The sequence below is a fragment of the Hydrogenophaga sp. genome, assembly GCF_965657535.1.
Taxonomy (GTDB): Bacteria; Pseudomonadota; Gammaproteobacteria; order Burkholderiales; family Burkholderiaceae_C; genus Hydrogenophaga.
In genome coordinates this window covers 57,523-115,193 of record NZ_CBFHOP010000005.1, presented here as the reverse complement: position 1 = coordinate 115,193, position 57,671 = coordinate 57,523, and the positions used below count along the sequence as shown (strand labels likewise).

Annotated in this window: 22 protein-coding genes (2 of these 22 only partly in view); 13 read left to right on the top strand and 9 right to left on the bottom strand. The window is 65.4% G+C overall.

Features of this window, described 5'->3' with window-relative positions; translation table 11 throughout:
• From ACTG4K_RS10245 to ACTG4K_RS10185, 13 genes are all read left to right on the top strand, one after another.
• Window positions 1–355 carry the end of a type II secretion system protein gene (locus tag ACTG4K_RS10245; RefSeq protein ID WP_439114109.1) on the top strand. It extends 512 nt beyond the left edge of the window, so 355 of the gene's 867 nt are visible here — the last part of the coding sequence; its start codon lies off the left edge, out of view; the stop codon is at window positions 353–355.
• Window positions 356–412: 57 nt separating this feature from the next.
• The gene (locus ACTG4K_RS10240) at window positions 413–1,237 is read left to right on the top strand and encodes a type II secretion system protein (protein WP_439114108.1); all 825 of its coding nucleotides are present in this window, start codon (window positions 413–415) and stop codon (window positions 1,235–1,237) included.
• Window positions 1,238–1,315: 78 nt separating this feature from the next.
• Complete coding sequence (locus tag ACTG4K_RS10235) at window positions 1,316–2,866, top strand: hypothetical protein (protein WP_439114107.1); 1,551 nt, start codon at window positions 1,316–1,318, stop codon at window positions 2,864–2,866.
• A 31-nt stretch (window positions 2,867–2,897) separates the two neighbouring features.
• Window positions 2,898–4,499, top strand: coding sequence for a GspE/PulE family protein (locus tag ACTG4K_RS10230; protein ID WP_439114106.1), 1,602 nt, complete (start codon window positions 2,898–2,900; stop codon window positions 4,497–4,499).
• A complete protein-coding gene (locus tag ACTG4K_RS10225; RefSeq protein WP_439114105.1) occupies window positions 4,496–5,707 on the top strand; it encodes a type II secretion system F family protein in 1,212 nt (403 codons plus the stop codon). Before ACTG4K_RS10230 ends, ACTG4K_RS10225 begins: the two co-directional genes overlap by 4 nt.
• Window positions 5,704–7,251, top strand: coding sequence for a type II secretion system protein (locus tag ACTG4K_RS10220; protein ID WP_439114104.1), 1,548 nt, complete (start codon window positions 5,704–5,706; stop codon window positions 7,249–7,251). The genes ACTG4K_RS10225 and ACTG4K_RS10220 overlap by 4 nt, the downstream gene beginning before the upstream one ends.
• Window positions 7,252–7,265: 14 nt before the next feature.
• Window positions 7,266–7,700: a hypothetical protein gene (locus ACTG4K_RS10215; RefSeq protein WP_439114103.1), complete on the top strand. Its 435-nt coding sequence runs from the start codon at window positions 7,266–7,268 to the stop codon at window positions 7,698–7,700.
• The gene (locus tag ACTG4K_RS10210; protein ID WP_439114102.1) at window positions 7,697–8,119 is read left to right on the top strand and encodes a hypothetical protein; all 423 of its coding nucleotides are present in this window, start codon (window positions 7,697–7,699) and stop codon (window positions 8,117–8,119) included. Before ACTG4K_RS10215 ends, ACTG4K_RS10210 begins: the two co-directional genes overlap by 4 nt.
• Window positions 8,120–8,133: 14 nt before the next feature.
• Window positions 8,134–9,585, top strand: a complete 1,452-nt coding sequence (locus tag ACTG4K_RS10205) for a secretin and TonB N-terminal domain-containing protein (protein ID WP_439114101.1) — start codon at window positions 8,134–8,136, stop codon at window positions 9,583–9,585.
• A gap of 2 nt (window positions 9,586–9,587) precedes the next feature.
• Entirely contained in the window at window positions 9,588–10,433 is an 846-nt protein-coding gene (locus ACTG4K_RS10200; RefSeq protein WP_439114100.1) for an ExeA family protein, read from the top strand.
• A complete protein-coding gene (locus tag ACTG4K_RS10195; RefSeq protein WP_439114099.1) occupies window positions 10,430–11,860 on the top strand; it encodes a hypothetical protein in 1,431 nt (476 codons plus the stop codon). Before ACTG4K_RS10200 ends, ACTG4K_RS10195 begins: the two co-directional genes overlap by 4 nt.
• A complete protein-coding gene (locus tag ACTG4K_RS10190; RefSeq protein WP_439114098.1) occupies window positions 11,860–12,645 on the top strand; it encodes a type II secretion system protein in 786 nt (261 codons plus the stop codon). The genes ACTG4K_RS10195 and ACTG4K_RS10190 overlap by 1 nt, the downstream gene beginning before the upstream one ends.
• 3 nt (window positions 12,646–12,648) lie before the next feature.
• Window positions 12,649–14,256, top strand: coding sequence for a POTRA domain-containing protein (locus tag ACTG4K_RS10185; RefSeq protein ID WP_439114097.1), 1,608 nt, complete (start codon window positions 12,649–12,651; stop codon window positions 14,254–14,256).
• Window positions 14,257–14,473: 217 nt separating this feature from the next.
• Here the strand turns inward: ACTG4K_RS10185 and ACTG4K_RS10180 are convergent, their stop codons facing one another.
• The 9 genes from ACTG4K_RS10180 to ACTG4K_RS10140 all read right to left on the bottom strand — a co-directional run.
• Window positions 14,474–15,136 carry an outer membrane protein gene (locus ACTG4K_RS10180; protein WP_439114096.1) on the bottom strand — a complete coding sequence of 221 codons (663 nt, stop codon included), beginning with the start codon at window positions 15,134–15,136 and terminating at the stop codon, window positions 14,474–14,476.
• 163 nt (window positions 15,137–15,299) lie between these two features.
• The gene (locus ACTG4K_RS10175; RefSeq protein ID WP_439114095.1) at window positions 15,300–17,165 is read right to left on the bottom strand and encodes an efflux RND transporter periplasmic adaptor subunit; all 1,866 of its coding nucleotides are present in this window, start codon (window positions 17,163–17,165) and stop codon (window positions 15,300–15,302) included.
• Window positions 17,162–17,998: an efflux RND transporter periplasmic adaptor subunit gene (locus ACTG4K_RS10170; protein WP_439114094.1), complete on the bottom strand. Its 837-nt coding sequence runs from the start codon at window positions 17,996–17,998 to the stop codon at window positions 17,162–17,164. The genes ACTG4K_RS10175 and ACTG4K_RS10170 overlap by 4 nt, the downstream gene beginning before the upstream one ends.
• A 49-nt stretch (window positions 17,999–18,047) precedes the next feature.
• Entirely contained in the window at window positions 18,048–20,069 is a 2,022-nt protein-coding gene (locus ACTG4K_RS10165) for a hypothetical protein (RefSeq protein WP_439114093.1), read from the bottom strand.
• The gene (locus ACTG4K_RS10160; RefSeq protein ID WP_439114092.1) at window positions 20,066–22,210 is read right to left on the bottom strand and encodes a hypothetical protein; all 2,145 of its coding nucleotides are present in this window, start codon (window positions 22,208–22,210) and stop codon (window positions 20,066–20,068) included. The genes ACTG4K_RS10165 and ACTG4K_RS10160 overlap by 4 nt, the downstream gene beginning before the upstream one ends.
• A 14-nt stretch (window positions 22,211–22,224) precedes the next feature.
• A complete protein-coding gene (locus tag ACTG4K_RS10155; RefSeq protein WP_439114091.1) occupies window positions 22,225–23,784 on the bottom strand; it encodes a TolC family protein in 1,560 nt (519 codons plus the stop codon).
• A 140-nt stretch (window positions 23,785–23,924) separates the two neighbouring features.
• Window positions 23,925–24,662, bottom strand: coding sequence for a SapC family protein (locus ACTG4K_RS10150; RefSeq protein ID WP_439114090.1), 738 nt, complete (start codon window positions 24,660–24,662; stop codon window positions 23,925–23,927).
• Window positions 24,663–24,912: 250 nt separating this feature from the next.
• On the bottom strand, window positions 24,913–25,992 hold the full coding sequence (locus tag ACTG4K_RS10145; protein ID WP_439114089.1) for an Lcl domain-containing protein: 1,080 nt from the start codon (window positions 25,990–25,992) through the stop codon (window positions 24,913–24,915).
• A 304-nt stretch (window positions 25,993–26,296) separates the two neighbouring features.
• On the bottom strand, window positions 26,297–57,671 hold the 3' portion of the coding sequence (locus ACTG4K_RS10140; RefSeq protein ID WP_439114088.1) for an LEPR-XLL domain-containing protein. 8,711 nt of this gene lie beyond the right edge of the window; the window shows 31,375 of its 40,086 coding nt (coding positions 8,712–40,086); its start codon lies beyond the right edge, outside the window; the stop codon is at window positions 26,297–26,299.

The window sequence follows — 57,671 nt, the reverse complement described above, 5'->3', positions numbered from 1 at the left end:
GACGGTCAACGAAGACTTCCTGTTCGTGGGTTCGGTCACCGACAACGGCGCCGAATCGGCTGACGGCGCCGAGTACAACGCCATCGTGCTGCACAACGTGCCGCAGTGGATGGCGCTGCGGCTGGCCACGGCCATCAACGGCCAGGACGCCCGGGCCGACCGCTCGCGGGTGCGTCAGTTGGTGCGATCCTCGACCGATGGCACTTACGCCGCCACGTGGCAAGCCGTTCAAAACGACACTGGCACGAACGATACGACCTCGATGCGCGACAGCATGGTCACCATCGCCTACTTCTTCGACCGGGTGCCGGAATCGAAGATGGGTGGTTCTACAGCGGTCGCCTTCCCGGATTGAGTTCTGCTGCTCTTGTCTATTGGCACCCCATCCACTCTCCTTGCTAAGGAATTGCCCATGAAATCCAGAACACTTTCCGCGCGCCGCCAGCGCGGCTTCACCCTGGTCGAAATGTCCATCACCATGGCTGCGGCCGGCCTGCTGTTTGCCGCCGTCACCACCGGCCAAGAGCTGATCGACCAGGCCAAGGCCACCAAACTGCTCAACGACGTCAAGTCGGTCGAAGCGCAGATCCAGCAGTTTGCCCAGCTCAAGGGCCGCATGCCGGGTGACTGCGATGCCGACGGCATCGTGGACTACGCAGCCGACGCCACCAGCCGGTTGGACACCGCCAACACCACCCGTTCGGATGCCTATTCGTACTCGGTGTTGCTGCCCACCATCCCGGCCGATGCGGCCGTGGCCGCCCTGGAATCCGACGCCTGCACACTGGTCAGTGAGGCTGATACCCCGGTAACCACCAACACCACCAACGCCAACGTCTGGATCAACGACCTGAAGCTGGCGGGCGTGATTGGCGACAGCATCCCGAACCGGACCTTTGCCAAGCTGGTCAACGAAGACTTCATGTTCCTGGGCTCGGTCACCGACGAGGGAGGCGAATCGGCTGACGGCGCCGACTACAACGCCATCGTGATCCACAACGTACCGCAGTGGATGGCGCGCCGTCTGGCTACCGCCATCAACGGGCAGGACGCCCGGGCCGACCGCTCACGCGTTCGCTTGCTCAACCGCGGAACCACTGATGGCACATACGATGAACGCTGGCAGACCCTACAGGCCGGCACGGCAGATTCAGCTGCCATGCGCGACGGCATGGTCACAGTGGCCTACTTCTTCGACCGCGTGCCGGAATCGAAGATGGAAACTGACGCCCTTTAAGCAACCACCGGATCACAGCCGGGAGCCCTCTGCACAGGGTGCTCCCGGCTTTCCCACTGATATCGTGAACCACATCGGATGAAAACCCTGCTCGTCGCCATGTCGCGTCCCGACACCGTCTACGGCACGCACCCGGCGCATTTCGCGGTGGTGCGGGGTCGCCAGGTGGTGCAGCACGGCCAGGGTGTGGCTGACGAGTTGCGTGGCTTGCCTGGGCGTTCGTTGCGGCTGAGCCTGGACTCGGCCGCCAACCTGACGGAGCGCGTGCGGGTGCGGGCGCTGTCGCGCCGATTTGTGCCGGTGCTGCTGCAGCGCCAGCTGGCAGAAAACGGCGCGTTCACCGACCGCTTTCGTTTTCGCAGCCAGGTGCTTTCGCTGCGCCAGGGCGAGGCCGAGGTGGATGTGTGCGCGATGCTGGAGGACGACGCTGAGTTGGCCCAGGATTTGTTGCCCAGCCAGGAACGGCCGCTGACCCATTTGCTCACGGCCGAGGCATCGGTAGCGGCGTTTGTGGGCGCGGCCACGGCCGCTGCGGTACTGGTGCACTGGTGGCACGAGGGGGGCTTGCGCACGTTGGGTGTGCGCAATGGGCGTGTGGTGTGGCAGCGCGTGATGCCCTTTGCAGCACAACGCCCCGATGCCAGCCCCGACCAGTGGAAACCCTTGCTGGACGCGGCTTCGGCCAGTGCGCCAACCGAATTTGCCGGTGCCCACAGCCACACCATTCGACTGGGCGCAGGACCTTGGCTGGCCAGCGCCGAATGGGCCACCAACGGGTCCCGCGAACTCGTCAACCAGCTCGGCAAGCTGTTCAAGGGCGTGCCTCCCGAGACCTTGCTGTGCCACCCCGATCTGTATGGTCTGGCTTTTGCCCAGGGCCAGCAAAGCTTGATCGTCAATGGCTACCGCCAGCGGGTACTGGCCTGGCAGTGGGCCCCTGCGCTGGCAGCGGTGGCGAGTGTGGCAGGCGCAGTGGCCTTGGGCCTGGGCATCTGGTGGCACGCGCAAGCGGACCAGCAAATGGCTGCGCTGCAGCTGGACCTGACCACACTCACGGCACAAGCCCAGGGCTTGCAGCAGCAGCGGCCACCGGCGGAGGCAGTGGCTGCGTTGCGCTCGGCCGCCTGGCGAGAAACCGCGCTCGGGGCCAACCTGCGGGTGGACCACTTTTTGCAGGCGTTGCTGGCCGAGATACCCGAGGGCGCACAGGTACTCAAGTTGGCGGTGCAGCGCAACGACCAGGCTGCGGCACGCATTGAGCTGGCGGACGGGCAGCCGGTGAACGTCGCGCGCAGGGGCAGTCGCAACCGCAAGACCGAGGCGACGCAAAACGCCCAGGCGCCGACCGACGCCACGCTCCAGCCTGTGGTGTCGGAACCGGTGTCCTTCACGCCCGCCACACCCGTGCGGCGCATGCCGAGTGCGGGCGAGCCGAGTTTTAAGGTCGATATCAACATTGCCCTGGGCGGCGGCTACGCCGGTGCCAAGCTGAAGGCCGAGGCGCTGGCCGAGCAACTGTCGCGGCTGGGACGGCTGTCCAACACGCGCCTGAGCTTTCAAGACACCGGCGCTACCGCACCCGGTGCGCGGCTGCAAACCCAGCTGACCATTGCTGCTGGGGCGTTTTAAGATGGTTTGGAACGCCACCGGTACCCGCCCCATGACCCCGGCAGACGAGGCGCTGCTGACCCAGCTCGGCAGCATGGGCCGCCTGAGCCTGCAACAGGCCAACTATGCGCGGCGTGTGGCCCATTCGCTGGGGCAGCCTGCCGCCCATGTGCTGCGGTTGCTGCGTCTGGCCAGCGACGCCGACATAGCGCGCGCGCTGGGGAGTTTGCATGCCCTCCATGTCTGGTGGCCCGATGCCGCCCAGGTAGAGCCCGCAGCGCTGGCGCGGGTGCCATTTGCCTTTGCCCGCCAGCATGGTTTGTTGCCCATGGGCTTGAGCGAGGGTGTGCTGCAAATCGCGACCGCCGATCCGGATGACGCTGAAGCGCGCCAGCGCCTGCGCCGCCATGTGCCGGGTGAGGTGCAGTGGGTGGTGGCACCCCGCGCACCGCTGGCGGCCGCCATTGAAATGGCCTACCACTTTGCCACCCACCCCAGTGCCGCCGAGCTCGAACGGGAGCTGGCGCGCGTGGGCGGTGACCTGGACGGTGGCCGGCTGGTGAAGCTGGCCCTGGCTGATGGGGTGGAGCGCGGTGCCAGCGATGTGCACTTCACACCCAGCGGTTTTGCCCTGATGGTGTCCTACCGCATCGACGGTGTGCTGCAGCTGCAGCATGTGCTGCCGGCAGCGCTGCACGGGCGCGTGGCCTCGGCCATCAAGGTGGAAGCGGGCATGGACATTGCCGAATCGCGCCGTCCGCAAGATGGCAGCTACGCCTTGCCGCTGGCGGGCCAGCAGTTTGATCTGCGGGTATCTTCCATGCCCACCACCCACGGCGAGAACATGGTGGTGCGTATTTTGTCGCTGCGGGGCGACGTGTTGCCGCTGGAGCAGTGTGGTTTCTGGCCCGAGCAGGTGGCACTGATCGAGCGCCTGATGCGTGCGCCGGATGGCATGGTGTTGGCCACCGGCCCCACGGGCAGCGGCAAAACAACCACCCTCTACGCGGGCCTGCGCATGATCAATGCGTTGGAGCGCAACATCATGACGGTGGAAGACCCGGTCGAATACCACGTACCGCTGGTGCGCCAGGTGCGGCTCAATGAACGCGCGGGCATGACCTTCGCCAGCGCGGTAAAGGGCTTTTTGCGCCAGGACCCAGACGTGATGCTGGTGGGCGAGATTCGCGACAGCGAAACCGCCACCATGGCGGTGCGGGCGGCGCAGACCGGTCACCTGGTGCCGGCCTCGCTGCACACCAACGACGCGGTGGGCGCCATCGGGCGCCTGCGGGACCTGAACGTACCGGCCTACCTGATGTCGTCCACCTTGCGTGGCGTGATCGCACAACGCCTGGTGCGCCGGCTGTGCAGCCACTGCCGTGCGCCTATCGGCGGTGGCCGCTACAAAGCGGTGGGGTGCGAGCGCTGCAACGGCACCGGCTACCGCTCGCGCCTGGCCGTGGGTGAGGTGCTGGTGGTGGACGATCAGCTGCGCAGTCTGATTGATGAGCAGGCGGGCGAAGCGGCCATTCGGCGCAGCCTGCTGGCGAGGGGTTTTCAGCCCATGCGCCGCTGGGCCAGCCGCCTGGTGGACGCCGGCGTCACCGACGAGGCCGAGCTTGAACGCGTGTTTGGCGAGGGCCCGGCATGAAGGTCTACTGGTACCAGGCCATGACCCCTGAGGGCGCCAGCGTGCGCGGTTCGGGCGAACACGCTGACCTGGCCGAGCTGATGGACACCCTGGCGACCCAGGGCCTGCAGGCCTACCGCGTCTGGGCGCTGCCGAACTGGTCCACCGCCCTGTTTTTTCGCCGGCTCCGGCCTGCAGCCGTGACGGAATTTTGTTACCTGATGGGGCAGCACCTGCGCGCCGGAGCAGATTTGCGGCTGGCCCTCACCGAAGCTGCCAGCAACGCCTCTACCGCACGCCTGCGCATGCTCAGCGGACGCCTCAAACGCGCAGTGGAGCGCGGCAACACACTGGCACAGGCACTGGAGAGCACCCGCGCTTTTCCGCCCATGGTGATGAACCTGGTGGTGGTGGGCGAGGAAACCGGGCGCCTGGGCGACATCTTGAACAATGCTGCGGCACAGTACGAGCAAATGCGCCAGCTGCGCGCGGCGATCCAGCGCTCGCTGATCTACCCGCTGATCGTGCTCATGGTGCTGCTCATCAGCACCGGGTTCTGGCTGGTGGTGGTGATTCCCAAGATGTCGGTGCTGTTTGAGTCGCTCAACGTCGAGCTGCCTGCGGCCACACTGAGGGTGCTGGCCGTCACAGACTGGCTGAAAAACCACGGTGGGTGGTTGCCGCTGCTGCTGGCAGCGCTGGTTCTGGTGCTGATGGCGCTGGCGCGTCAGCCCAGCTTGCGTCCGGTGTGGCATGCGCTTCACTGGTGGGCACCCGGGCTCAAGGGCCTGGAACGCAGCAGGGTGTACCACGCGTTTTTCAGCAACCTGGGGGCTATGCACGCTGCGGGTCTGACGCTGAGCCGCACCCTCACGGTGCTGGTAGAGCAGCCGGTAAACCAGCATTTCGGGAGGCGCCTGCGGCGCATTGCGCTGGGTACAGGGCGTGGGCAATCGCTGTCTGAAGGGCTGGCACGCAGCGGCGTGTTCGAGCGCTTTGCGCTGAGCCTGGTCCGGCTGGGCGAAACCACGGGCACGCTGGACCAGCAAGGCCTGCGCCTGAGCGAACATTACGCCAGCCGACTCAAGCAGCAGATCGAGACCGGATCGCGCCTGTTCGAGCCGCTGATTCTATTGATCCTGGCCGGCTTGTTGCTGCTGATCGGCATCACCTTGCTCGGTCCGGTGTACGACCTGGCTGCACGCGCCTCGGCGGGCTTGAACCCATGACGCATCCCACCCGATCCCACCGCTTGGGCGGCTTTTTGCTGATGGAGCTCGCGATCGCCTTGGTGGTGATCGGCGGGCTTGTGGCTCTGATGGTGCCGTTGTGGACCATGCAAGGCCAGCTTGACAGCGCCCGCCAGGACAGCCTGCGCATGCAGCAGGCCCGCGAAGCGCTGCTGCGCCAGGCAGTGGTTGGAAGCGGCTTGCCCGCACCCGTGCGCTTCAAAGAGAGCGCAGTGGGCAACGGACTGGCCAGCAGCCACACCGAGCTGACCAGTACGCTGGCCACATTGGCCCCTGGCTGGCCAGGCGGCTTACCCGGGCATTTGCTGGGGGTGGCCACAGTCTCGCCACTGAAAACCGTTTACTGGTACGACGTGCAACCGGCTCTGCGGTCCGACGCCGGCAGCGGCTTTTACCCGTTGGTGGCCAGCATCTCGGACGTTTGGTCGTTCGAGGGCATCGTGCAACAGTTTGACCCTGACCTCAACCCCAATCTCAGCAGTGGCGGCAATCCGAGTCAGCTCTGCCGCAACCTGAACAGCCTGCAGGCCCTGGACCAAAGCATTCGGGTGCACACGGGGGTTTTGGATCCAGGGCTTTACCGGCGCGACCACATCAATGTGACGCTGCCACGCATCTGGGCCACCGGCTATGAAAGCCAGTTTTACTGGGACGGTGCGCTGGGCTATGCTGGGTTCTCTGGCGCTACCACCGCTTTGGACGACGCGTTCAACAACTCCTCCGCAGTGGCCTTCACCGTGCTGCGCCGCCAACCTGCGGGACTGCGCCGGCTGGACCGGCAAAACACGGTTTATAGGCAAGTCGGGCTCACGGGCCTTGACACCGCTCTGGCGGACCGCGGAGATCTCACCTACCCGGCCTTTGCGGCCGAGCGCGGCTTTCGAATTTACGAAAACCCACTCACCCCGACGGTGGACGACCCCACTTCGGATGAAAACGACTACGGCGGCTTGGTGGCGGCGGTGTCGCTGGGTGAGTTTGCCGACAGCTTGCGCCAAGCGGGGCTGTGCAAGGCGCCCGCCGAGGCCTGCAAGGCCAACCAGCTGTTTGTGCGTTTTGCCAACTACGTCAGCTCCGCACCGCCGTCGGGCAGCGCCGAGCGCCTGACCCTGCGCTGGCAGTTGGTGAACCAGGCGGTCTCGCCTGAAGAAATTGTCAACTCGGGCGATGTGAACAGTGGCAGCACCACCGATGGCATCTGCCTGGACGCCTTCAGCACCGGTGTGGCGACCACGGCCAGCGACCGCTACCTGCGGGTGTCCTTCATCAGCCCGGCCGGCACCGTGGGTTACACCAGTGCGCCAGCCTGGTACCGGGGCGGGGTGCTGGTCGATCCATCGGGCGACCTGCCCGCTGCCGACGATGGAATCAACCGTTGGCGCAACCTGGACGCCTTGGCGGCTGCCGAGGGCGGCAAGACCGTGACCGTGTCGTGCACCGGCGCCCACACTGTGTCGGTGGCGGGTGAGCTCGAGCGCGCGGGCGCCAGCCTGCCCACCTGCACCGTGACCCAATTGCCCTGAACATGAACCCACCCATGACTTTGTCTTTCCATGCCAAGACCGTGACCTGGCTGGTGCTTTCATCGGCACTGCTGGGTGTCGGCATTTTTGTGGCGGCGACCGGACACAGCGCCCGTCAACAAGCGCAGGTGCAACGCGCCCAGCTGGGTCAGACCCAAACCCAGCTGGCGCAAAGCCAGGCGCGGGCCGACACCTACGTCGCGCTGATTGAGCGTATCGGCTGGCGCCCCGGTCAGGCCCTGCGGCACGAGTCCATTGACACCAGTGCCACCATTGCCGGACACGAAGCGGATCGGCTGAACGAAATTTTGCGGGCCAACCAGGTGGGTAAAGGTCAATTTTTTCTGCGTTCCCTGACGCTGGAGGCCCAGCGCGCCACACGCGAAGGGGCTGGCTCTCTGCGGGTTCACATCAAAGGCGACAACATTTTGGTACTGGACCGTCCGTGAAACCATTTTTGCCTTTTCTGCTGATCCCGTTGCTGGGGCTGGGTGGGTGGGCCGCGTCGGCTTGGATGCCCGCCCCTGATCCATTGACCATACCCACGGTCTTGAAGCTGGACCCGCCCCCTGCACTGGGCGTTGCGATCCCACCGCCGGCCAGCGATGGACCGGTAGCGGTGAGCCTGGACGCTTTGCTGCCCTTGCTGCCGAGCGAGGTCCTGCGCCAGGCCGACACACAAAAGCCACCTACGGTCAACGCCATCCTGGTGCTCGGTGTACAGCGCTTGGCCCAGGTCAATGGGATGCCCATGGGGATCGGCGAAAGCGTGGGTGACTTCCGCATTGCCGATATCGAAACCGATAGGGTGCTGTTTGTGCAGCACACCGTTGGCAAACAGCGCTGGGTGCCCTTGACCGACCAATGAAGATCGAACCGAACATGAAAACCCCACACCTCACCCGCTCGACGCCAGCGCCGACCCTGCGGGTTAGCGTCCTTTCTGTGGCCGCAGCGTGCGCATTGCTGACAGCTTGTGCCCCCCTGACCAAGCCTTTGCCCGGTTCGGAAGCGATCCCCCCCACCGCCTACGGTCCGGTCAACGAGCAACTCAAACAGGCCCAGGCCGCGATGGCACCGCCCGCACGCGTGCTGCCCGCAGACCAACGCTTGCCCAAGTTCGACGGTAGCCTCGACAAAGGCACCGGGCAACCAGCCCTGTACTCTTTCAAAGCCAAGGACCTGCCGCTGCGAGACGCTCTAGGCCTGCTCGCCAAAGCCCATGGTCTCAACATCCTGGCCGACCCCGATGTGACCGGCACGGTCACCGTGAATTTCCAGGATGTGCCGTTGTCACAAGCGTTCGACATCTTGCTCTCAAGCATGGGTTATTCATGGGAAGACGATCGCGGCATCATCCGGGTGCATTCGGCGGTCACACGCACCTTTGAAGTGGATTACATCCGTTCGTCGACCGGCACGGGCAACGAGTCGGGTGCTTTCTGGCAAGAGCTGGAAAGCCAGATGAAGTCTTTGCTATCGCCGAAAGGAAAACTGACCGTAAACCGGCTGAGCGGGGCCATCATGGTGACCGACCTGCCCGCCAAAGTTGACGAACTTGCGCGCTTCATTGAACTGATGCGCAGCGGCATGTACCGACAGATCGACATCGAGGTGCGCATCGTCGAGGTCACGCTGCGGGACCAGTTTGCCTTGGGACTGGATTGGAGCCGGCTGCGCAGCGACCCGCTTGCCGGCTCGGTATCGTTCAACACGCGCATCACTGCACCCCAGGCGGTATCGCCGGCACCGAGCACGCTGACGGTGCGCTTCAATGGCGACAAATACCTGGCCTTGATCGAGGCGCTGCGCGAGCAAGGCGATGTGCGCATGGTCTCCCAGCCACGCATTCGCATCCTCAACAACCACACCGCACGCGTCAAGGTCGGGACCGACGAGACCTTCTTCGTCCGAACCACCAACCGCACCATACAAAGTGGAGGTGGCGTGCTGGACACCGTGAACGAACAACCCCGCAGTGTCAACCTCGGTGTCAGCCTGACCGTGACGCCGCAGATTTCGGCCGACGGCTGGGCCATGCTGAACATTGCACCCACTGTGACGCGCCTGGTCGGAACCGCTGCCTCTCCCTCTGGCGAGAGCACCGCGCCCATTCTGGACGTCAGCGAGGCCAGCACCTTGGTGCGCGTGCGCAGCGGTGAACTGGTTTTGCTCGGCGGCCTGATTCAAGAGGAGTCGAGCGACACCAACCGCAGAGTTCCGGGTCTGGGTGACATACCTTTGCTGGGCAACGCCTTCAAAAGCACCTACCAGGCGGGTAAGCGCAAGGAGCTGGTGATTTTCCTGGCGCCCACCATCCAGCCGGGCCAGTGAGCGTGGACGTTCAAGACAACGCGCTGGGCAGCTGTTACGCCGCCCTGGGCTTCAAGAGCCTGCCGTTTGCCATCACGCCTGACACCTCGTTGGCATTCCCCGGACCGCAGTATGTGAGCGCCTACCAACAGTTGTACTACGCCTGCATGAACGGCGTCATGGCGGTGCTCAGCGCTGAAATCGGCTTGGGCAAGACCTTTGTCATACGGTGTTTGCTGCGCGCGCTGCCGGCTAACGTGAAGGTCGCTTACCTGCTCAACCCGCTGCTGGACCCGCTCGCTCTGTTGCGCGATATCCAAGCAGAATTCAACGCCGGGGAACAGCCGGCATTGGAACAAGCTTCGCGGCTGCACCATGCCTTGGTGCAGCGCGTATTGCAAGGCGCGGCCCAAGGCGAGCGTTTCGTGATCATCGTCGATGAAGCACACCGTTTGAGCGCCGAAGCCCTGGAGACCTTGCGCTTGTTGTCCAACTTGGAAACCGAGCAGGTGAAATTGATCAGTCTGGTTCTGGTTGGGCAACCCGAGCTGGAGCGCACCCTGTCCATGCGCGCCATGCGTCCCCTGCGCGAACGTATCGGTGTGTGGCTGCGCTTGCAGCCGATGAACCGCGCGGAGTGTGGCGCCTATGTGCGTCATCGAATCCATCGCACCCACCAAGACGGCAGCTTTGCGTTCACGCCCGCCGCACTTTGGCTGTTGCATTGGCGCACCCGGGGCGTCCCCCGTCGCATCAACTTGGCCTGCGAGCGGGCCGTGCTGCTTTCATCCGCGCAACCCGAAACGCGCCGCGTGACATGGCCCATGGTGTGGGAAGCCTGCGGTGAATTTTCAAGGGTATGGAAGTGAGTGCAATCGAAAAAGCCTTGCGCCAAATCGACGGCCAACGAGGAACCACGGAGCCTTTCACGGGGCTGTCGACCCCGATCGGCCCAGCACCGCTCGATCGCCAGGAGCGGGCTGGGCTGTCCTGGGTGGTGGTGTTGCTGGCGGTGGCGCTAACCGCCCTGGTGTCCTGGTCATTCGCTCGCGGTTGGTCGCCCTTGAGCCGCCCGCTCACAGTGCCGGCAGGGGTGCGCGCCGACGCAGCTCCACCGCCCCTGGCGCAGCCGGTCACCGCGGGGCCGTTCGCGCAGCTTCCTTTTGTGGCCGGCGGCGAAGGCACAGCGAGCGGGCTGCTGGACACGCGAACCAGCCGACCTTTTTGGCTGGCCGAAGCAGGGCAAGCCTGGGTGAGTGGCCTGAAAAATGAAGCCGCAGCGCTGTGGCTGGTCGGTTTGCGCAGCCAGGCGCCCACGATGCTGGCGCTGCGTTTGGGTGAGCCGCATTCGCTGGAACAAGCCGATGCGTTGTACACGCGCTGGGCCGATCGACTGCCCATCGTCGTGCTCAGGGATGGCCCGGGGGGAGCCGGGCGCTGGATGGTGCTGGCCTTGCCCGCAGCCGCCGACCTGGAACCGGCCCACACGGAGCTGAAGGCGGTACACGGCGCTGCCGTGCAATGGAACAGCGTAGCCCATTGGACGGCCCAGCTCACGCCCGCGCGCGGTGAGTTGGCGCAAACGGCAGCGATGAACCGCGAGGCCATGCCGCCCGCGCAATGGGCTGCGCCAGCCAAGCGCGCGCCCCTCGGCACAGGGGCGCCAACGGTGTCGGCGCCGCTCCCTGCGCCGCTCCCTGCGCCGATCGCCGCAGCCAGCTTGCCGGCAGCCAGTCAGGTGCCCCCGCCCCTTGTGGAGGCGCCAGAATTGCGGCGTTCGGCAGCGGTTAGTGGCACCGACGCCCGCGCCAGCACACCAGCAGTGCGGGCGATTGATGTCGACTTCAACTTGTTGGAGCAACAACTGGGCTCCGGGCAGCACGAAATGGTCTTGGACGGGGTGCAGAAGCTGGAGCGGGTCATCGGCACGAACTGGCGAACCCGCTACCTTGCCGGTGTCGCGCTGTCGAGTCTGGGCCGCTGGGACGAGGCTCTGGTGGCGCTGAGCACAGCCCAGCAAGGCAACCCCATACATGCCCGCGTGCCGCTTTACTTGTCGGTGGCCCAACAAGAGCTCGGCGATCACGCGAGCGCCATTGAAACCCTGTCATTTGCACTGGAAAAACACCCGGCCCTACCGGAGCTTTGGCTGAATCAGGGCCATTCGCTCCAGGCCTTGGGGCGCATCGAAGAGGCGCAACTGGCTTACTGGCGCTTTTTGGATCTCAGCGGCCAACGCACCGATCTTCAAGCGCAGCGCCAATGGGTGCAAAGCCGAACCACCAAGGTCAACTGATGCCTGCACTGCGCACCCGCCCATTGACGGCCATCCACCGGCCCGCCCTACCAATACGCCTTCGCAGACAAGGCGGTTTTTCGCTGATCGAAATGGCGTTGGGACTGCTCCTGATAGCCATGTTGATGGGCCTGACCCTCAAGTCGCAAGGGCTGATCGAACAGTACCGCCAGAGCCAGTTTGTCAACCATGTGCGCGTGATGGAGGCGGCCCTGGAGAGTTACCGAACCCAGTATGGTCGCTGGCCTGGTGATTGCGACCAGGATGGTTTGCTCGACCACACCTTAACCGGCACCGACACCGCCAACGCCCTGGACTACGCCGTGCCCGTGACCCTGGTGGCCGCAGCCACCTCGGATGCTGCGTATGCCCTGGGTGTGGTGTGCCCTGCGTCAACCCTGGCCCCTTACACCAACCCCAACGTGGCCTACAACGAGCTCAAGCGCGGTGGTCAAACGCCCGCTGGTCAACCCAACCGCATCACCGCAGCCCACAAGCTCGGCGGCATGACCTACCTGGGGCATTTCGCAACCACCTCGACCAATCCGGACGAACTGGAAGACCGTTTCAACGCCATCGTCATGACCGGTGTGTCTATCGCCACGGCCAGGAAACTGGCCGTGGCGATAGACGGCTTCGACGGCAGTGCGGCGAACGCGAACCGGGTTCGCCGCAGCGACGACATGCAAAGCTTTGAGCCCCTGTGGACCGCTGTTGGCGAAAGCGAAGACAAGCAGATCGACGTGGTGCTGTTTTTTGACCGAGTACCTCCCCACAGCCTTTGAACCATGATCTTGAAGACCCCCCACTGGCTGTACGCCGGATTCTTTTTGTTGACACCCAACGCCCAGGCCCAGACCCAGGACTTCGACGTGGAAGCCCCGGCGATCATTTGGCAGGACCAGCTGCGCCGCCTGGAACAAATCCCCCCCGCCAGGCCCGCGCCACGGCAGCCGGCACCGACCGCGCCTCAGGCCGTCGCGCCCGCCACGAGCGCGCTGGTGACGCTGGCAGAAATCCAGTTTTCCCAGACCAGCTTGTTGTCGCAAGACGAGCTGCGCACCCTCGGACTGCGGTACCTGGGGCGCGCTTTGGGCACAGCAGACCTGCAGGCCTTGCTGGATGACATTTCCAACCTGTACCGAACGAAAGGCGTGCTCACGGCGGTCCCTGTACTGCCTCCCCAAAACCTGCAAAGCGGCTTGCTGCGGGTGCTGTTGGTTGAAGGCCGGCTGGGTCGGGTCAAGGTCCGCACGCCCGGTGGCAGCGATGCGCCCTGGGTGCAACGCTGGTTTGATCTTCCGACTGGCGAGGTGGTCACCAATGAGGCGCTGGAGGCGCGTCTTGCGCGGTTTAATGCAACGAGCGACCTTTTGGCCCAGGCTGACTTTGTTCCCGGTGACCGCTTTGGGGTCAGCGATCTGGCCATCGACATTGTCCCCAGCCCTCCCGCCCAGTTTTGGGCGCTGCTGGAAACAGCCCACACCCAATCCGCAGCACCCGGACTGGTGGCACTGGGGTGGCGAAAGGCACCGGTGAGCCCCAATGGCGGCAAACTTGACACCGCGCTGATCGCCACCGAGCAAGGCAAAACCCTGATGGCAGGCCTGTCATGGCCGGTGGACGTGCAGGGCTGGCGTGCCGGCATCAATGGCTCCATCTCGCGCACCCGCACGAAGCAAGCAGCCATCGACGGGGGGACGGATCTGGTGCTCGAAGGTGCAGCCTCGGCAGCCGCCCTAGAGGTGGGACGCACCTGGATACTGAACAACGCCTGGACCCTGCTCAGTGCCGCCCAGCTGGGGCGCACAGAGAGCAGCATCGCACTGGCGGGGGTTGATCTGACCGATAGCCGAATCGACAGGTTCGCCCTGACCACGACCCTCAACTATGAGACCAGACCCACCAGGGCCGCACTCAAAACCACCCTGTCCACGAGCAAAAACGCGGACAAACACTACCGTTACCTGGATATCGGTGCACAAGCTCAGACCGCTCTGGACGAGCGCGGTCGCTGGCAAGTGCGTATCGGTGGTCTCGCTCGGGTGGCCTCCACGGGCCAGAGCAACGCCAACGAGCAGCTCTCACTGGGAGGGGCCGATACCGTCAGGGGGTTTGATGCCGGCGCCAGTACCGGTGACACCGGTCATGCGGTGCAGCTGGAGCTGCGCTACCGTTACGGCGAGGCAGATGCACCGGCCACCGAAACCTATCTTTTCGCCGACAGCGGGCAAACCCACGAGGCCAGCGGTCGCACACGTTTAGGCTCGGTGGGAGTGGGTCTGCAAGCCCGTATCACGCCGCAGCTGGGCTTGGACCTCATGGCGAGCCGGCAGGTCAAGACAGCGCAGGAACGCCCCAACCGCTGGCTGCTGCGTCTGGTCGGCAGCTGGTGAGCGCACTGGACCGGGATCGCTGGCAACCGACCAGATAGGCGGACAGCTGGTAGCCGCGGGCCTGTGTTGGTTGGCCAGACCCGGCGAGCACGCACAAAAACGGGGACCGAAGTCCCCGTCGAATACCCTGCCTGGGCCAGCCTGTGACTGAAGCACCCTGGGCGCAAACGCCCGGGTTCAGCCAGATTGCACCAGTGCCAGCCAGCGGGCTTGCCGATCAGAAGCGGTAACCAATACCGATGGTGCCTTTGACCAAACGTGGCTTGTAGGTCTCTGTGGCGTCGGTGTAGTACGACTTGGTGTTGAAGTTGACTTGCTCCACTTCAACCATGCCGTACAGGTTGTCCGACAGCTTGAACTTGACACCAGCGCCAACGCCCATGCCGCTGTGGTTGCGGCTGGCTGAACCCAGTTGATCCGCATCTTGTGGGTAGTTGTACACGTTGGTTCCTTTGGCGCGAACGTAGCTGAACTTGGCGTAAACCAGGGTCGACTCGTTCAGGTTCAGGCCTGGCTCGACCGAGATGCCCCACACGTTCTTCAGATCAAAGCGATCGGACCAAAGACCGCCCGTACCGCCGACTTGGTTAACTGGATCGTCTTCCGCAAAACTTTGAAGCGAACCGGAATTTTGGGTACCCAGCATCGAGAACACACCACCGCCCAGGTTGAACTTGCCGAAAGACTTGGAGTAGTTCAACGAGAGGTTGCCCACCGCTGCGTTGTCAGACACTTTGCCGTCGGGGCTGTAGTCCTTCAGGGACGTTTGGGCAACGCTGAGGCTGATACCGGCCTGGAGCGATGGGCCGTCGAAGCCGCCGGCGAAGGCGGAGGAAGACAGGGCGATCAACGCGGGGACGGCGAGGTGTTTAAGTTTCATGAAAACTCCTTGAATAAGAAAACAAAACAAATGGTGAATCCCGTTTATATGGTTTTCGTTTTCACAAAACTAACAATTTCCAACAAAATGATACGAACTGCCAAGCACCCATCCTGGCTGGGGCTGACGTGGTGCCGGTGTGCCGCCCTGCCCTGCGGCGTGATCAGATCCAGAGCTTCATGCGAACGAGGTCGACCAGCCGATGTGTGAGCAGCCAGGCGATGTTTTTGCGCCCGGCATCGACCTGAGCCATGCCGCTCATGCCGGGGCGCCACCAGTCTTCGGGCGGATCGGTCAGCTGCACGCGCACCCAGAAATGGTTGCCTTGCTGGCCTTTGACTTGCGCCACCGGCACGGTGCTTTGCACCCTGAAGCCGATGCTGCGGTTGGGCTCGCTGAGCAGGCGCAGCTCGCCTACCGCGTTGGGCTGAAGGTGGCGCACGTCGCGCTCGGGCATGTGCAGTGCCGCATAGAGTCCTTCCACGCGGGCCAACCGGAACAGACGGTCGCCCTGGCGCACGGGCATGCCAGCCAGGTCGCGGCGGTCGCCCTCGACGACCACAGCCGCAAAGGGCGCCTTGATTTGCGCTTGCTGCAGGTAAAAAAGTACCTTGTCGAGCCGGGCCTGGGCCTGTGCCACGCGGGCCTGGGCGATTTCGACTTCGGCCAGTTCGCCCTGGGCGCGGGCCCGATCGGCCTCGGCAATGTAACGGCGCAAGTCGGCACCAATTTCCGATTCTTGCAGCAGCAAATCGCGCACGTCCAGGCGCCCGAGCAATGCGTTGGCCTGCACTTCGTCGCCCAGTGACACCCCAACCTCTTGCACGAAACCGTCAAACGGCGCGCTGACGAGCTGTGTGCTGTCGGTCACGAGTTCGGCGTTGGCTTCGATGCGGTGGGGCCAGGTGCCCACCAACACAAATAGCAGCAGCAAGGAAGCCAGGCCAATGCCCAGGGTGCGCACCGGCTTGTCGGGCCCGAACCATTGGCCTGCCTGGTGGTGCACCCGTTGCCACCAGCGCGCACCGAACCACCGGTCGCGCTGGTGCAGGTCGGCGAGCCAGGGCAGCATGAGGTGCATGGCCACCGACACCTGGTGCATGAGTTCGGGGGCAAACCGGTCGGTCTGCGCGGCCAGCAAGACCACGGCCTCGGGTGATTCGTCCGCGCGGTGCAGCACCAGGCTGCGCATATGGGTGTGGTTGATGGCACGGCCCAGCCGCTCGTGGGCCAGTACCACGCCGCCGTATGCCGGCGGCGCTGGGTAGACGATGTCGGTTTGCTGGTCCAAGGCTTCTTCCAGGGCGGCTTCTATCAGCTGGACGTTTTCTGCCTTGCGCTCGAAGCGGTCCAGGTGGCTGATCGCCTTCGCCCGCACATAGCTGACCTCTTTCCAGCCCAGCACGACTTGGTCGCAACCGGTCAGGGGCACCAGCCCGTTGACCAGCGCCAGCGCAGCGGGGCCAAACGCCTGCTCCTGCATGACGCGGGCGGCCAGATCCAGCAGCTCAAGCAGGTGCGCATCGACCGCACCGGCCGTACCGGGAGCGGCAGTACCTGCCGTGCCGGCGTCTGTGGGTTCCTGGCGGCTCAGGGGCAAATCGGCAATCAGTTGCAGGCGCAGCAGCAATTCGTTGAGGGACGCCCGCTCGCGCGCGGGAATTTCAACCAGGGCGTAGAGCTCCCCCTCGTCGCCCAGCAGGCGCACGCAGGCGACGATGGCATCGTCACCCTGCGCCAGGGTGGCGTGGCCGTGTCGGGCTGCACGCCCGATGAGCTGGGGCAACAGCTGGGCGACTTGCATCTCTAGCATGCCGTCGGGCGGCGCGCACAGGGCCAAGGGTTGCCAGCGCTCGCCTTGGCGGCTCAGCAGCATGGCCGAGCGGCCCCGGCCCAAAGCGTTGATGGCCACACACAGGCGCGGCCAGAAGGCGGTGTCGCGCGGGGAAAGCCGGAGCACCCGGAGCAATTCGAGCAGCTCGGTGGCCTCGTAGCGGACCGGCGCCGTTATGTCAGGCAAGCCACTCATGAGGCCGCCGCGTTGAGCTGGATGCGGCCTTTGACACCGGGACGAATACGGCGCTCGGCATTGGCCAGGGTGATGCGCACCTCCACCAAGCCGCTGGCTGCGTCAGCCACCGGCGACAGGAAAGCCACCCGACCCTGCAGCGGTTGGCTTTGGGCGGGGTCGTCCAGCACCACTTCGATGGTGTCACCGCGGTTGAGCAAGCGGGCTGCGGCCTGGCTCAGGTTGGTGCGCAACTCCACGCTGGATTCGTCGACCAGCCGCACGATGGGTTGGCCGGGGGTGGCCCATTCGCCGGTGTCCACCTGGATCGAGGTCACGACGCCGGAGACCGGGGCCACCAGCACGCGCATCTGCTTCTCTTGCTGGGCCAGGTCCACTTCGTGCTGCTCGCGCTTTTTCTCCAGCTGCAATTGGTCGCGACGACCGGCCACGCTGACCAGCTCCATCTGGAGCTTCATGAGTTCTTCGCGGCTGATGGAGCCGGTTTGTTCGTAGAGCTTGCTGGCGTCCTGGAACAGCCGCTCCAGAATGCGGTGGCGCTCTGTGATGCTGGCTTGCTCGGAGAGGTCTTCCAAAATCGTGCGGCGCCGACGCAGTTCAATGCTCTGCAAATCGGATTCCAGCTCCAGCAGGGGCTGGCCGGCGCGCACGCGCTGGCCAATTTTGACGGGCACGCGGCTGACGACACCGCTCACGGACACGCTCAAGGTGAGGTCGCGGGTGGGATAGATCACGCCGACAAAGGTTTGGGCAGAGGCCAGGGCCGGGCTCAGCGCAACGAGCAAGGCGAGGCCATGGCGCTTGAGGCGGGCGGTGGTGTGGGAGGTTGTCATAGGGGCACTCACAGGCTGTAAACGTGAAAAAAAGACGCGGCAACCGGTTTCAGCCGCGCTGGGCGGGTGAATAGTCGTCGGTGAAGGAAAGCTGTTTGCGCAGCTGCAGTTCGCGCTGCTGCAGTTGCTTGCGCTGGCGCCAGGCGCGCCATTGGGCGGCAAATTGCGCGAGTGCATGCAGCACCGGCATACCCAGCGCCCGCCCACGGGGGCTGGAGCGGGCCAGCGCGCTGAGCGGACGCGCAAACCAGGGCGTGTGGCGCACCAGCAGGTCGTCTTCAAGGCTGATGAAACCTTGAGCAAAGCCAGGCGCGCCCTGGCGCCCGGCACGGCCGAAGAGCTGCCAATCAACGCGGGCCGATTCATGGGGCTCCAGCATCAGCACATGCAGGCCGCCGGCGGCGGCCACGTCGGCGCTGATGTGGATGTCTGTGCCGCGACCGGCCATGTTGGTGGCCACGGTGATGTGGCTCGGCTGGCCAGCGCTTTCAATGACGAGCGCTTCGGTGGCGTGTTGTTTGGCATTGAGCACGACGCAGCGCAGGCCCATGGCGCCCAAGGCTTGCTCCAGCGTCTCGCTGTCAGAAATGCGCCGGGTGCCCACCAGCACGGGGTGGCCCTGGCGGTGCAGTTCGGCCACGGTGTCCAGCACGGCTTGCTGTTTTTCGGTGCTGCTGACGAAGTGGCGAAAACGGGGGGTGACGAGCTGGCTGGGCAAGCGGGTGGGCACCACAAAGGTCATGAGGCCGTAGGTCCACCAGAGTTCGTTGCGAATGCCCTGCAAGGTGCCGCTGGCACCTGAGAGGCGGTGATAGCGCCGAAAGAAATCCTGAAAGGTCATGCGGGCCATGGTGCGCGTGGGCGGCGTGATGTCCAGCTGCTCTTTGGCTTCAATGGCCTGGTGCAGTCCATAGCTCCAGGTGCGACCCGGCATCGCCCGGCCGGTGTTTTCGTCCACGATGAGGACCTTGCCTTCGTCGATGATGTAGTGGCGGTCCCGGTGAAAGATGGCGTTGGCCGTGAGCGCTTGACCCACCAGTTCTTTGCGCCGCGCGGGGGCGTGCCACACCGGTGGCAACGGCTGCGTCAAACGCTCCAAGCGGCTTTCGCCGAGCGGGGTGAACTCGACATCCCGAAAAACCGGATGGATGGTGTAGTCGGTGCCGAGCACCAGCTCGTTGGCAATGGCTCGGGCGCACAACACCGCCTCCACCATCATGGGGCTGGGTTCGGGGGCCGAGATGATGAGCGGCGTGGTGGCCTCGTCGACCAGCACGCTGTCGGCTTCATCCACGATGGCGCAGTACAGCCCGCGCATCACGGTGTGTTCGCGCCCGGGTGTGCGCCCCATTTCACTCAGGCGCCGACGCAAGGCATCGGTGGCGCCTGCGAGCGCGATCTGGTCCCTCAAAAAGTCGGCCAGCAGTTGTTTGCCCGTGGCGTAGACCACATCGGCCTGGTAGCTGGCGCGCAGTGCCTGGGCAGAGCTGTCAGGCACCACCGCCGCCGCCGTTACAGCGCACCATTGGTACAGCGGCCCCATCAACTGCACATCGCGCTGGGCCAGGTAGTCGTTGGAGGTGATGACATGGCACGGCAAACCCGACCAGCCCAGCAGAACGGCGGCAAGGGCCACGGCGATGGTCTTGCCTTCACCGGCCGCCATCTGCACCACAAAACCCTGCTGCATGGCGAGCGCTGCCAGCATTTGCACCGGGTAAGGGCGCTTGCCCAGGCTGTGGCGCGCAGCCAGCGAGACGCAGGCCAGCGCCTCCACGCGCAGCGCGTCCCTGTCGGCGGGCAGGGCGCGGCGCTGCTGCGGGCTGCGGGTGCGCATCAAGGCCTTGATTTCAAGCAGGCGCTGCTGCAGCTGGGCAACCGTCCAATGGGCACGCTCGTCAACCAACTGCTCAGCCTGCCCGACCGCTCGAACCAGGGCCTGGCGGGACTTCCCGCTCAGGGCCTGCACCACGGGAATCCAGTCGGCCCAGCGGGCGCCAGCGGCCGCAGGATGCTGACGCGGCGGATGCCAGCGGTAAGGGGCCGTGGGCGCAGACACCACGGCGCTCACAGCTGGTACCGCTTCTGCAGCAACTGCATGAAGGCCTTGCCGAGTTGCTCCGCGAGCGATTGGTACTGCAGGGGAATGCGCATCCAGCCAGCCATACCGTGCCAGGCCACAGGGGCCTGGTCTGCCGGAATCGGCGCCTGCACTTCGTAAAAGGTGTCCACGGTGGACAGGCCCTGCGGGTCATCAGGCCTCACCGGGATGCTCCCCCCGCCATTCCACCCCAGGGCAGCAGAGGCGAGCTGTTGCTTTTGGTAGGGGAGCAACACCAGCGGCTGGACATCCACAGGCTGGTCCGCCTGGCCATTCAGGCGCAACGCACCCGCCACGGGTCGGTCGCGGAACAGTTGGTTGGCCTGCTCTTGGGACACCACAGCGGTGAAACGCAAGCGGCTGTTGTCAACCACTTCGCCCAACAACTCACCGCGGGGCAACCAGTTGCCGAGTTTTTCGCCGAGCTGCGGCGAAAACCACACACCGGGGTGGCGGGCCCGCACCGCGAGCGCGTCTTTGCGGGCGCGCAGTTCGGCCATGCGGTCGGACAATGACGCCAGTCGCTGCTGCAGCGGCACGATGTCGCTCAGGGTGCGCCCCAAAGCCATGCTGAGCAGCATCTGGGTTTCTACCGACTGCTGCTGGGCGATCTCCAGCTCCCAGTCGAGCTCGGGGCTGGCCAGCACCAGCAACAGCTGGCCAGGCAGCACGGGCGTGCCAGAGGGCACCACAATCGACTCCAGCCGGCCGCTGCTGGCGGCGGTGACGCGGGTGTATTGCAAGGCCTCGACCATGCCGGGCACCCGAATGGCGTATGGCAGGGGCAACCACAAGACCACCGCGCTGGGCAGCAGCACCAGCGCCAACGACGCCACCACCGCACGGCGCCGGTTGCGGTAGACCGCTCCACCTGTGAGGTGCGCGATCCACTTTTTGGCCGGCATGACCACCAACATCACCAACGTGGTGAACGCAAAGACGACGCCCACGGCAAACCACTGATCGGTCACAAACAGCAAAATGGTGGCCACGATCAGCATGCGATAAAAGAAGCTGAACAGGCCGTAGAGCGTCATGTGCCACCACTCGCGGCGGTCGCGTGCGGGCGACTCGGCTTTTTCTGTGCCGAGCAGGTATTTGTCGGCAAAGTAAAACCACTGCTGGCTGGACTTCTGGTACAGGTTGGGAATGTCGAGCAAGTCCGACAACACGTAGTACGCATCGAAACGCAGCAGCGGGTTGCCGTTGAACAGCAGGCTGGAGACCGAGCCGATCACCATGACGTTGAAAGCCAGGCTGTTGACGAGCCCAGGCCCGGTACTGGCCCAGACCATGGCGCCCAGCGCCGCCAAAAACAGCTCGACGATGATTCCGGCGGCACCGACCAGGGCGCGCGCGTAACGGCTGCGAAACCCCCAACTGGCGGTGGCATCGACATACGGCAACGGCATGAACACCAGGAACATGAGACCCATGGTGTGGACCTCACCACCGAACTTCTTGACCACGAAAGCGTGACCGAGCTCGTGCAGTATTTTCATCACGGCCATACACAGGTACAGCCAGATCAGGTTGTCGATGGCGAACAAACCCTGTGACTGGTCCCACAGGCGGTGGCTGTTCAAGATGGCGCTCAAGCCGCCGGCGAGCAACACACCGATCAGCACCGCAGCGGCAGGCCAAGCCACCAGCCGCTCGACCCAAGCGCGCTGGCGGTTGAGCCACGCGTTGGGGTCCCACAGCGGCACCCGCAAGTACAAAAAGCCCAGCAACTGCCCACCGATTTCGCGTTGGCGGTGGGTTCGGTAGCGCTCAAAAATAGCCTGGCTGTCGGCCTTGGAACGGTAGTGCAAGAGGTTCGAATGGTGCAACTGAGACAGCACCTGCATGGCGTCTTCCTGCCCGGGCGCTTCCTGCGGAAAATCGTCCAGGCAACTGCGCCAGACCTCGTCCACGGTGCGTTCGTGGCTCAGCCGGCTGACGAAGAGATAGGCCATGGGCCGGATGCGAAAAAACCGCTGGGTGTAGGCATCGCGCAGCACATACCAGTCTTCACCCCGGAAACGTTGCTTGTGGATCGCGACCGTGGGCAACAGGCTCAACCGGGCCTGAGACACCCGGTGCCAGGTTTCACTGAAGGTTGTGCTCACCGTGGACCCCGGGTTCAGTGCTGGATGTCAACGCCGTAGTGGCTGAGCAGACTCCCGTCGGCCAGCATCAGGGCCAGGCGCGCGAGCTCGACGCGGACGTCGCTGTCCAGCAAGCGCAGGCGGCTTTCGTTCAAGTCGTCTTCGCGTTCGAGCACCTGGCGAATCCGCGCACGACCGAGCTGGTACTGCGCCTGATCGGCCACCAGCAAGGCCTCGCGAGCGCGCACGTCCTGGGCCTGCAAGCGGGCCTCGCTGAGCGTGCTTTGCAGCTGTTGAATGCGGGTCAACAGGTCGTTGCTGAGCGAGCGGTCGGCGGCCTGCACTTCTGCATCGGCCTGCTCCAGGCGAACGGTTTGGGCCGCCAGCCGGGCATCAGCGCGCTGGTTGGACAGCGGCATGTCCAGGCTGATCGCAGCAAACCAGCCGGGGTTTTTATTCGAAATACTGTCTTTCCAGGCCGCGTTGAGTTGGTCTCTCAGGCTGTTGTGGTTGAAGCCCACCTCCAGGCTCAGATCGGGCAAGGCCTGGTTGCGCGCAAATTGCAGCCGAACGCCTTCTTGCTGGCGGCGCAACAAAGCGAGCTGCAAAACCGGCCAGGACGCGCGGGCCTTCTCCAGGCGTGCGCCCAACTCGTCTCGGCTGATCGGCGCTTCCCCGGGCGGGACTTGGGGCATGAAGCTGGCTTCGGTCGCTGTGTCTGCGCCGAGGTTGAGCACACCGCGCATGCGCGACTGGGCTTCGAGCACCGCCCGCTGCGCGCGCACCAGCTCCGTTTCACGCGCGCTCAGCGCGATCTGCATGTCCAGCAACTCGGTTCGGGGGGCAAACCCGGCATCGACCCGGCTCGCAACGTCGGCCTGCAGCTTACGCAGCGAACCCATCGACACCTCCCGCAGCGACAGGCCCTGGATGGCGCGGTGCAGTTGCCAAAACACATTCATGCCCTCGCCCGCCGATTCCAGCACCGACTTGGAAAACCGCTGCACGTCCAGTTGTTGGTCCAGTTCAGCGATGCGCAGATCGGCTTCGGTGGCGGCACGGCCCGCGTTGCGCAGCAACGGCTGCTTGAGCACGAGGCTCAGGGTGCCGCTGTATTCCACCGAGTTGGGGGGTAAAAACAAATTGCTCTTGCGGTCGTTCAGCTGGTGCGAGAGGTCCAGTGCAGCGCCACTGGGCAGCTTGAACTGCAAGCCGACATCCAAGGACTTGTAACGTGCCACCAGCGGCCCGGAGGGATTGACCAGCTCGCTCACTTGCGTGTATTCGTCGGTGCTGCGCGGCCGGTTGACACTGTCGGTGCGGACACGGGCCAGCAGCTTGGGGCTGTAGAGGGCCTGCTCCGCTTGAAGCAAATTGCCGCTCACGGCTTGTTGAAGCCCGGCGTTGACCGCCGCCGCGTTGCGCACAGCCACCAGGCGCACCAGCGCCTGAGGCGACAGCGGCGTGTTGGGCCCCAAGCTGTCCTCGGCCACAGCCACGGCGGCTGAAGGGGCAGCACCGGACCCAGAGGCAGGATCACCGGCCTGCACCAACGCTGGCGCAAGGCACGCCACAACGGAAAACAGCAATTTCATGGGAGGCTAGGTTCAGCGGTTGTCAAAACAAAAAAGCGGAAAAAGCAAAGCGGCTGCGACAGCAAGAAGAGGCCAGCACAGTTCACCATGCTGGCCTGGTGCGGCGCGCGCCCAGGCGCGCCTCTGCTCTGGCGACCCGATCAGGTCGCGCTGCTGTCGACGGTGCTGATGCCGGTGCGACCGTCCTTGAGCATGATCAGGCGCTCGATTTGGGCCAGAGAACCCAGGTGCGCATACAGCGCGGGCAGGTAGCGGGTCTTGCGCAATTCCAGGAAGCGCTCGTCCGACAGGTTGTTCAGACGCTCTTCGTTGACCACGTAGCAACCCGTGATGTTCTTGACCTGATCGGCCTGGCGCACCCGCATGTTCAACGGTGTGAACATGTTGTGTTCGGCCAGGTATTTGCAAAAAGCCTTGGTGAAAGCATCCATCTGCTGCAGCTCACCCAGGTAGCGCTTGACGTTTTCGAGCGCCTCGGCGGGTTCGCCCTGCTCGTCAAACAAAGGCGCACCCTCTTCGTCGTTGACGAGCGCACTGGCTTCGTCAATGCACACGGTGAACTGACCTTCCTGGTCGGTCGAGGCAAGAGCAAACGGGTAGCGCCGAATGATGGCGGGGATGTAAGAAGCCTGCCATTTGCCCGCACCATCCACGAACAAGTTCTCACCGCCGTCCAGACCCATCAGGGCCACCGGGCGAAACTCGTCTTTTTCTTTGTCTTCCAAAAACACCACCGGATAGATGGCTGAAGCCCGCACAAATTCGTGGGCCATGACCGAGGCGATATGGAATTGCGAAGCAAATTTGAAACCTGAAATTTGCTTGACTTTTTTACCCGCATGACGGGCTTTATTAACGGGAACCAATTGCTCAAACATACATTTTCCTAAAACAAAAGAAATACCAACACACATCAAAAAATAAAACCGTCAACCAGACGCTGGCCTTAGCCCTTCATCAACGCCTCCTAAAAAACGTCATACAACGGTGCCGCACCATTCGGTGGCTGGGCAGGCCAAGCGGCTAAGCTGATAAACGACAATATAACCCATATAAAACACAATATCAGATCAAAATACACTAAACCATTATTTATAACATTTTGACCCGCAGCCGACCGTCTTGCACTCAGGGTGGCACCTCGGTTCCCGTCAGATTTCGCACGTAAATGGCCCGTGCTGTCAAAATCGGATCGAGATACATTGTCTTAAAACCACCATCCAGTGGCTGCAGCGCCAGGCGCGTTCGGTTGTTCACAGAAGGCGCCCCTCCCTCCGCATACACGGTGCTGCTCCAGAACCCAAGCGAACCGGCGACCAGGTAAGCCTTCAACACGTCGCAGACCTCGGAGCCACAGGTGGGGTCCGCGTCAAACAAGGCCACCAATTCTTTGTAATTGGGCAAACGCCAATCGCTGTACCCACCGGCGCTGAGCGCAGTGGCGCTGGATTGCGCCGCCGCAAAGGTGGATAGGGTGGGCAACGCTGGCAGTTGCCACATCAATTCAAGTTCGTGATCCACAAACAAGCGGTCTGCGGCGGAGGTCTGAACAAACGATGCAACCGGATTTTTTGACTTGGCGACCCGGACCTGCAAGAGCCTATCGTTCTCGTTGGCTGGCATTACCAGCCCATCCTCAGGCGTCAGGTAATAAACCCCAGCGCCCGGCAGCCTCAGCACGTACTTGTACGCACCCAATTGCGGCAAATAGTCTTGCGACACTGCCGGATTGAACCGCCCGTAATCCAATACACCGGTGAATTCCCGGGCCGTTGGGATGAACCATTGAACAGCGGGAATGCCACACAAAGCACCTGCCCCATCAGGATCGGCAACGCGCCAAACCAGACCGGTCACGTTGTCCAGTGTGCACACCCATCCGCCCAGGGCAGTACCCACATCGGCTGCGGCCTTGGGGCTCTTGCACACCTCGACCTGCCCTTGTGCATCTTTCACGCACAAGCGCGAGAAGTCGAAGCCTTTGTCCCCAGAACCCATCTTGGTCAGCGCCGCAGAAAACGCATCGCGCCCTTCTGCGCCATCGTCGGCCAGCTCGCTCCCGGTGTCGTTGAGCAAGGTGCGTTGGCAGACGATGGCCACATCCGGGGTCTGCAATGCTTTGGAAGTGCCGGTACCGTTGGCCACCCGGCACAACTGGTTCAGGGGGTGCTTGAGCACCGTGATGTCGTAAGGCTGGTTGGGCGCCAAACCCGAAAAGGTGTGCGCTGTGCCGTTGGCGGGAATCTTCACTTGATCCGCCTGCGGCGTGAGTGAAATCGCCAACCCCGCAGCGCGCAGGCCTTCAATGCGGACGTCCAGGGACTGGCTGGGGGAGCCACCGCAGGCCGAAAGACCCACGGTGGCGCCCAGCAACAAACCACCCCACACCGAGGGGCTGGAGGGCTTGAAGGACTCGGGGTGGCCACTGCGACGCGCAAACGCCGTGTGACCGATTTTTTTCATGTTCATGTTCATTTCCTGTGAAAGGGCGGGCTGCGCAGAGATGTCTGGGTCACAGCATCAGCTCCTCAACCCAAAGATCAAAGTCGAACGTGTCCTTGGACGCTTGACCATCGCCCATGGAGCCTTCCAGCAAGAAGGCTTCTTTCAACGTGTCGCTGTCCTCCTCTTGTTCAAGCATCATGGTGATGAACGCGTTGGGCTTGCTCAGCTCCGCGATCTCGGCGCTGCGGCGGCCACGCTCCAGCTGCAACAAGGCTTTCGCTTCGTCGTAGCCGATCGGAGGCAAGGAGCTGGGCACCTGTGGTGCCACCGGCGCCGACAAAGGCTGGATAGACCAGGTAACTTGGCCGTTGCTGCCGTCGACCCGCTGGAACGCACGGCCGTCCACCACGACCTGCTGGTGCAGCACCTGGCTGGCGCTTTGCAGCACCAGCACCATCTGACGGTCTCGCAGCGACCAACTGCCCACCTGCTCGCCCTCACCGGTGTTGAGCTGCACCTGCGCCACCTGGGCGCGCAACGCGGTCGACGAGCTGTCGGTTGGGACACCGAAACCGGTCATCACCAAGCTGGCGGCGCTGATGTTGGTCTGTGCCGCCTGCAGCTGGCTGCGGATTTCTCCGCTGCGGCCATCCAGCCGCACCTCGCCCTGCGCCCTCAATTCGCCCAGCGCCATGCCGCTCGCGGTCAGGCCGATGCTGGACGCTTGGATGCGCGCGGCATCGCCCATGGCCAGGGAGCCACCGGCACTGAGGTCGATGTGCCCGGCAGCGCTCATGTCGCCCAGCACCAGGTCGTTGGCTTCGGCCAGGAACAGGCTGGCAGCAAGGCTGCTGGCACTGAGCGTGCCGACATCGGTGGTGAGGCTGTTGCCACGCTCACCGACGGACCCCGCCGCCTGCAGGCGCAGGCTGCTGGCCACCAGGTGTGTGGCGCCACCGGGCGCACCCACAATGGCGCCCTCGCTGCTCACGAGGGTGACGGAACCACCCTGCACCTGGCCGAGCTGGATGTCGCCCACCGCGTGCAGGGCAACAGCGCCACCGTTCTGGGCAACCACCTGCGCCAAGTCGATGTCGTGCAGCACCGTCTGCGCATCCAGGCCAACCCGGTTCACGCGGTTGCTCACTTCACCGATGTGCAGCCCACTGCTGGTGCTCAGGAAGATGCCACCAGAGCCCGCATGCGCGGCGAGCGTGCCGACCTGGATGGCCAGCGCATCGGCCTGCGAGCCAACGGAATTCCCTGCTTGCAATGAGAGCATGGCAGCGCTGACATGCACCGTGCCGTCTGCGGCTGCAGCGGTGATGGAGCCGTTTTCGCCGGCCACCAAGGCCACGTGACCCGTGCCCGCATCGATGCGCTGCAGCGCGATGTGGCTGCCTGCGGCATAGCGCAGGTCGCCGCCCTGGCCTGTGGTGCCCGCGCCTGCCCCCATGGTGATGGAGCCACCGGCCACCAGGTCCAGCGTGCCCGTGGCGCCACGGGCGAGCAAGTCGCTGTTCTGCCAGATGCTGCCATCTGCATGGATGCTGATGCTCCCGGCGGTTGAGGCGACCGCACCGTCGAGGACAACATCGGCACCCGCACCCACCGCATGCAGCAGCACATGGCCCTGGGCCACCAGGGCGGCCTGTGCCTCGATGGCGATGGTCCCGCCAGCGCTCACCACCACATGGCCCGAGCTCTGGATACCGGTTGCGCCGTCGCTGCGCAGGGTCTGGATGCCACCCTGTTCGTCGGGGCGCTGCACAGCAGCGTCGACATAGCCCACGGTGATGGGCCCCTGGTTGCTCAGGAAGACATGGCTGTCTGCCCCCCCGGTGGTGATGCTGATGCGCTGCACCGCCAAGTGCAGCGGATTGGCCGCTGTGCCCAGTGCACCCTGCACATCCAGCCGCAGCTCGTCTGCGGTCACAGACAGCGCGCCAGCGTCCAATGGCGCCAGCGTGTCGTCGGTCAGCAGCCACACTTTGCGGGCCTCCAGCGTGCCCGCCTGAATGGGATCGCTGGCGCTGATGCGCAGGTTGCTGTCCAGTGCCACGATGCGGTTGCCCTGGGTCATCACCACCTTGCCAGCGCTGGCATCGATGTTGATGGTGCCACCCTGGCGGGTCTGCACCGAAACCCGGTCGGCCAGCTCAATGTTGCCGCTCGACTCCAGGCTGATGGCACCGGCCTCGATGTTGAGGCTGCGCATCAGCAGCAACTCGGCGCCCGCACCCAGGCTGGCGATCTGGATGCCACGCGCGCCGACGGCGTTGACGCCATCGCGCACCGTGAGCACACCCACGTCGCGAGCGATCAGGCCAATGCCGCCAAGGTCGATGTCGCGCAGGGCGTCGATGGCCCGCACGGTGACAGGCTCCTCGCCCATCAGTTCCAGGCGCAGCACCTGCAGGGGTGAGGCACCGCTGGCCACGGAGCGGCCTTCGATCCGGCCACCGCCGGTGATCAGCAGGTTGCCCCCCGCAGCGGGCTCACTACCCAGCGCAGGCACCACCGCCTGCTCGAAGCCCACGCGGTAGGTGTCCTGGAACAGCAGACCACTGGCGCTGTTCAGGTCGATCCCACCCACGAAACGCAGCTCGTTGGCACCCATGACCGACAGCAAGCCGCCAGCCCCCACCTGCAGCGTGGAATGGAACCAGACATCGCCCTGGGCCTGGAGGAACACGTCGCCAGCCACTTCGGCGCGCCCGGCAAAACGCACGTCGGCCGCCAAGGCCTGCGGCGTTTCGATACGCAGCCCACCCGAAGCGACGGCCACAGATGCGTCAAATTGCACGCTGCCCTGGGCCTGGATCACGGCGCCCTGCCCGACCGTGACCGCCTGCACAAACCGCACCGCGCCGTCTTGCGCCTGGCGGGTATCGATGTGCAAGCTCCCCTGCACATCCAGGGTCTTTTCCAACACGACCGGGCCCTGCGCCTGCACCCCGATGTCACCCGCAACCTTGAGGGCCTGGCGTACCGTGACCGAAGCGCCCATGCCCGCCGCCTCCAGGTGCAGGCCTGCGGCCAGCTCCAGGGAAGCGAACGCCGCGTCGGTGGTGGTGCTGAAGCCACCCTGGCCGTCGGCACGTTGCACGCTCACGGCAACACCGTCGAGCACCACCGCACCCACGGTGCGCAGCCAGACACCGGACGCCGCCAACGTGGGCGTGGTGCGCACGCTGAGCGTGTCAACGTCGAGCACCATCAGCTCAGCTGCGCTGCCTACCGACCCACCGGCTTCGATGCGCAGGCGCTGCGCCGTGACCGTGGGCTGCAAGCCCGCGCCGGTGCCGGTGGCCACGGCCACAGCGCCGGCGGCCGTCACCAGCGAGACCGCGTCCCGGGCCACCAGCGTGCCCAGGGTCATGCCCTCGCCGGCCGACAGACGCAGCGAACCGGCGCTGGCCTGCACGGTCGAGTTGGCGCCCATGCTCAGCTGCGTGGCGGCAGCCAGGTGCAGATCACCTGCCTGCGCCGTCACGTCCGCGCCGCTGACCAGCGTCAGGCGCCCGCTGCTCTGCAGCGTGATGCTGCCGAGTTCGGCGCTCATGTTGCGCAAGACACGCAGCTCGCCAGACACATCGCCCTGCGATGCGAGCAGCGCAATGTCCAGGCCGCGACCGCCCTGCGCCACCACCGTGTCCACCACCGACAGGCGGCCCACATCGGTCGCGTGCACGGTGATGCCACCCAGATCGATCGCACGGTCGGCATCGATCGCGCTCAGCAGCACCGGCTGGGTGCCCGTGATGGACAGGCGCAAGACCTCCAGCTGCTGGCCATCGGTGGCCGGTACGGCCACGCCTTCCATGTGGCCACCGCCAGAAATCATCAAATTGCCGCCAGCCGCCGGCTGCTCGCCCAAGGCGGGCACCGCCGCACCGACGAACAGCACGCGGTAGACGCCGTCGAACACCAGGCCAGGCAGGTCGCCAATGGCGCTGCCCAGGCTCAGCTCGACCCCAGCCGCAAAGACGACCTCGTCGGCTCCGTTGATGATCAGCTGACCACCCACGATGTGCACCGTCGATTCAAAGCGCACGGTGCCGGTCGCGTTGATCACCAGGTCACCGTTGACCGTGACCTTCTGCTCAAACACCACGTCAATGGCATCTTCAATGCGCAGACCGCTCAGCGGCAGCTCCGCGCCCACCTCGTCGCGGAAGTAAATGTCGCCCGCGTCCCGCTGGTTGGGGCTCCTCAAACCGGTCCTGTCGCCACCTGCGCTCAAGGCCAGCGTGTCCCCGACCGTGTCTGCGTCCAGGCGCCCGGTGATGTCGATCCAACCTGCGCCCGCCTCGCCGCTGCCGGCGCGAACGATAGAGTCGCCCCGCACGACCACGGCATCGTCGAAAAGAACGTCGCCTTGCATGGTGATGTTGGTGTCGATCAGGGTCGTGGTGTTGCCCGGCCCGTAAACGCTCAGGTCCACGCCCGAGACCACGCCGCTGATGTCTACCGCACCGCCCATCTGGGGCGACTTCAGCGTCACAGGGACATAGAAGTCAATGCCCGCCGGATCGCTCACCCCCAGGGTGATGCGCCCGCTGCTCTGGTCGCTGCCAATCACCAAGTCGCTGACATTGAGCTTGGCCAGCTCCTGGCTGTTGAGGAACAACGCGCCGTCAAAACCGGTCTCACGCGGTGCACCGATCACGATCGGCGTGGTGTTCTCGATCGGGCGGATGCGCAGGGTTTCCAGCGGGTTGCTCAGCTTCTCGGCGTTGCTGACGTCGAACAGGTCGGCGATCACATCGGCACCCTCGGTCACCGGCACGACCACATCCACATTCACGCTGTTGGACGAGAAACTGACGCCCTTAGGTGCCACCAGCGCCCCATTGAGGACAATTTTCTCGGTCACGTCGAAGTGAATGAACGAAGCCTTGACCGCATGGGTGAAGGTCACGCGATCGGCCACCACAACGAGGCCGGTCTGGCCCAGGTCGATGAAGTCCTGACCGGCCGGCGGCGTGATGGTGATGTCGTCTCCGACCAGGCGGATGGCGCCCAGGCCGGACTCGAAATCGACCCGCTCGATGCCGCTGATGACGCTGCCATTGCCCAGCACGATCTGGTTGCCGGTGGCCGACTGCGAGAGCGGTTTGAAGTTCAAACGCAACTCGTCGCCATCGGTCGCGCCGGCATCCCTGATCGAAAGCGAGCGCTGTGTCCCACCCAGGGTGTTGCCCAGGTTCAACACGTAGACGTCATCGCCAGCGGTGCGGTCCACCAACACCGGCTTGATCCCCAAGCGGGCCAGGGTGAACAGGTCGTCGCCCTCGCTCAGCGTGACCACGCCCAGGTTGTCTGCGGCCACCCGCAGGTTGTTGCCTCCGGGGTTGAAGATCTCGAAATGGGTGCCGTTGTAGTACGCAGACACACCCGGGTTGACCGGTTGCACCTCGGCCCTTGGCGTGGCCACGAGCCGCAGGTCGTTCTCGCCCTGCTTCAGCACCAAAACCAACTCACCGCCCGTGTCCAGGCCGTTGACCTGGCTGAAGCCACCGCTGACCGTGACGTAGGTCATGATGACAAATTCGTCGCCCGGCTGCGGCACAAAGCCGTTGTACAGGACCACATTGAGCACCCCACCAAGCTGGGCATGGCCCCCCACGATCACTTGGTCGTGGTTGGTTGGTTCCCATCCGGGTTGGGTGCCACCCAGCTCAATCACCAGCTCGGCGTTACTGGCTTGCACAAAGGTGTCAACTTCCAGCAGCCCTGGCGAATTGCCCGGGGCCAATATGCCGTTGTTAAAGAACGCGCCCTGCAGCTGGGACGGGAACAGGGGCACTTGCGGCAGCGCACCCGAGAACTCGAAAATGTTCAGCCCCTGGTTGTCAACGATGCGGTTGGCGCCCATGCCTTCCAAGAACACATAGACATCGTCACCCAGCCCGCCCACCAGGCGGTTCATGCCGTTACCGGCGTAGAAGGTGTCAACACCCCCGCCACCCGTGAGCTGGTTTTCACCCGCACCGGACACCAGCACATCGCCGCCCTCGGCACCGCTCAGGCGGTCGTTGCCGCTGCCGCCGATCAACACCACCCGAGCGTTGCTGCCAGCCCGTGCGGTCATCACGTTGTTGCCCGAACGGCTGACCGCGAGGCCACCCGCATGGCCCAGCAGGATGGTGTCGTCGCCGTCACCACCGTCCGCAAACACCGTGGCGTGGTACAGGTTGCTCGCGTCGAGCTGGTCGTTGCCCTGGCCCATTTCGATCACGACCTGGGTGACGCCGCTGAAGCGCTGGTGGTACGTGCCGTTGAACTCGACGTCGACGACGCCGTCTTTGCCGCTGAGGATGAATTTTTCGGCCAGATCGGCGGTGTCAATGAAAAGACGATCGCCAGCCGACGCGCCCGCGTTCAAATACAGCGTGCCGTCCTGCACACGTCCCAGCACCGGCTCGGGGTTGGGTGAGCGGTATTCCAGATCCAGCAACTGCGCCTTGAACAGATCGACCTGGAACGTCTTGGAAAAGATGCCAATACCGATCTTGGCAAACGCACTGGCGCGCACGAACAGGTCGGCGGAGAAGTTGAACAGGTTCAACGGCCCCAGCGGAAGCTGGCCTGGCTCCTGGTAGGTCAACATCGAGATGATCTCGGAGCCCCGCACCCTGCCGTCCGCCTTGCTGATGACGTCGATGACCTGGCCGTCACCGTCGCGCACCACGGTGTTGGTCGAAGGGTCGTTGAGATCGATCCCCACCACCACTTCAATGGAGCCTTTCAGGCCCAGGGTCAGGACACCGAAGCCCAGACCGGCCGACAAGCCGATATCGAAGTTCAGCGTGACCTCGTTCTTGTCGATACCACCGGTACCGGGCACGAACTTGCCGCCGACAAAGTCAGGCAGGCTGACATCACTGATGAAGAAGCCATCGACCACCTGCAACACGTTGCCGGTCTCGAAGGCTTTTCGAATGCCGAAGGTATCGAACCCAAATGCCAGATCAACCTGTGCCGCGACGCCACCGAACGCCCCAATGTCCAGTGTTGGAATCGGGCTGGGAATGCCCACCAGCGGCAGCAGGGGAATGCTCGCAATCACTGCGTCAAAGCGGAAGCCGAACTGCAACAGCGGCATCTCGTAAGTGAACAGGGTGGCGTCACCGCCGCTCAGGATCTTGGCCCAGTTGGCGATGTCGCTGACGTATTCCCACATGCGGAAGCCCGAGCGGGCCGCAGCGCTGCTGCTCCCCCCCGTGGCGCCGTTCTCAACTTCGTAAATCAACGCCGCAAACTCGCTGCTGGGCGCGCTGCTCACACCGCTGCCCAGACCGGCCATGTCCAGCAAGTTGCCAGTCTGGATCTCCATGTTCTGGCTACCGATGCCGTAGACGCTGCCCAGCAGCAGTTCGCCGCCGTTTTTGGCAATGCCGTCGATCATGGCGGGCAAGGCCAGCATGGTGCGCGCTGCATCCACGAACGACCAGTCGATGGTCGGAATTTTCGGAACACCAGGGGCATCGATGTCGTTGATGACATCGACCAGCAGGTCGATCACGCCCTTGAGGGTGGGATCGGCCAACAAGGCCTCGAGACCATTGATCGGGGTGTACAAGGCATCCAGAATCGGTCGGATCGGCTCCAGCATATCGGCCACCTTCTTGGCCACAGGGGCCAGGAAGTCCAGCACGAAGGAATTCAGGTCGAGCCGCAGGTACTCGACGTTGAGCGCAGGTGCCGCGAAGTTCTGGCCCAGACTCCAGTCCCAGTCAAAGACGATGTCGGCCTTGAGTTTGGGCAAGATGCTCGCCCCCTCAATGGACAGCGTGGTGGCCAGGCGCACATTGGCCTGCAAACCAAAGTCAAGGTCAATCGCCTGCGTGGGGTTGCCCAGCATGCTGCCCAGGGTGAGGCGGTTGGCGCCATTGCCGTTGAGCCCGATGTACAGGCCACCAGCCAGCCCGCTGGGCTGAAAGCCGGCCTTGAGCGCGTCGGTGTCCCGGTCTTCGACCTCGGCCTTGAAGAACAGGAACTCCCCTTCGCCCGCAAACGGCGTGGTGACGTCGGGGTCCAGCGGCGTGCCGTCCAGGTACAGACCCACATCGAAAGCGAACTCCGGCGTGCCGTCGGCGTTGGTACTGAGGTAGAAACCGTCCCTGGCCGACAGGCCAAAGCCGAAGTCGAACGACCAGTCCACGCCCAGCGCAAAGCCGCCATCAATGGTCAGGTTGATGCCTGGAATCGCAAAATCGATCGGGATGTCGATGCCGCCGCCTATCAGTCGGCCACCCAGTTGGGCGTTGACCTGCAACGCATCGGCGTGATCGGGCAGCTCCATGCCCAGCTTCCACTCGGTGATGCGCACACCGCTGGCGTCGTACAGGCCCACATCGACGTCGTCGATGGTGATGGCGCCATCGCCATTGGTGTCCTGCAGCATCTGCAGCGAGGTGAAGGTCTGGTACAGCGTGCCCTGCACCACTTCGAGCAACTTGCCTTCCCCACGCAGGTTCTCGCGCAAGTCCAGCAGCAGGCCGCCGCGCAGATCACCGATCATGCCGCCGGCCTGCACCAGCTTGCCACCAATCAGCGGAATGTCGCTGGCCAGGCTGCTTTCGAACAGGTCTTGAACCACCCCCAGCCCCATGTCGATGCCGTCGAGCAACGGCGCCGGATCGTTGATGAGGTTGAGCAGCAGATTGCCGGCACCAGCGGCTGCGTCTTCGACCGCACCGACGATGTCGGGCAGCTCAAACAACACGGGCGGTGCGGCGCCTTTGGTGGGGTCGTTGGCCAGGTGCAGGAAGAGCTGGCGCAGGCCATCTTGCCCGTACTCCGGGTTGGTTTGCAGGGTGAGGTTGCCCAACGGCAGCTGCGCCGCACCCAGCATCACCGCCATGGGCAGGTCCATGGAGAACCCGCCGGTCAGGTCGACCGTCACGCCACCGTCTTGGTAGCCCAGCACCAGGCGGGCTGCTTCAGGGGTTGCACCCGGTGTATCGAGCACGCCGTCGGCATCAAACACGATGCGTCCGTCCACCACCCCCACCGCCAGGGCACCCACGCCGAACTTCAGCGCCAGGTCCTCACCCACGAAACGGGCGCCGACTTCCAGGCGGGTGGCCTCGCCAATGGTGATCAGCGGCTCCTGGTCCTTGCTGGCGGGTCCCGGCAAAGCGATTTCAACGGCCAGCACCAGGTTCGCAAAGGCCTCCAGGTTGATGCGGGCACCACCGTTGATGTTGACCAGCGTGCCCAGCTGGTCGTTGGACGGCAGGCCGGCCAGGGCCAGCAGGCTGTTCACGTCCAGGTTGACGTTGAAACTCGACGCGTAGGCGGCGCCCAGGTTCAGACTCATCTCCAGCACGCCGCGCTCGGCGTTCACCGACAGCTGGAACAGGTTCGGATCTTTGATGCCCAGGGCCGCCTCGATCGTCAGCTCGACCTGCTGGAACAAGGCCGCCGGTGTCGAGCCCGCAGCCTGGATACCCGCGAGGAAGGTGTCGGTGAAGTTCAGCATCTCGCTGAGCGAGCGGTTGATGATGGGCAGGACCTGCGTGTAGAAGGCTTGCTGCTCCAGCACATGGGTCACCACCTCAATGCCGGTGCGCAGGCCCTGCACGATGGCGGCGTAACCCAGGTTGCTGACGTCCAACGCATTGCCCAGGTCGGGCAGAACGGCAATGACATCGTTCACCCCGTCGGGGTTGGTCAGCTGCCAGGCGGCCAGGTCAAAAGCGGGGTCGGTGACAACCTGGAAGGACGAGTAGTCCAGCAGGTTCTGCACGTAGATACCCAGTTCGAGGTCGGGCGCGATCGCAATGTCGATGACGCCGCCGCTCACGCTCAGTCCCTTGAGGCGGGCGTAAGCTTCGCCGCTCGCGCCAAACTTGAAGTCGCCCAGGAACGAGCCGTTGAGCAGCTCACCAAAGCTGTAGCGCCCGCTGTCGGCGGTGGCCGGGTCGCGATCGCGGTCCAGCACCAGCTCAATGCCAGCGCGCAGGCCCACACCCGAGCCGCTGCCCACGCCACCTGCGGTCATGCCGAGGAAGCCCAGGGCAACGGCGACTTCCAGGTCGACCACGGAGAGCTGCACATCGCCGGCCAGGCGCAGGTGGTCGATGGCAAAGACCACGCCGGTGGGACCCAGATTGAGCACCAGGTCCAGCCCGGCGCTCAGGTCGAGATCAAACTTGCCACGGGCTGAAGTGGACAGCGCCAGGGCGCTGCCGAAGTCAAAACCCAGGTCGATCGGCGTGTCGATACCGACCAGCTTTTCCTTGAACACGATGGGCAGGCGCAGGTCGCCCGTGACCGGGTTCCAGGACGCCTGCTGATCTGCACCCAGCACGCCGGAGGCGTTGAGCGCGGTGACGAACTCCTGCACCGTCTGGATGCGCTGCACCGGCGACTCCACCTGATAAGGCAAGACGCTGGTGGTGATACCAAAGACGCTGGAGAGCACCAACGCATCGCCGGAAGCGCTGACCTCGGTGATGGTGACGGTGCGTGGGCTGCCGTCGATGCGCACCAGCTTGCCCACCATGTCGGCGGTGAAGACGGTGCCACCGGTGGCGCGCAGCACGGTGGAGCCTTCCGTCACATCGGCCAGGCCCGAAGCCAAGACGTTGACCGGACGGTTGAAGTTGATCTTGCCGATGACCTCGCGGTCAAACAGGTCAGCCAGGTCCAGCACCTGGTCCAGGGCGTCCTTGATGAAGGGCAAGTCGCCCACCAAAGCGGCGGTATCGACCGTCTTCAGGTAGTCAAGCAACTCGGGCAACGCCACGATCAGACGCTCGATCGAGACACTGCCAAAGCTCAGGAACTGCTCAAAATTGGCTGCGGCAAATTCCAGTGGCGGTCCACCGAAGAGACTGCCGTTCACCGTGAGGCGGGCGGCCTTGTCCGCTTCAAGCGAACCGAGCTCGACACCGGCCACCGAGGCGTACACGGGCAGGTCGAGCTGCACGTTGTTCTCGGTCAGATCGAAGTTGAAGGCGCCGTTGATCAAACTGGCCTTGCCACCCAGGGCAGCGGAGAAGCTGCCTTTTTCGGCACCGGCCTCGTTGCTGCCGATGCTCACACCCAGCGGGCCGAGCAAAGCACCAAAAACAATGTCGTCGGCCGCCAACTCGGCACCAAAGCTCAGGTCGTTGAGCGCGAAGCTGGCTTTCAGACCATCGGTCCAGTCCACCGCAAACGCCAGGTCAACGGCCGCAGACACGTCTGCCGAGAGCGCCACCGAGCCGTCCAGCTTCAGGCCAATGGCCTCGAAGCCAGCGGAGAAATCGACCGGAAGTTCCAGCACCGCTGCCAGGGCCCCCTTGAAGCCCAGCTGCAGGCCTTGGGTGTCGAAGGCAAAGAACAGCCCGTCTTGGGCTGCGTTGGACGCGCCGCCCAGCAGCTGGGGTGCCCAGTTCGCCTTGAGGTAAGCGTCCAGGCCGCGCAGCGTCGCCACGCCGCCGCCGTAGACCGGCGCAGGAAGCAGCGGGTAGGTCGTGGGTTCCAGATACGCCTGGATGTAATCGCCCACACCGAGCAAGCGGGAGATGCCCACCAGCTCGTCGAGCCGCAGGTTGATGAAGGGCAAAGGAGCGGCCGCTTCCAGACCCAGCTTCAATTCACTCAGCGGGGTGGCAAGACCCAGCAAGGCATCTTCCAGCAGGCCACCGATGGACACGTCAATGCCGTCGCTGAGCTGCAAGTCCACCACATCGGAGGCATTGGCGAATTGAACCAACACGGTTTCGCTGCCCGCCAGCACACTGCGGTTGATGGACTGGCCGCTCTGGTTGATGCGAATGGCCAATCCGGCGATCAGGTCCACCCCTTCAATCAGCGGCACCACCGTGCGGCCCGAGGCGCTCAGCGCCCAGCCGCCGTTGGCGGTCACCACCAACCCGACCTCGCCGTCGTACACCGAAACATCCTTGCCGCCCAGATCCACCGTGACCTGCAAGGCGGTACCGCCCACCAGCATCTCGCCGTCTTGCAAGGTGAATCCAAAGCTGCCCTGGATCTCGAACAGGTCGGCCAGCGCCAGCGTGAGATCACCGCCGATGCGCAACAAGGCGCCGCTGTGGTCCAGCTGCACGCCACCAACACTGCTTGCAGGTGTCTCGGTGAAATCGATAGCCAGGCCCTTGCTGTCTGCGGTATTCAGGCTCACGGACAGGCCACCAGCCTGTACGGTCAACCCAGGAACACCCTGCAAGCTAACGGCTTGCGCTTCGGCGCGCAAAGCCACATAGCTCTGAGCCGCCAGGTCCTGACCCTCCAGGCCCTGACCGATCACCATCGACAGGCTAGCGTCGTTCACCACCAGCGCCACACCACCGTAACCCGCCCGCAACGTCATGCGGTCGGCAGTCAGCGTGGTGACGGTCGTCAACAGTGCAAAGTCGCCGTTGCTCATCACCACCAACTGATCCGTGGCACTGGCAATACCCACCCGGCCTGTGATGCTGAGGTAGTCGCCCACCGAGATCGCCACATCGGCGCCCAACGAGAAGAACGCGCCTCGGCTGGCTGCAAAGTCCAGCGCCATCGTGCGATTGGCGTCCAGTGCCAGATTCAAGGGATCGCTTGCCCAGTCATACACCGGCGTCGGCTTGCCAGCCGAACCACCCGCTGCCTGGTTGAACTGCAGACCCAGCTTGTCGGCCTTGAAGCTCAGACCGTCCACGTCGGCCAACCCGAAGTCGATGTCGGCCCCCACGCTGGCCGCTTTGGCGTCCATCGCAGCCCAGCTGCGCGCAGTCTGGCCGGCGGCCGGCCGGGCCTCGGTGTACAAGGCAAAACCCAACTCAACGCCACCCAAGGCAATCGCAGCACCGCTGCCACCCGCCAGGCTGGCGGCCAGCGTGGCGTCCAGATCGCTCGCGGCGGCCACCAGGGTGTTGACCGCAACGGTCTCGGTGCCCACGGTGATGCTGCGCTCGGCCTGGCGCAGCAGCACCTGGCCAGAGGCGGTCAGCGCCTCGCCCACCGCCAGTTCAAAGCTTCCGCCAGCCTCAAACAGCTGACCGCTGAAATTGAGGGAGGCAAACGGCGCTGTCGGGCTGCCAAAGAGCTGGCCCTTACCCGAACCGGTCCAGTCCAGGGTCGCGGCATCGCGCAGGGGTGTGATGGTCACACCGCTGGAACCGGTCTGCTCGTCGACGCCGGTCGTGATGCCGTAAACCTGGTTCAAGCGCACCCGCACATCGGTGCCCTCGGCCACCAGGCCAAAGGCATCGGCCCCTACCACGCCCAGCTTGTCGGCCCGGCCGTCCAGGCTCAGCCAGGTGCGCGACTCACCGCCCACCTCGCCGCTGGCCAGCACCATCCCGACATTCAGATTGTCGATACCAAAGCCCAGGCCGTTGCCGGTGCCGGCAAAGCCGTCCACACCAGCGCCGCTCAGGCGCATCACCGCCGCCTGCACCGAGCCACCATCGCTCAGAGCGAGGGTCTGCTGGCCCTGCTCAAAAGCCATGCGCCCGCTCAGGCGCAGGTTGTCGGCAACGGCGATCTCCACGTCGCCCACCACACGCACCACCGGCCCAATGCTGCCGTCCAGCGCCAAGCTGATGCTGGTGGTATTGCCGGTACCGATCGTCAGCGGCATTGCCTTGAAGTTCAGCAGGCTACCGTCGCTGGCCGCCTGGTTGATTTCCACACCGAGAGAGGCCACCGACAGCGTGATGCCATCGACCCCGACCACCGCAGCCCGCGCGGCTTCGGCGGTGAGCGCAGTCCACTGGCGCGACGGTGTGGCCTGGTCGCTCAACACAGCCAGGCCAAAGGCCATGTCGTCCAGCACAAAACCCACCGCATCGGGGTTGAGGTCGTCCGGCTGGCCATCGCCATTGGCGTCGGCACCCATGCGGTACGGCCCGTTGACCCCGGCAAAGGCACTCAGCCCGGTGCCGCCCACCGTCAACGCATCCACCGCCACAGTTGTGCCGTCGGCCAGCTTCAGCTCACGGCTTGATTTTTCGAAGCCCATGGAGCCCGACACCTGCAAGTAGTCGGCCACCCCCAGCTCGAACGAGCCCGAGGCGCGCACGCGCTGGCCGGCGGCACCGTCCAGCGTCAGCGCCATGGTGGTACCGGTACCGGTCACAACCCCCAGGTTCTTGCGCTGGAAGTCGACCACGCGCTGGGCCGCCACGTCGCCTGCTTGCAGGCCAGACACCAGGTTGATGTCGACCACGATATCGGAGGCGGACAGGGTGAGCCCGTCCAGCCCCACCACCGCCACTTCGGCGGCACTGGCCTGCAGCGCCAGCCAGCGGGCGTTGGCCAGCCCGGCAGGCGCCTGGCCGGGCGCGGCCGACAGCAGCGCCAAGGCAAAGTCCACACCGCCCAGCGCGAAGCCCATGGCGTTTTCATTCACCTCATCGGGCAGGCCGTCGCCGTTCACGTCGGTGCCCGTGCGGTACGGCCCGTTCAGGCCGGCAAAGGCATTCAGATCGCTGCCGCCCACCGTCAAGGCGTCCACGCTCACATAAGTGCCATCGGCCAGCACCGCCTCGCGGGTGGACTTCTCGAAGCCGAGCGTGCCACCCACGTGGAAGAAGCCGCCAACGCCAATGTCAAATCCGCCCGAGACCCGGATCAGCTCGCCGAGCTTTCCGTCCATGGCCAGGGTGCGGCTGGTGTTCGTGCCGGTGACCACGCTGATCGCGGAGCCGGCGTTCTTGAAGTCAATCACCCGATCGGCTCGCTGGGCAGCTGTGCCGAGTCCGTTCACCAGGTTGATCGACACGCTCAGGTCGTCGGCCTGCAGGGTCAGGCCCTCGACACCCACGAAAGCCACCTTGCCAGCGGTCGCTTCCAGGGCCGTCCAGGTCACGCCGTCAAAGCCGCTCTGGCCTTCCTTGGCCGCAAACAGGGCCAGGGCGAACTCCACCTCTTCCAGCACAAAGCCCAGGGCGTCGGGGTTGATGGCGCCCGCTGCGTCGCGGTATGGGCCGTTGAGGCCGGCAAACGCGTTCAGGCCGGTGCCGCCAAAGGACAGGTAGTCGGTCTGCACCGCCGTGCCATCGGCCAGCGTCACGCTGCGGCTGGACTTCTCGAAACCCATCGAGCCGCCGACGTGGAAGAACCCGGCCACGCCCAGCTCGAAGTCGCCCGAGGCGCGCAGCAGTTCGCCCACGCCGCCGTCCACGCCCAGCCGGCGTCCGGTCTGGCTGCCGGTGGCCACCTTGAGGGCGGTCGCACTGGTGGAGAAATCGAGCACCCAGGCGTCGGCGTCCTGGCCAGCGGCCACACCGGCCACCAGGTTCACCGCCACCGCAATCTGGCTCGCCGAGGCCGTCACCGACGGCACACCCACCAGCGCCACCTCGCCCGCGCTGGCTTCCAGCGTGGTCCACTGCAGGCCGGCGGCAGCGCCCGATGCCTCGCGCGACCAGGCCAGTGCGAGAGCAAACTCCGTCTTACTCAGGGTCAGACCCACCGCACTGGCGCTGGTGTCGTCGGGCAGGCCGTCCCGGTTGGCGTCCACACCGCTGCGGTACGGGCCGTTGATGCCCACAAAGGCGTTCAGGCCCGTGCCGCCGAAGGTGAGCACGTCGGCCAGCACCTCGGTGTCGTTGGCCAGGATGAGGGTCTGGCGGGATTTTTCCACCGCCACGTTGCCACTCAGGTACACGAAGCCCCCCACCCCGATCTCGAAGTGGCCCGCTGCACGCACCATTTCGCCCAGTTGGCCGTCGGCGGCCAGCCGCAGAGACTTGCCGGTGCCGGTGGCCACGTTAAAGGGCATGACCGCAAAGTCGATCACCCGGCGCTCGTCGTCGCTGCCGTTGACCTGGTTGATCGTGACCGACAGATCGGTTGGCTGCAGCACCAGGTCGGAGGGCAGGCCCACCAGCAGGTCGATGGCGCCCACGCGGGCCTGCAGGGCGGTCCAGCGCTGGCCGTCCAAGGATGCCAGCGCGGCATCCTGCTGGCCGGCCTTGGCACTGAACAGGGCCACGCCGAACTCGACATCGCGCACCCCGAAGCCACGGGCCTCGGGGTTCACGCCGCCGCCGGCCAACTGATACGGGCCGGTAATGCCCACGAAGGCATCCAGGCCGGTGCCGCCCACGGTGAGCACCTCGGTCTGGACCTCGCTGCCATCGGCCAGCGTGACGGTGGTCGAAGATCTTTCGAAACCGAGCGAGCCGCTCACGTGGAAAAAGTCGCTCACGGACAGGGTCACGTCACCGGTGGCCCGCACCAGCTGGCCCTGTGCGCCGTCCATCGACAACGCGAGGCTGCGCCCGGTACCCGTCACCACCGACAGGTTCTGAGTGGCGAAGTCGATCACCTTGCGGTCGGCGTCAAAGCTGGCCGGCACGCCGGACACCAGGTTGATCGCCACACCGATGTTGCGCACCGCAATCTCGATATCGGGTACGCCCACCACGGTGACCTCGGTGGCCGAGGCTTGCAGCGCGGTCCAGTTCAGGCCAGCCGCTGCCGGCTGCCCCGGCTGGGCCGAGAGCAGGGCCAAGCCGAACTCGACCCCGCTCAGGCTCAGGCCGATCGCGTCGGGGTTGACCACCTGCATGCCCTGTTTGTAAGGCCCGCCGACACCGGCAAACGCTTCCAGGCCAGTGCCGCCCACCGTCAGCACGCGGGTTTTCACGCTGCTGCCATCGGCCAGCACCACCTGCTCGTCGGCGGTGCGGAACCCCATGGAACCCGCCACATAGAAGAAGCCGCCCACGGCCAGCTTGAAGTCGCCGGCCAGCACCAGTTGGGTGCCGTTGGCGCCCTTGAAATCGATGTCCATCGATGGCGTGTCGGTGGCCGTGAGGGCCACCGTGACCGGCGCCGGGTCGAAGTTGATCACCGTGCCATCGCTGCCCAGGTTGATGGCCACCGAGAGGTTCGAGGCTTGCGCTTCAATCCCCGCGATGTCCAGGCCCAGGGGCGTGCCTTGTTCGGCGGTCGCCTTCAGGCCCAGCCAGCTGCGGTCGCTGCCCTGCTCGCGGTGGAAGCTCAGCCCCACGTCCACGCCGGTCAGCGCAAAACCGGTGGCCAGCGGGTTGAGGTCGTCGGGCACGCCGTCGCTGTTGGCGTCAGCGCCAATGAACTGCGGGCCATTGAGGCCGGCAAAAGCGGCCAGGCCCGCGCCCCCCAGGCGCCAGGCCAGGGTTTGGGCGGTCGAACCGTCGCTCAGCGCCACCTCGGTGCGGGCGTTTTCCAGCTGCAGCCGTCCGGCCACATGGAAAAAGTCCGACACCTGCAAGCGCACGTCGGCCTGGTAGCTGCGGTCGTAGCCGAAATAGTCGGGGTTCAGGAACAGGCCAATGGCGTCGTTGTCGGCCTGCGTGGCACCCAGCAGGCCCAGCTCGGCCACCGGGCGCTGCGCTACGGCCAAGTGCAAGGCGGTCTGGGTGGTGTCGCCACCCACTTCATCGACCCGCAGGAAAGTGCGCCCGTCGTCGTAGCCGAAAAGGCCGCTGGCGCCGTTGAACTGGCCCAGGACCGAACCGGCGTGCACCAGCTCGAAAACATCGCCCAACGCGGGCGTGAAGCCGTCCTGGTACTGAAGCACCAGCCGGCCGTTCAACGTGAGTTGACCCGACACCTCCAGACGGTCGGCATCGCCCACGATGCGCCCGGTCTCGGCGTCAATGGCCGCCGGCGCGACACCGCCCACCCGGAAGGTGTAGGCCTGATCGGCCCGCAGCGTCTGGTTGCCGACCACCTGCAACAGGCCCGGCGTGGCACCCAAAGCAAAGCCGGTGCGCGCATCCAGGCCGTTGGCGGCGACGATGCGGACCAGTCCGGCGCCCGCGTGCAGGCGCGCCTCGCCGTTGAGGATCACCTGATCGGCCGCCGACAGGTGGATTTCACCGTTGCCGGTGACCGCGCCGCCCGGGCGCTCGCCGGTCTGGGGAGCGCCTTCGAAATCAATCACCGCGCCGGTGGTCGACACGCGAATGTCGCCGCCCGCGGCCTGCAGGCCCGCGCCCACCAGCTGCACCGATGCGCTCGAAGCCAGGTGAATACCCTGGCGACCAGCCTGCACCGTCAGCGTGGTCGACACCACATCCAGCGCCTGGCCCAACCGGCCTACCGCGTCGGCCGCATCCAGCGCGATGTGCAGCGCCTGCAGGTCGAGGTCGTCGGCCTCTGCCGCATCGCCATCGAGCAAGGCACCCAGGCGCGACACCACACTCAGCGTGCCTGCGGTGCTGACGGAGGTCAGCACCAGGTCACCAGCCGCGCTCAGCGCAACCCAGCCGGTCGCGCTCAGGGTGGCACCCTGGGCCTGCGACACGGAACCGCCCTGCGCGTCCAGGCGCACCGAGGCCGCTACCAGCGAGGCGCCGCTGAGCTGGGCCAGGTTGCTGGCCGCACTCAGGTGCACCGAAGCGTCCTGGGCCAGCAGGTTGCCGAGCAGGCGCATGCTGCCGTCGGCATGCAAACGCAGTTCGCCCGCGCCCCGCATGTCCAGCGCCAGCACGTCCACATCGCCGGTTGTGGTCAGGTGGGCATCGCCTGCGCCCACCGCAACGCTCAGTCGCTCGGCCTGCACCCGCAGGCCAGACGCCTGGCCCGTGGCACCCAGGCCCGTGGCTGCGCCCAGGGTTACGCTCACACCGGCGACATGGGGGTAACCGTCGTCCAAAGCGCCATCCAGTGCACCGGCCAGCGCATTGAGCACAACCGTTCCGCGCTCGGCCATGACGGTGCCCACGCGCAGGTCGCCCTGAAGGGCATGGATGTAGACGTCACCCGTGCTGGCATCTCCAGCCAACCCCGCCGAGGCGCTGAGCACCCCGCCGTCCAGCACCACCTGCAGCGCCGCGCCGCTGGCGCCCACGCTTTGACCGGCGGCCAGCACGATGTCCTTGGCCTGCAGCTGCCCTGCGGGCAGCGCCTGCACCAGCGCACCGGCGGCGCTCAGGTCCAGCGTGCCGCTGGTGCGCAAGCTGGCGCCCAGGACCATGTCTTGCCCGGCCACCAGCTTCACGCTGCTGAGCGTGTGGGCGCTGGTCACGCCCACGGTGATGGTGCCCGTGGCGCGCACCCACAGCGCCCCGTTGAAGCCGGTCAGACCGGCCAGGAAGGCGTCGTCGATGGTGATATCGCCGACAACCGACAGCGCGCCATCCCGCCTGGTCTGGTTCTGGCTCAGCCGACCACCACCAATGAAGCCCACCGCCAGCAGCGACAGGGACAAGGTGGTGAAAGGCTCGATGATCGCGTCACTGAGGTCCATGGTGCCTTCGACGCTTTCCAGCGTGACCTGGGCATTCGCCTCGGCCTGCACCGCCTGCACCACCAGGTCGCCCGCGCTGCGCACGTCGATGCCGCCACCGTCGGCCTGCAGGTCAACCAGCGTCAGTGCGCGCAGGCTGCCGTCCGCATTGGCCGCCTGGGTCAGGGCGATACCGCCCACTGCACTGCGGGCGGACACCTCGTCCACCGAGATGTTGAGGGCCGTGGCGATCTCGCGTGCCGACAACACCAGTTCGGCCGCGCGCAAGACCGGCTCCCGCAGCGACGCCGACTGGCGCAGGGTGCCCTGCTCCGCCACCAGGCTCAACAGACCCGCAGCCGACGCATCGATGCGCCCGTCCAGCACGATGCTGCCGGTACCACCGGCCACCAGGGCCACGCCGCCGCTACCGCTGCGGATGGCAAAGCCACCGTCCAGCGCCGGCGCACTGCGCACGGTGATGCTGCCGTCGATCGTCGCCACCTGCACGCCCCCAGCACCCGACGTCAACAAGCCGCTTTGTGCGCGGTCGCTCACCTGCACGGCATCGGCACCGGCCCAGGACCGGAACAGCACCAGGTCGCTGACGGCACCCAGGATCAGGTCGCTCTGGTTGAGCAACACGATGTCGCCACCGCCGCTGCGGGCGCTGACGGTCTGCACGTCGGTGCGCAGCGCCGCGCCTGCCAGGCCAATGGCACCGCTGGCCTGCAGGCGCAAGGCCCCGGCGCGGATGTCGGTGATGTCGGCCAACCCCCGGCTGATCGCCCCACCCTGGGCCACCAGGCTCACCATGCCGGCGCCGGCATCCACCCGACCCAGCGCCAGGCTGCTGGACGCGGCCAGCCGCACCGTGCCGCCCTGGCTGTCCACCGCCGCCCCACTGGCCATGGTCAGTGCGCCACCCAGGGCCTCCATGTCGATCACGCCCCCGAGGGTGGACACCGTCGACGCACCCTCGACCCGCAGTGCACCGGCCGCTTGCAGCAGCACCGTGCCGGCCACGCCCGAGGCCTGACCCGCTGCCGGGTCCACCGCCAGCGAGCGCACATCCAGCGCCACCGCCACATCGGCCGCCAATGTCAGATCACCGGCCCGCGTAGCCAGGGCCACGCCGCCGGCCGTGCTTTTCAAGCCGGTGGCGTTGTCGCTGAACGCCTGCACGCCGGTGGGCACCACACGCGACAGGGCCACCGTGACCGCGTCGATGCGAATCGCCTGCGCCGCACGCAGCGCCAGGTCGCCCCCCGCTTGCGCAGCCACCCGGGCCACGCTCACGTCCAGCGGCTGCCCCGCACGACCGAGGCTGCCCACGTTGCCTGCGGCCTGAACCAGCAGAGCGCCGCCTTCCAGCGCCAGCCCACCTGGGAAGCTGGCGACGATGTCACCCGTGGCAGAGACCAGGGCGATGTCGCCACTGCCCGCCACCACACGGCTCAACAGGATGTCGCCCGCAGCGGCCAGGCGCACCGAGCCGCCCAGCGCAGCGTCGGTGGTGATCAGCGCACCCGGGCGCTGTTCCAGTTGGCCGGTCATGGCCTCGATGTCGATGCTGCCGCCCCGGTTGCTCACCGTAGCCACCGCACGCTGCACCACCGAGCCCTGCGCCAGCAGGCTCATGGAGGCGCCCACAGCGCTCACCGTGTCGCCAAGCGTCAGGTGGCCTGCACCGCCCGCCACGTCCGTGCCCAGATCGGCACCGGCCTGCAGCAGCAGGCGGCGCGGGTCGTTGCCCTGCCCGTCCAGCGCCACCTTGGCGTCAATGCTCAGGTTGCCACTGGTGCGCACCAGCACGCTGGCATCGGTGTTGCCCATCTGCAGGCCATCGCCCACCACCGCCAGGTCGCCCCGGTTGTCGATGGCGATGAGACCGCGCAGCGAATTTGGCCCTGTGGTGCGTGCCTGCAGGGTCGAGGCCTCGGTCACCAGCGCGCCGTTGGGGAACGAGGGCGTTGCAAACTGGCCCATCAAACCGCTGGCCTTGAGCACCAGGTCTTTGGCCCGCAGGTTGGCGCGGTCGCCGTCCAGCGCATCGCGGGCGTCCACAACGGAGCCGGCCTGCACCGTCAGGCGCAGTGTGGTGGCAGCCTGCACGGTGCCCAGTCGGGCGTCGCCCGACACGACGTCCAGGTTCAGCTGACCGCCGGCGGTGGCTTGCAAACGCCCACCCGTGATGGAGAGCAACAAGGCATCGTTCGCGGCGCCGCCGATGTCGCCACCGGCACGCAGCTGCATGTCGCTCGCTTGCAAGTGGGTGGTCTGCCCGGTGGCACCGCTCACGTCACCCGCCGCGTCCAGCCGCAACCGGCCCAGGCCTTGCATGCGCTGGACCGTGATGTCGCCGTCGGCACCGATGACGACATCGCCCTCGGAGCGCACGTCCAACAGGCCACTGAGCGCCACCCGCACTTCGTCCCACACCTGCACCAGCACGCGTTCGATGACGAAGTTGTTGGCCACCAGATCACCGGTTTTCAGGTCGGCCACATTGTCGCGCGAAGCGGCCACCACGGCGGGGCTGCCCGCTGTGGGCATGGGCACTTTTTCCCAGAACTCGATGTTGTTGAACACCGATTCGTCGCCGATGAAGAAGGTGGCGTCCGGACCTTTGTAGCGGTAGACCGCGTAATCGACTTGCAAAATGTCGCTGGGTCGCGCCTGGGCCAACACCGCTTTGTGCGCCTCTGAAAGCTGGTCAAACTGGCCTGGGTTGCTGATCGTCATGCGGCCGCTGGAGCGACCCACGTCGCTGCCTTCGCCGCGCGTGAGCAGCGTGAGGTTGTTCGCCTCAATGTTGAGCAGGCCGGTGGCTTCCACCGGCGCCTGACCGGGCATGGGTGCATGCGGATACAGGTGCGCCATCAACGCCGGTGACAGCGTGTAGCGGGCCTGGTCTGCACTCACCAGGCCTTGGTCCACCAGCGCTTGCAGCCGCGCGTCCAGCGGGCCGCTGCTGCTGTCCAGGCGCAGGCCGGTGTAGGCGGCGTTGACGATGGAGCCGTCGCGGGTGTCCAGCAGCACATCGCCGCTCACCGAGGTGATGGAGGCCGTGGCGCCCAAGATGGCGCCAGGAGCGATCAGCCGCAGGTCGCCAGCCACTTCCTGCATCTGAATCTGGCCGGTGGCGCGGGCGGCCACGCCGCCGCTGCCGGAGCGGTTCGAGTCCAGCCGCACGTCCATGCCGCCGAGGCCGGCGTCGAGCTCGACCCGGTTGCCCTCGACCATGCCGTTGCGGCCGTCAATGCCGTTGTAAGCCCGCACGCTGACGTCGCCACCGGCGAGGATCTGGCCCAGCCTGAGCGCCCGGTCGGCGGCGTCGTCCAGCAAGGTGATGGCGATGTCGCCGGCCGAGCGGATGTGGGTAAGTCCGGTGACGTTTTGCAGCGTCACGCTGATGCTGCTGAGCGTGTCGATGATGGGCGCGGCGCCGGAAATGACGGCGTCCCGGCCAAAGCTCAGTTGCTCGGCACCGATGGATACCGTACCTGGCGCGGCGCCGTCGAACGGGTTTTCCAGCGTTGGGAGCGTGCCCAGCGCCTCGGGATCGCCACCCAGGCTGACACTGCCGGACATGACCAACGCACCCTTGCTCCAGATGTTGATTTCCGGGGTCTTGGGCCCTTCAATGAAGCTGACGGCGATCGGGTAATCGGCGCGAAGCGCATGCGTGTAGTAATCCTTCAGGCCTGTGACCGTGATGGTCTCGACGTGGATGGTCTTCTTGCTGAACCAGCCGCCGCCGGTTTTCCAGGTCTTGACGGTACGGGTCGAGTTGGCGTAGTCGCTGGCGTATTTTTCAGCCTTGATGTCGACCCAGGCGCGCGCCTGCTCGATGGTGGCGAACGTTTGTCCGGTCGCGTTCCAGAGCGATGTGTCGGTGAAGTCGGTGCCGATCAGTTTCACCTGCTCGGCAGCACCCACGTAGGTGTAGACCTGGCGCGACACCACATCGACCACCGCAGAAAGATCTTTCACCAGGGCGACCGTCTCGTCGACCCGCTGCTCGTACACCACCAGGTAGGCAAAGTCACTGGCCACGGCGCCGGTGGGGAGCTTGATGCCGTCGGTCAGTCCCTCGGACTCCAGCAGCGGCGTGGAATCCCGGAAGGCATCGTCTTCCTTGACCTTGTTCTTGTCGGCAATCAGGCCGTCGATCTCGAACAAGCCGGGAATGATCGAGAAGCTGTTTTTCTCGAACTTCTCCAGCCGGGTCCGGGTTTTTTCCTGGCCCTCCACCCAGACGTAGTACTGGCCCTCTTCCGGGCGGTACAACAGCACCTCGTCGATGCCGTGCAGACCGGTGGCACCCAGCTTGTCGTAGCGGATGGCCGCGATATCGCCTTCAACCGCCGGATCGGCCGGCACCAGCACACCCTGGAACTGCTCGACGGTGACCTGCCCATTGCGGGCTTCGTACACGCTGCGGCTCAGGGTGCCGCTGTCGGTGATGGTGATGGTGCCGACCCGGTTGGTCGACACATCGATGCGGTCCGCTGCCAGCTTCCAATGGCTGTTGTTGGTGATGTTGACGCTGGCGTAGCCGCTGGCCACCCGCAAATGGCCATTGCCGGTGCTGACGATCTGGCCGGTGAGGTTGATCTTGCCGCCCTTGGCCACGATGGGGTCGAGCAGGATGGTGCCACTGGCAGCGTCAAAGAAGCCCGTGATTGGCACGTTGTCCGGACCAAATCCAATACCGCTCAGGGTGTTGCCCAGCGCATCGGTGAAGCCGGTGGAGGCGCCGGGGTTGAAACTTTCGTCAATCACCAGCGTGTACTGGTTGACACCGCTTTGCACCAGACCGTTGATGTTGAGGTACTTGGCGCGGATGTTGATGTCGCCCAGAGCCAGCACCCGCGAGCTGTTGTCCAGAATTTCGCTGAGCAAGCCCGACAAGGCCGCATCGTTCAGCGAACCGTAGACCAGGGCCCCGGCCTTGCCTTGGTTGTTGAACACCTGGGACGAAAAATCGTCGGTGTAGTTGACGTACTGGCGCGGGTCGGCCCCGGTGTGGTACCAGGCGTCGCTGCTGAGGTCGAAGTTGCCCTTGGCCGCAATCTCCACCGTCTTGGCACGCAGCTCGCCGGTGACGGAAATGCTGCCGTCCAGGTTCTTCAGCACCAGGCGACCGCTCTCGTTGACCACGTTGCCGCGCACATACAGGTCTTGCGGCAGCGGTGGAATGCTCAGGTCGTAGGCGGCGCTGGGGTAGCCGTCCTGGACGATCTGGATCAGGCTGTCGGGCGCGCCGCTGGCGTCGGGCGATACCTTCACCGAGTTGAAATACACGTGGCCGGGGTCGAGCACCACCAGCTCGCCGTTGATCACCGTGGTGCGGCTGTTGCCAGACACGCCCACGTTGTTCACCTGCATGCCAAAGGGCGTGGTGTTCAGGACGTTGATGGTCGCGCCCTGGCGCGCCACGAACTGCTGGGCCACGGTGGCCGGCAGCGGCTGGCTGGCTGCGTCGGCCTCGATGAAGATGGAGCCGGGCGAGGCAAACAGGTCGGGCATGTCGACGATGAAAACGTCGAGGTCCTTGGGTGCAACCAACGTGCCCCCGTCGGTGCCCAGGGTTTCACCGATGCCCAGGTCTTTCAGCGCCTGCTCGACCTGGTCGAGCTCGGCCTGGTAGCGCGCAATGGCTTCGGCGTTGCCGGCGTGGCTGGCGATCCAGCCCAGAATGGTCTCGCGCTGGTCGATCAGCTTGTTGCCCACGTTGGCGTAGACCAGGCGCGGCGTGGCCAGATCGCGCGGCTTGATGATGTAGAACTTGCCCTCCAGGCTGGTGCGGAAGTTGCGCCCAATGTCGCTGCCAAACAGCAGCGCTTCGGACCACACGTCCGAATCGGTGTAGTTCTGCGCGGCCAGATCCAGCGTCTGGTCTGTGCCGCTGTAGCGGTAGATCTCACCGTTGAACCGCACATAGGTGGTGCCCGCCTGGACCAGCACCGTGCCGCTGGCGTCCAGCACCTGCACTTTTTTCCAGCGCGCTGTGTCGCTGTAGTCTTCCAGCTCCAGTTGCAGGTCGGTCTGTGCGTCAGCGCCCGGGCTGAAGACATAAAAAGCGCCGGTCTCGCCACCCAGGGCCACGCGGCTGCCATCGAGCTTGTCGGCGGCCACCTGCACCAGCGTGCCGGCGCCGATGTTGATCGCAATGTTGTCGGCCTGCAGCAAGGCATACACGTAGTCCTGGTCGGCGTCCAGGTTCAGCGCGGCCTTCTCCAAGGCCGTCAAGCCGGTGCCTATGCGGAGCGGGTCAAGCTGGGGCTCGCCGTTCACCACCATGGGCAGCACATGCATCAACAGCTGGTTCTGAATACCCGCTTCAATGCGCACCTGCTCGGTCACGCTGACGCGGTTGGTGCTGTTGATCTTCCCGCCATCGGGCACGTCCACAGCGTACGGAATGAGCGACAAGGACAGCACCAGGCCATCGGTGTTGGGCAGGCTCAGGCTCTCCTTGGCCACCAGATTCACATCGCGCAGCGCGCGCAGCGACGAGCTGCCCGACAGCAGCACCTCGTTCTTTTCGTTGATCACCATGGTGGGGACCGGGATGCCCACGCCGTAGAGACCCACCAGGGTCATGTTGGCCTGCGCGTCGCCACGCAACAGATTGGGCACGGCAAAACTGTCACGGCCAGCGGACAGGTTCACGTTCATCGCGCGCAGCGAGGCGTCGTGGGCCGAGATCACGTTGCTGGCGTTGATGCGGCCGGTGGCGATCGAGCCGCCACCGCTGAGCGCCGCAGCCGAGAACAACGTGCTGCCGGGGTTCACCCGGGTGTCCGTCTTGGCGGTGAGGATGATGTCGCCGCTGTTGTTGGACAGTGTTGCCCCGTTGAGGAACACACCGGTCTCGGTGTGTGTCTTGAGAGCCGACTCCCCCACCGACAAGCCCAAACCGGAAACACCCTCGATGCGCACGTTGTCGGTTGCATAAACATCAATGAAGGCTTCCATGCGCAGCTTGCCAGGGGCAGCGGCATCACCCGCCACCACCATGCTCGTGCGGTCACCCAGGCTGACCCGCGCACTCATGGGGTTCGTTGCGCTGCCAAAGTTGGTTTCGCTCAGCATCGCGCTCACATTGACCAGACCGGCCGAACCGGAGCGCAGGTTGTCCTCCAGGGAATAGCGGTCCTTTTTGACCCGGTTGATCGCCAGCACGGTGATGCTGGAGGCTTTGAGGGTGTTGTCAGCGCCAATGCGCACATCGGCCGCACTGTTCACGCTGTTGCTCACCAGGGCCCCGCTGCCAGCGAGCAGGCCCACGGCCAGGTTCAAGCTCTGGGAATCCACGTCCTGGTCGTGCACCACGCGCAGCACCAGGGTGCCAACGTCAATGGTGTTGTTGTCGCCCATCACCAGCAACGCCTCGCTGTCCATGGTCATGCTGGAATAACCACCCGAAATGCCGACCAGCAGGCCACCCGTGGCGGCCACACTCTTCACGTCCAGGACATCCTTGCTGTCCGCATCGATGCCCAGGCGCGTCGCCTGCAAGTCCACCGCATGGCCCAGACCAGCCAGCACGCGGGCACGCTCCTTGATGGTGGCCGAGGACACGCCCACCGACACCCCGGTGCTGACGCTGATGGATTCGGTCTCAACCTTGGCCGCCTGGCGCCCCAGGGCCTTGATGTCGACCTCGGCGGCGCGCACCGTGCTGGCACGAATGCCCGCGGTGACCTGTGGGTTCAGCTCGATCAGCGTCACCGTGCCGCTGGCCGCTGCGGCAATCGCGCCCAGGCTCACAGCCGTGGCCTGCACCAGCGCATCGGCGCGCATCAGGCCTTCCGACAGCACTAGCAGCTTGCCGGTGGTCTGAACCGTCGCGTCGCTGATGTCGGCATCGATCAGCGAGTCGATCACGGCGCTGGCACGCGCACCGCCACCGGCCAGCGAGATCAGCCCAGCCGCTGCGGCCACGGCTTGTGCCCGGGCGTCGATCACGGCTGCGCCGCGGGCGGTCACTTGAATGCCGCTGCCGGACTGCACATTGGCGCCGCTGATGGCAGCCAGCACCGACTGGTCGATGCGGTTGTCTGCCAGCGATACGCCGATGGCGGCCGCACCACCAATGCCGATGGCCGCCGCCAGCGACACCGCCTTGGCGTCGGCTTCGATGCGCGAGTAGTCTTGTGCCCGCAGGGTGATGTTGCCCACCGCCAGCAGCTGGGCATCGCCCGCCGCCTCGCTTCGCTTGGCCAGGGCCTGCACCACAGCGTTCACATGGTTTTCGGTGTTCACGCCCGCGCCGCTCAGGCTGACGGCGACCGTGCCGCCCGTCACAGCGGCAGAGACCACCAGCATGCGGGCATCAACCTGCTGCAAGGCGTCGGCCAGCACCTCGATGTGGCGCTCTGCGCTCAGGCTGGCACCCTCAATGACGGCCTGCACACGCAGCGGCTGCTGCACCACCACCTGCTCCCACAGCTCGCGGTCGGCGTAGTCTTGGGTGACAAGCATGTTGTCCTTCACACCATCGCCGTCCACATCTTTCTTCCCCAGCGTCTGCTTGCCGATGTAGCGGTAGGTGTCGCCCGCGCGGGCGCCACCGCTGCCTGGGGCCAGGTACACGGTGTCGCCGGTGCGGATCTGCAGCGGGTTGTCCACCCCCGATGTGTAGGTGGCCAACGCGCTGGCGCCGGGGTCTGCGCCAATGTAGTTGCGGGCAATGCCCACACCGATGGAGGCACCGATACCGGCTGTTCCGCCCACGGCCACCGCCAGGGAAAGACCCATGATGGACGAGGTGATGCTGGCCGAGTTGATGGCGCTCACCGCCACATCGCGGGCCGCCAGCACCGTGCTGTCGATCACCAGCGCACTGCTCTCGCCCAGGATCACGTTGGTGGCCGAAGCGCCGGCGCCCGACAAGGCAATGCCGGCCGTGCCGCCAAAACCGGCGGCCACTGAAGCCGCGATGGCGGTTGAGGCAATGGTGGCCTGCTCGAAAGCGCGCACCTGCACATCGCCCTCGCGGGCTTGCAGTTGGTCTTCGACCGCGCGCACCGCCGCTACCACCCGGTTGTCGATGTGGTTGAGCGCCAGCGCAGCCCCGATCGACAACGAAACACCGGCGGTGCCACCCACCGAAGCGGCGATGGAGGCCGCACCGGCAAACACGTTGATGACCGACCGGTCTGCCGCCAGCACGCTGACGGCATCGCCTCGAATGCCGCCTGCGCGGTCACCGTCGATTTCTGCGGTGATGTCCATCGCAATGCGGTTGTTGGCCCCCACGCCCGAGCCACTGGCGGCCACGCCGGCTGTGCCGCCGCCCGCGATGGCAGCCGAGCCGCTGAGCACCAGCGCGCCAATGCGCTGCTCTGCGGTGGCCGTCACCTGGATGTCGCCACCCGCGTCAATGCTGGCGTCCAGCACCGAGGCGCGGGTTTGCGCCCGCAAAGCCGGCGCGTCGTCGGTGTAGCCGATCCAGTTGCGCGCCAGCGCGATGCCGATCGACGCCCCCACGCCAGCGGTGCCCCCGGCGCCCACCGCCAGCGACACCGCCGCCACGATCGAGCTGATGGCTGCCGTGTTGGTGGCACTCACAAACACGTTGCCGGTGGCGGTGGCATCGCCATTGGCGAGCTGCGCCACCGTGCTGTTGAGCACTTCGTTGTAGGCCACGGCGCCCGCGCCGCTGACCGCAACGCCCGCCGTGCCCCCCACCGCCAGTCCCAGCGCCGCAGCTGCCGACACCGCGTGGATGGTGCTGTTGCCCACCTGCAGCAGGTTGGGGTTGGCCGCATCCAACTGCAGCATGTAGCTGCGCCCGTTGGCCAGCAACAGCTGCCACGAGCGACCGCTCTCCAGCACCCGCAGCACCAGCTCGGGCTCCACCACCTTGAAGCGGGTCGTGTCGGCGTAATTCAGCGTGCCAAGGTCAGCGTCCAGCGCCAGACTGCCGGTGAATTCATACACCCGACCACCGGTGCCGCCCTGGGCATAGCCCCCGGCCAGCTTGACTTTCTGACCTGGCTTGAGCACTTTCTGACCATCGCCCGAGGTGAGGTCCCAGTCGGCCGTGAGGCTCGGTGCAGCCGGCAAGTCCATGCCATTCAGTCGCAGCACATCGGCCAGTTTTGCCAGCAGCGCCAAGTCCTTGGTGCGGTCCAGCGTGTATTCGTCCTGGCCCTCGGTGTCCGCATCGTCCGGGTTGCTGGTGGCAGCGTCGTCCAGCACCGCCGCCGACAAGCCGGCGCTGGTCGCGAGATCGATCTCAAACAAGGGCACTGCCCTGGCAACGGCAGCGATGCGCAGATCACCGGAGCGCGCCGTCACGGTCTCGGCCGCGTCGATGCTGGCCAAGGTGTCGCCGGCCACCGCGTTGAAGGCGAGACTCAAGCCGATGGTGACCGATATGCCGGCCTTGCCGCCCAGCGAAGCGCCGATCGATGCCGCACCGGCGATGGCGTTGATGCTGGCCGCGTTGTCGGCCAGTACCGTGATCGCATTGGCCGCAATGGCGCCGCTGTCGCGGATCTGCGCACGCACGTCCACCAGAATGTTGTTTTCGGTGTAGACACCGGCTGCCGACACCGCCACACCGGCCTTGGCCGATGCCGCCACACCCACCGTGCCCGCGAGCACCACCGCGTCGATGCTGGCGGTGGAGGTGGCGAGCACCGACAGGTTGCCACCGGCTCGCACATCGGAGCCTTCGATCAGCGCCGTGGTTTCGGCCCGGTTGGGGGTGATCGCCACCCGGCGCCACTGGGCGCGGTCGTGGTAACTCTGCGCTCCCAGGCTGATGCCGTCCTTGTCGTTGCGGCTCTCGCCGGTGTATTCAAAGACCTGCCCGATTTGTGGGCCCTTCGTGATCAACACGGTGTCGCCGGTGCGCAGCGCGATGGGTTTGTCTTCGTTGTTGTAGGTGATCGGCGGCGTCTGGCTGCGGTCCCAGCCAATCTCGTTCATCGCCACCGACAGGCCCAGGGCCACCGCCGGTGTGGCCTTGACGCCCACACCCACGGCCACCGCAGCGGCACGCACCAGCGCATCAATGCGCGCGGCATCCACCGCCAGCACATCGACATGGCCGCCCGCGGTGATGTCGCTGTTGCGGATCACGGCACTGCTGCCGCCCAAAATGGTGTTGACGGCGATCGCGCCGCCGCCGGCCACGGCCAGCGAACTCTTCACACCGGCCGCCACGGCCACAGCCGTGGCGGTGGCAGTGGCCTCAATGGAGCCCGTGCGCTCCACTTTCACCACCACATCCCCCCCCACGTCCACCGCCTGGCCAGCGGCCAGGGTGGCCAAGGCCTCGCTGCGCAGGGTGTTGCGCGCCATGCCAAAGCTGATGGAGACGGCCGTGGCCCCGCCGGCGCCCACGCCAACAGAAATCGAGGCAGCCTCCACATCGGACACGATGGACGAGCGCTCGATGGTGGTGACCGACAGGTTGCCGCCGGCCTTCACGCCAGACGCACTGGCGCCCAACGTGGCGGCACTCGACGTACTGACCAGGTTCAGGCTCAGGATCGCGCCCACGGTGATGCTGCTGGCGCCGCCCGCAGGGGTTACCCCAATGGACGCCGACGCGCTTTCAATGCGGGCATCGATGGCGGCGTTGGCGTCGGCACGGATCACGATATCGCCACCCGCTGCGATGGAAACCGACTCGGTCAAGGCGCGCGTGTGCACCGGATCTTCGGTGCCGAACACGCCACCCGCCAGCGTGTCGATGGTGTTGGCAAACACGTTCTGCGGGTTCCAGCCCACCGTGTTGAAGGCCAGCACCACACCAATGGCGTAACCGCCCGAGCTCACGCTGGCATCGACGGTGCTGACAATGCGCGCGCTGTCCACCGCTTCCACACGGAAGTTCCCGCCAGCCTGGACACTGCCCCGGTTGGCCAGCGCATCGGCTGAAGCCAGCACCAGGTTGGTCACGATGACCGCGTTCACGGCCACGTCCTGGCCCTTGCCAAACATGCTGCCGCCGCTGGACTCCACCGTGCTGTCGGTCTGCGCCAGGATGCTGGCGTTTTCGGTCGCCAGGATATGCACATGGCCCGCGGCTTGCACCTGCTGGCCCAGCAGCAGCGCCTTGACGCCGCTTCGAACGTCGTTGCGCACGATCAGGCCACCAAACGCCATGGCATCCGAATCCGAAATGTTGGTGCTCAGCCCGGGCACCAGATCTTTCGGATTGATGGAGGGGAGCGATTCCCAGCGCGACTTGTCGGTGTAGTCCTGCACGGCCAGATCGAACGCACCCGGCGTGCCGACAAAC

Excerpts from the sequence above, each read along its gene's own strand:
- ACTG4K_RS10240 (WP_439114108.1), top strand. The coding sequence starts at position 413 with ATGAAATCCAGAACACTTTCCGCGCGCCGCCAGCGCGGCTTCACCCTG.
- ACTG4K_RS10235 (WP_439114107.1), top strand. The coding sequence starts at position 1,316 with ATGAAAACCCTGCTCGTCGCCATGTCGCGTCCCGACACCGTCTACGGC.
- ACTG4K_RS10230 (WP_439114106.1), top strand. The coding sequence starts at position 2,898 with ATGACCCCGGCAGACGAGGCGCTGCTGACCCAGCTCGGCAGCATGGGC.
- ACTG4K_RS10225 (WP_439114105.1), top strand. The coding sequence starts at position 4,496 with ATGAAGGTCTACTGGTACCAGGCCATGACCCCTGAGGGCGCCAGCGTG.
- ACTG4K_RS10220 (WP_439114104.1), top strand. The coding sequence starts at position 5,704 with ATGACGCATCCCACCCGATCCCACCGCTTGGGCGGCTTTTTGCTGATG.
- ACTG4K_RS10215 (WP_439114103.1), top strand. The coding sequence starts at position 7,266 with ATGACTTTGTCTTTCCATGCCAAGACCGTGACCTGGCTGGTGCTTTCA.
- ACTG4K_RS10205 (WP_439114101.1), top strand. The coding sequence starts at position 8,134 with ATGAAAACCCCACACCTCACCCGCTCGACGCCAGCGCCGACCCTGCGG.
- ACTG4K_RS10190 (WP_439114098.1), top strand. The coding sequence starts at position 11,860 with ATGCCTGCACTGCGCACCCGCCCATTGACGGCCATCCACCGGCCCGCC.
- ACTG4K_RS10185 (WP_439114097.1), top strand. The coding sequence starts at position 12,649 with ATGATCTTGAAGACCCCCCACTGGCTGTACGCCGGATTCTTTTTGTTG.
- ACTG4K_RS10180 (WP_439114096.1), bottom strand. The coding sequence starts at position 15,136 with ATGAAACTTAAACACCTCGCCGTCCCCGCGTTGATCGCCCTGTCTTCC.
- ACTG4K_RS10175 (WP_439114095.1), bottom strand. The coding sequence starts at position 17,165 with ATGAGTGGCTTGCCTGACATAACGGCGCCGGTCCGCTACGAGGCCACC.
- ACTG4K_RS10170 (WP_439114094.1), bottom strand. The coding sequence starts at position 17,998 with ATGACAACCTCCCACACCACCGCCCGCCTCAAGCGCCATGGCCTCGCC.
- ACTG4K_RS10155 (WP_439114091.1), bottom strand. The coding sequence starts at position 23,784 with ATGAAATTGCTGTTTTCCGTTGTGGCGTGCCTTGCGCCAGCGTTGGTG.
- ACTG4K_RS10150 (WP_439114090.1), bottom strand. The coding sequence starts at position 24,662 with ATGTTTGAGCAATTGGTTCCCGTTAATAAAGCCCGTCATGCGGGTAAA.